Origin of the sequence: Burkholderia sp. BCC0419, from assembly GCF_902830285.1 — a bacterium.
In the GTDB taxonomy this organism is placed as follows: domain Bacteria; phylum Pseudomonadota; class Gammaproteobacteria; order Burkholderiales; family Burkholderiaceae; genus Burkholderia.
In genome coordinates, this window is the sequence record NZ_CADESR010000003.1 from 513137 (window position 1) to 569905 (window position 56769).

Annotated in this window: 52 protein-coding genes and 3 pseudogenes (2 of these 55 only partly in view); 24 read left to right on the forward strand and 31 right to left on the reverse strand. The window is 68.7% G+C overall.

The genetic code is table 11. From position 1 onward, the window contains the following. A protein-coding gene (locus HWW87_RS20590) for an FAD-binding oxidoreductase (RefSeq protein WP_175821890.1) crosses the window boundary here: on the reverse strand, positions 1-522 show its 5' portion. It extends 768 nt beyond the left edge of the window; only the first 522 of its 1290 coding nucleotides appear in the window; the start codon lies at positions 520-522; its stop codon lies beyond the left edge, outside the window. Between the two features lie 76 nt (positions 523-598). On the opposite strand from HWW87_RS20590, the gene HWW87_RS20595 reads away from it, so the two are divergent. The 10 genes from HWW87_RS20595 to HWW87_RS20640 all read left to right on the forward strand — a co-directional run bounded on the left by HWW87_RS20595 (position 599) and on the right by HWW87_RS20640 (position 10440). Beyond that, positions 599-925 (forward strand): hypothetical protein, encoded by a 327-nt coding sequence (locus HWW87_RS20595; RefSeq protein WP_175821891.1) that lies wholly within the window; start codon positions 599-601, stop codon positions 923-925. A gap of 225 nt (positions 926-1150) precedes the next feature. After that, complete coding sequence (locus tag HWW87_RS20600; RefSeq protein WP_175821892.1) at positions 1151-2299, forward strand: acyl-CoA dehydrogenase family protein; 1149 nt, start codon at positions 1151-1153, stop codon at positions 2297-2299. A gap of 35 nt (positions 2300-2334) precedes the next feature. Further along, positions 2335-2739, forward strand: a complete 405-nt coding sequence (locus HWW87_RS20605; protein ID WP_174432333.1) for a hotdog domain-containing protein — start codon at positions 2335-2337, stop codon at positions 2737-2739. A 17-nt stretch (positions 2740-2756) separates the two neighbouring features. Further along, positions 2757-3776: a nitronate monooxygenase family protein gene (locus tag HWW87_RS20610; protein ID WP_175821893.1), complete on the forward strand. Its 1020-nt coding sequence runs from the start codon at positions 2757-2759 to the stop codon at positions 3774-3776. Further along, positions 3773-4915 carry a prephenate dehydratase gene (gene pheA, locus HWW87_RS20615; protein WP_175821894.1) on the forward strand — a complete coding sequence of 381 codons (1143 nt, stop codon included), beginning with the start codon at positions 3773-3775 and terminating at the stop codon, positions 4913-4915. The genes HWW87_RS20610 and pheA overlap by 4 nt, the downstream gene beginning before the upstream one ends. Before the next feature lie 74 nt (positions 4916-4989). Next, a complete protein-coding gene (locus HWW87_RS20620; protein ID WP_175821895.1) occupies positions 4990-5583 on the forward strand; it encodes a hypothetical protein in 594 nt (197 codons plus the stop codon). Next, the gene (locus HWW87_RS20625) at positions 5580-6104 is read left to right on the forward strand and encodes a shikimate kinase (RefSeq protein WP_244107313.1); all 525 of its coding nucleotides are present in this window, start codon (positions 5580-5582) and stop codon (positions 6102-6104) included. The genes HWW87_RS20620 and HWW87_RS20625 overlap by 4 nt, the downstream gene beginning before the upstream one ends. 153 nt (positions 6105-6257) lie before the next feature. Then, positions 6258-7703 carry an efflux transporter outer membrane subunit gene (locus HWW87_RS20630; protein WP_175821896.1) on the forward strand — a complete coding sequence of 482 codons (1446 nt, stop codon included), beginning with the start codon at positions 6258-6260 and terminating at the stop codon, positions 7701-7703. After that, entirely contained in the window at positions 7700-8899 is a 1200-nt protein-coding gene (locus tag HWW87_RS20635; protein ID WP_175821897.1) for an efflux RND transporter periplasmic adaptor subunit, read from the forward strand. The genes HWW87_RS20630 and HWW87_RS20635 overlap by 4 nt, the downstream gene beginning before the upstream one ends. A 2-nt stretch (positions 8900-8901) precedes the next feature. Then, positions 8902-10440 (forward strand): DHA2 family efflux MFS transporter permease subunit, encoded by a 1539-nt coding sequence (locus HWW87_RS20640; protein ID WP_175821898.1) that lies wholly within the window; start codon positions 8902-8904, stop codon positions 10438-10440. A 203-nt stretch (positions 10441-10643) separates the two neighbouring features. On the opposite strand, the gene HWW87_RS20645 is transcribed toward HWW87_RS20640, so the two are convergent. From HWW87_RS20645 to HWW87_RS20665, 5 genes are read right to left on the reverse strand one after another with little or no spacing between them, the layout of a single operon-like run. Next, the gene (locus HWW87_RS20645) at positions 10644-10955 is read right to left on the reverse strand and encodes a DUF1330 domain-containing protein (RefSeq protein ID WP_047902672.1); all 312 of its coding nucleotides are present in this window, start codon (positions 10953-10955) and stop codon (positions 10644-10646) included. Beyond that, complete coding sequence (locus HWW87_RS20650) at positions 10952-11302, reverse strand: non-heme iron oxygenase ferredoxin subunit (RefSeq protein ID WP_089492607.1); 351 nt, start codon at positions 11300-11302, stop codon at positions 10952-10954. The genes HWW87_RS20645 and HWW87_RS20650 overlap by 4 nt, the downstream gene beginning before the upstream one ends. 14 nt (positions 11303-11316) lie before the next feature. After that, positions 11317-11844 carry an aromatic-ring-hydroxylating dioxygenase subunit beta gene (locus HWW87_RS20655; RefSeq protein ID WP_175821899.1) on the reverse strand — a complete coding sequence of 176 codons (528 nt, stop codon included), beginning with the start codon at positions 11842-11844 and terminating at the stop codon, positions 11317-11319. Continuing rightward, positions 11845-13104 carry a Rieske 2Fe-2S domain-containing protein gene (locus HWW87_RS20660; RefSeq protein WP_174434038.1) on the reverse strand — a complete coding sequence of 420 codons (1260 nt, stop codon included), beginning with the start codon at positions 13102-13104 and terminating at the stop codon, positions 11845-11847. Between the two features lie 15 nt (positions 13105-13119). Beyond that, positions 13120-14226 carry a 3-deoxy-7-phosphoheptulonate synthase gene (locus HWW87_RS20665; RefSeq protein ID WP_175821900.1) on the reverse strand — a complete coding sequence of 369 codons (1107 nt, stop codon included), beginning with the start codon at positions 14224-14226 and terminating at the stop codon, positions 13120-13122. Between the two features lie 207 nt (positions 14227-14433). Between HWW87_RS20665 and HWW87_RS20670 the strand changes: the two genes are divergently transcribed. Next, positions 14434-14874 (forward strand): thioesterase family protein, encoded by a 441-nt coding sequence (locus HWW87_RS20670; protein ID WP_175821901.1) that lies wholly within the window; start codon positions 14434-14436, stop codon positions 14872-14874. Between the two features lie 41 nt (positions 14875-14915). Here the strand turns inward: HWW87_RS20670 and HWW87_RS20675 are convergent. Both HWW87_RS20675 and HWW87_RS20680 read right to left on the reverse strand, forming a co-directional pair. Further along, a pseudogene (locus tag HWW87_RS20675) lies at positions 14916-15113 on the reverse strand (LuxR C-terminal-related transcriptional regulator); the annotation flags it as partial. 309 nt (positions 15114-15422) lie between these two features. Beyond that, entirely contained in the window at positions 15423-16361 is a 939-nt protein-coding gene (locus tag HWW87_RS20680; protein WP_175821902.1) for a LysR family transcriptional regulator, read from the reverse strand. Positions 16362-16933: 572 nt separating this feature from the next. Between HWW87_RS20680 and HWW87_RS37215 the strand changes: the two are divergent. Beyond that, positions 16934-17260, forward strand: a pseudogene (locus tag HWW87_RS37215) (amidohydrolase family protein); the annotation flags it as partial. A gap of 219 nt (positions 17261-17479) precedes the next feature. Here the strand turns inward: HWW87_RS37215 and HWW87_RS20690 are convergent. Further along, a complete protein-coding gene (locus HWW87_RS20690; protein ID WP_175821904.1) occupies positions 17480-17917 on the reverse strand; it encodes a hypothetical protein in 438 nt (145 codons plus the stop codon). A 295-nt stretch (positions 17918-18212) separates the two neighbouring features. Between HWW87_RS20690 and HWW87_RS20695 the strand changes: the two genes are divergently transcribed. Beyond that, positions 18213-18950: a sulfite exporter TauE/SafE family protein gene (locus tag HWW87_RS20695; protein WP_175821905.1), complete on the forward strand. Its 738-nt coding sequence runs from the start codon at positions 18213-18215 to the stop codon at positions 18948-18950. 112 nt (positions 18951-19062) lie between these two features. On the opposite strand, the gene HWW87_RS20700 is transcribed toward HWW87_RS20695, so the two are convergent. The 7 genes and pseudogenes from HWW87_RS20700 to ftrA all read right to left on the reverse strand — a co-directional run bounded on the left by HWW87_RS20700 (position 19063) and on the right by ftrA (position 25418). Further along, a complete protein-coding gene (locus tag HWW87_RS20700) occupies positions 19063-19641 on the reverse strand; it encodes an NnrU family protein (RefSeq protein WP_175821906.1) in 579 nt (192 codons plus the stop codon). Between the two features lie 121 nt (positions 19642-19762). Further along, complete coding sequence (locus HWW87_RS37220; RefSeq protein ID WP_244107319.1) at positions 19763-20299, reverse strand: MSCRAMM family adhesin SdrC; 537 nt, start codon at positions 20297-20299, stop codon at positions 19763-19765. 35 nt (positions 20300-20334) lie between these two features. After that, positions 20335-20598 (reverse strand): annotated as a pseudogene (locus tag HWW87_RS37225) (TfoX/Sxy family protein); the annotation flags it as partial. Further along, the gene (locus HWW87_RS20710; RefSeq protein WP_175821908.1) at positions 20595-21704 is read right to left on the reverse strand and encodes a malate/lactate/ureidoglycolate dehydrogenase; all 1110 of its coding nucleotides are present in this window, start codon (positions 21702-21704) and stop codon (positions 20595-20597) included. The gene HWW87_RS20710 and the pseudogene HWW87_RS37225, both read right to left, overlap by 4 nt. Before the next feature lie 60 nt (positions 21705-21764). Beyond that, a complete protein-coding gene (locus HWW87_RS20715; protein ID WP_175821909.1) occupies positions 21765-23219 on the reverse strand; it encodes a M20 family metallopeptidase in 1455 nt (484 codons plus the stop codon). Between the two features lie 80 nt (positions 23220-23299). Continuing rightward, entirely contained in the window at positions 23300-24370 is a 1071-nt protein-coding gene (locus HWW87_RS20720; RefSeq protein WP_175821910.1) for a nitronate monooxygenase, read from the reverse strand. An 85-nt stretch (positions 24371-24455) separates the two neighbouring features. Beyond that, positions 24456-25418 (reverse strand): transcriptional regulator FtrA, encoded by a 963-nt coding sequence (gene ftrA / locus HWW87_RS20725; RefSeq protein ID WP_006480801.1) that lies wholly within the window; start codon positions 25416-25418, stop codon positions 24456-24458. Between the two features lie 113 nt (positions 25419-25531). Here ftrA and HWW87_RS20730 point away from each other — a divergent pair, with 113 nt between their 5' ends. After that, a complete protein-coding gene (locus tag HWW87_RS20730; RefSeq protein WP_175821911.1) occupies positions 25532-25951 on the forward strand; it encodes a rhodanese-like domain-containing protein in 420 nt (139 codons plus the stop codon). A gap of 90 nt (positions 25952-26041) precedes the next feature. Next, the gene (locus HWW87_RS20735) at positions 26042-26368 is read left to right on the forward strand and encodes a superinfection immunity protein (protein ID WP_175821912.1); all 327 of its coding nucleotides are present in this window, start codon (positions 26042-26044) and stop codon (positions 26366-26368) included. A 15-nt stretch (positions 26369-26383) separates the two neighbouring features. Here the strand turns inward: HWW87_RS20735 and HWW87_RS20740 are convergent, their stop codons facing one another. The 7 genes from HWW87_RS20740 to HWW87_RS20770 form a co-directional block, all read right to left on the reverse strand. After that, the gene (locus tag HWW87_RS20740; RefSeq protein ID WP_175821913.1) at positions 26384-27544 is read right to left on the reverse strand and encodes a cytochrome P450; all 1161 of its coding nucleotides are present in this window, start codon (positions 27542-27544) and stop codon (positions 26384-26386) included. A 131-nt stretch (positions 27545-27675) separates the two neighbouring features. Then, positions 27676-27942: a YodC family protein gene (locus HWW87_RS20745; protein ID WP_126368973.1), complete on the reverse strand. Its 267-nt coding sequence runs from the start codon at positions 27940-27942 to the stop codon at positions 27676-27678. 344 nt (positions 27943-28286) lie between these two features. Then, entirely contained in the window at positions 28287-29147 is an 861-nt protein-coding gene (locus tag HWW87_RS20750) for an isocitrate lyase/phosphoenolpyruvate mutase family protein (RefSeq protein WP_175821914.1), read from the reverse strand. Between the two features lie 143 nt (positions 29148-29290). Then, on the reverse strand, positions 29291-30958 hold the full coding sequence (locus HWW87_RS20755; protein ID WP_175821915.1) for an ankyrin repeat domain-containing protein: 1668 nt from the start codon (positions 30956-30958) through the stop codon (positions 29291-29293). 183 nt (positions 30959-31141) lie between these two features. Further along, entirely contained in the window at positions 31142-31567 is a 426-nt protein-coding gene (locus tag HWW87_RS20760) for a GNAT family N-acetyltransferase (protein WP_175821916.1), read from the reverse strand. A gap of 54 nt (positions 31568-31621) precedes the next feature. Further along, entirely contained in the window at positions 31622-32482 is an 861-nt protein-coding gene (locus HWW87_RS20765) for a MurR/RpiR family transcriptional regulator (RefSeq protein WP_174388330.1), read from the reverse strand. A 55-nt stretch (positions 32483-32537) separates the two neighbouring features. Then, on the reverse strand, positions 32538-32891 hold the full coding sequence (locus tag HWW87_RS20770) for a NirD/YgiW/YdeI family stress tolerance protein (protein WP_174434018.1): 354 nt from the start codon (positions 32889-32891) through the stop codon (positions 32538-32540). A gap of 233 nt (positions 32892-33124) precedes the next feature. On the opposite strand from HWW87_RS20770, the gene HWW87_RS20775 reads away from it, so the two are divergent. The 6 genes from HWW87_RS20775 to HWW87_RS20800 all read left to right on the forward strand — a co-directional run bounded on the left by HWW87_RS20775 (position 33125) and on the right by HWW87_RS20800 (position 37101). Continuing rightward, positions 33125-33787 (forward strand): response regulator, encoded by a 663-nt coding sequence (locus HWW87_RS20775; RefSeq protein WP_175821917.1) that lies wholly within the window; start codon positions 33125-33127, stop codon positions 33785-33787. Beyond that, positions 33784-35160, forward strand: coding sequence for an ATP-binding protein (locus HWW87_RS20780; protein ID WP_175821918.1), 1377 nt, complete (start codon positions 33784-33786; stop codon positions 35158-35160). The genes HWW87_RS20775 and HWW87_RS20780 overlap by 4 nt, the downstream gene beginning before the upstream one ends. A 320-nt stretch (positions 35161-35480) precedes the next feature. After that, positions 35481-35927 (forward strand): MarR family winged helix-turn-helix transcriptional regulator, encoded by a 447-nt coding sequence (locus tag HWW87_RS20785; RefSeq protein WP_175821919.1) that lies wholly within the window; start codon positions 35481-35483, stop codon positions 35925-35927. A 35-nt stretch (positions 35928-35962) separates the two neighbouring features. Continuing rightward, a complete protein-coding gene (locus HWW87_RS20790; RefSeq protein WP_175821920.1) occupies positions 35963-36331 on the forward strand; it encodes an antibiotic biosynthesis monooxygenase family protein in 369 nt (122 codons plus the stop codon). A gap of 160 nt (positions 36332-36491) precedes the next feature. Continuing rightward, positions 36492-36659, forward strand: a complete 168-nt coding sequence (locus tag HWW87_RS20795) for a hypothetical protein (RefSeq protein ID WP_175821921.1) — start codon at positions 36492-36494, stop codon at positions 36657-36659. 241 nt (positions 36660-36900) lie between these two features. Next, positions 36901-37101: a hypothetical protein gene (locus tag HWW87_RS20800; RefSeq protein ID WP_174388325.1), complete on the forward strand. Its 201-nt coding sequence runs from the start codon at positions 36901-36903 to the stop codon at positions 37099-37101. A gap of 482 nt (positions 37102-37583) precedes the next feature. On the opposite strand, the gene blaPEN-B is transcribed toward HWW87_RS20800, so the two are convergent. Next, positions 37584-38522, reverse strand: coding sequence for a PEN-B family class A beta-lactamase (blaPEN-B, locus tag HWW87_RS20805; protein WP_175821922.1), 939 nt, complete (start codon positions 38520-38522; stop codon positions 37584-37586). Between the two features lie 136 nt (positions 38523-38658). Between blaPEN-B and penR the strand changes: the two genes are divergently transcribed. Then, entirely contained in the window at positions 38659-39549 is an 891-nt protein-coding gene (gene penR / locus HWW87_RS20810; RefSeq protein ID WP_175821923.1) for a beta-lactamase transcriptional regulator PenR, read from the forward strand. Positions 39550-40031: 482 nt separating this feature from the next. Here penR and HWW87_RS20815 read toward each other — a convergent pair whose 3' ends face one another. The 3 genes from HWW87_RS20815 to HWW87_RS20825 form a co-directional block, all read right to left on the reverse strand. After that, positions 40032-40283 (reverse strand): hypothetical protein, encoded by a 252-nt coding sequence (locus HWW87_RS20815; RefSeq protein ID WP_174434011.1) that lies wholly within the window; start codon positions 40281-40283, stop codon positions 40032-40034. A gap of 96 nt (positions 40284-40379) precedes the next feature. Then, a complete protein-coding gene (locus HWW87_RS20820) occupies positions 40380-42602 on the reverse strand; it encodes an amylo-alpha-1,6-glucosidase (protein WP_175821924.1) in 2223 nt (740 codons plus the stop codon). A gap of 155 nt (positions 42603-42757) precedes the next feature. After that, the gene (locus tag HWW87_RS20825) at positions 42758-49858 is read right to left on the reverse strand and encodes an autotransporter-associated beta strand repeat-containing protein (RefSeq protein WP_175821925.1); all 7101 of its coding nucleotides are present in this window, start codon (positions 49856-49858) and stop codon (positions 42758-42760) included. On the opposite strand from HWW87_RS20825, the gene HWW87_RS20830 reads away from it, so the two are divergent. Next, positions 49857-49997 carry a hypothetical protein gene (locus HWW87_RS20830; protein ID WP_175821926.1) on the forward strand — a complete coding sequence of 47 codons (141 nt, stop codon included), beginning with the start codon at positions 49857-49859 and terminating at the stop codon, positions 49995-49997. The two genes, HWW87_RS20825 and HWW87_RS20830, sit on opposite strands and share 2 nt — an antisense overlap. Positions 49998-50570: 573 nt before the next feature. Here HWW87_RS20830 and HWW87_RS20835 read toward each other — a convergent pair. Both HWW87_RS20835 and HWW87_RS20840 read right to left on the reverse strand, forming a co-directional pair. Next, on the reverse strand, positions 50571-51263 hold the full coding sequence (locus HWW87_RS20835; protein ID WP_175821927.1) for a YdcF family protein: 693 nt from the start codon (positions 51261-51263) through the stop codon (positions 50571-50573). Positions 51264-51421: 158 nt separating this feature from the next. After that, positions 51422-52456 (reverse strand): rod shape-determining protein, encoded by a 1035-nt coding sequence (locus tag HWW87_RS20840; protein ID WP_174430342.1) that lies wholly within the window; start codon positions 52454-52456, stop codon positions 51422-51424. Between the two features lie 271 nt (positions 52457-52727). Between HWW87_RS20840 and HWW87_RS20845 the strand changes: the two genes are divergently transcribed. Next, entirely contained in the window at positions 52728-55145 is a 2418-nt protein-coding gene (locus HWW87_RS20845; protein ID WP_175821928.1) for a patatin-like phospholipase family protein, read from the forward strand. Positions 55146-55266: 121 nt separating this feature from the next. Here the strand turns inward: HWW87_RS20845 and HWW87_RS20850 are convergent, their stop codons facing one another. Beyond that, entirely contained in the window at positions 55267-56397 is a 1131-nt protein-coding gene (locus HWW87_RS20850; RefSeq protein ID WP_175821929.1) for an ATP-binding protein, read from the reverse strand. Positions 56398-56461: 64 nt separating this feature from the next. After that, a protein-coding gene (locus HWW87_RS20855) for a response regulator (RefSeq protein WP_006498855.1) crosses the window boundary here: on the reverse strand, positions 56462-56769 show its 3' end. It continues 403 nt past the right edge of the window; 308 of the gene's 711 nt are visible here — the last part of the coding sequence; its start codon lies off the right edge, out of view — the gene reads right to left on this strand; it ends in the stop codon at positions 56462-56464.

Sequence of the window (56769 nt, forward strand, 5' to 3'; positions counted from 1 at the left end):
GCGCGTGCCGCCGATCCATTCGGGCATCTCGTCGCGGCCGATCACGCGCAGCCGGTCGTAGCCCCACCGCTCGGCCGCCTCGTCGCGCGCCTGCGTCAGCATCGCGACGCGCCGCGGCCGCACCGCGGCCCACAGGCTGCCGGGCCGGTAGTCGATGTCGAAACCGTGCCGCGCCGGCAGTTCGCGCACCTCGGCCGCCGCCCAGCGCATGCTGTCCCACAGCAGGCGCGCGCCGTCGCGGCCGAGCGCATCCTCGAGCGGCTGCATGTCGCACGACCAGCCGAGCAGCGCCTGTCCGCCGTTGCGGCCCGACGCGGCCCACGCGACGCGGCTCGCTTCGAGCATGACGACGCGCTTGCCGGCGAGCGCCAGGCGCAACGCCGTATGCAGCCCGCTGAAGCCCGCGCCGACGACCAGCACGTCGGCGTCGACGCGTTCGTCCAGCGCCGGCCGATGCGGGATCGGCGCCGGGTAGGTGCCGGCGTAGTAGCTTGCGACGTGACGGTCGGACTGCACGAACATGCGGACTCCCGTGAAAATTTCCAAGAGAAATTTCATGAAAAACTAGCATGACAATTTCACGGGAGCAAGGCCGGGCATGATTTCGCCGATCCTCGGCGCGACGGGATCGGGCCTTCCGAATCGTCTGACGATTTATTTGTCGCACGCTCCACCGACGCGCGCCCCACGCCCGGCAGGTGTGACGGCAACGAAACGAGCATCGGGAATTCGACGCGAGCGCATCGCACGTCATCCGAATGATATGCACTACGAAATCAATCGAATCGACCTGAGCGACGAAGCGTCGGCAATCCGACATCGTGTCGCCCCCACGATCGGCGCGCGGCAGATCTTTCGCCGACCGGCGCGCAATCGTCTCCCGTCATCGAAGTGCCGCGACGCCGCCGACGACGGCGCGGCGTGACCGCCATCGTTCGGCTGTCGTCCGGCAGCAATCGCTCGCGCCGAGCTGCGCGACGGGCGTCACGATCACGTTCGGCAATCGCGCTCTGCCGCCCATCGTATCGCCGATTACGCTCGATTCATTCGCCGCTGCACGCCGCCTCGAAGTGCAATAACTGACAGTTTCTCGTCCGGGGGCTTTTCATTAGATTGGCGACACGATCCATGCAAAGCCCCGCGCCCCGACATGACTCTCACTGCCAGCGAAGCACAGCACACGACGACCGCCGCGTACCGGGACATCGCCGAACGCCATGCGCGGTCCGCCCCTTGCGGCGCCTTCCATCGCGATGCATGGGATGCATTATCCGACGCGGGACTGTGGCGCCTGCCGGTACCGCGTGAACTCGGCGGCGCGGGCGGCACGTGGCACGACTTCGTCGATGCCTTCGAAGCGGTCGCCGCGACGCTGCGCTCCGTCGGCTTCGCGATGGCGCTCGCCAATCAGGCGACGCTGATTCGCGCGGTCGTCGCATACGGTTCCGACGCGCAGCGCACACGGCATCTGCCATCGCTGCTGTCCGGCGCCATCGGCGCCACGGCGATCTCGGAGAAAGGTACCGGCACCGAAGTGCGTGCGCTCGAAACATGCCTCGTTCGCGACGGCGACCACTACCGGCTCGACGGCCACAAGTACAACATCAGCCACGCGCCCGAAGCGCGCCTGATGATGATCGTCGCGACCCTGACCGGCGACGGCAAGCCGGCCACCGCCCTGGTGCTGATCGATCCGGAACGCGCGGGCGTGCAGCGCAGCGCCCCGCAGGCGACGCTCGGCGTCGCGGATCTTCCGATCGGCGATCTCGCGCTGTCCGGCGTGCGCATCGACGCCGACGAATTGCTCGGCACGCCCGGCGACGGGCTGCGCCTGCTGATGGACATCGCGTCGATGAATCGCGCGCTGTTCGGCCTGCTGTGCGCGAACGTCACCCAGCCGTTTCTCGCCGACGCGCTCGCGCACGCCGGCGCCCGCAAGACGCTCGGCGTCGCGCTGGACGCCCATCAGCACGTGCAGCGCCGGCTGGTCGATGTTCAGGTCGGCATCGAGCGCACTCGCTCGACGGCGCGCGCTGCGCTCGACCTGCTCGTCGCGCAGCGTCCCGAGGCGCTCGCGAACTGCTCGATCGCGAAGCTCGGGGGCGCGCGCGATCTCGCGCAGGCCGCGCTGCACCTGCTCGCGATTCACGGCAGCGACGGCTACCGGCGCGGCCCGCTCGCCACCTTCGTCGCCGACGCGCTCGCGATGGGCTCGGCCGGCGGCACCGAGGAAATGCATTACCGGAACATCTTCAGCCAGATGCAACGACGCGCGGCCGCCGCGGCGCGCGCGGCGTGACCGCTCACCCTCAATCACCCCTTCAGGAGCTGCCCTTGACTATCCAGACTGGCCTGCGTGCCCGCGCCACCCACCGCGTCGACACGATTTCGCTCGCCGATCAATGGGGAGGCGAAGCGCACGCGCTCGCGAGCCCGATCATGATCATCTTCATCGAACAGACCTGCATGCAGGCGACCGACCATCTGCTGCCGGCCGGGCAGATGACGGTCGGCTACAACTTCGAGATCAAGCATCTCGCACCGACGCCGCCCGAATGGGAGGTGACGGTCGACGCCGAACTGATCGAGGTCGACGGCCGCATGATGACGTACCGGGTCGAGGTGCGCGACGCGGTGGGCGTCGTCGGCGAAGGCGTGCATACGCGCTGCGCCGTCAGCCGCGACGGCTTCCACCGCCGCCTGGACGAGCGGCGCGACAGCGCGGCACTCGCACGCTAACGAGCCGGAGCCCGACCATGATTCCGCTTCCGCTGCAGGGTCTCCGACTGCCGGTGATTGCGTCTCCGATGCTGATCGCGAGCTATCCCGAGATGGTGCTCGCCCAGTGCAGGAGCGGGATCGTCGGCGCATTTCCGGCGCTCAACGCGCGGCTCAGCGCGCAGCTCGGCGACTGGATCGACACGATCGACGACACGCTGCGCGCGTACCGGGATGCCCATCCCGATGCGCCGGTCGGCCCATACGCGGTCAACCATATCTGCCATCCGTCGAATCCGCGCGTCGAACAGGACCTGCGCATCTGCATCGACCGGCGCGTGCCGCTGATGATCACGAGCCTGCGCGCACCGTCGCGCGATGTCGTCGACGCGATCCACGCGTACGGCGGGATCGTGCTGCACGACGTCACGACGGTGCGACATGCGCAGAAGGCGCTGGAAGCCGGCGTCGACGGCCTCGTCCTCGTCGCGGCGGGTGCGGGCGGCCACGCCGGCACGCTGTCACCGTTTGCGCTGGTCACGGAAGTGCGACGCTTCTACGACGGCTTCATCGCGCTGTCCGGTGCGATCGCGACAGGCGACGCGATCGCCGCCGCGCGCGCGCTCGGCGCCGATTTCGCGTACATCGGGACGCGCTTCCTGGCGTCGCACGAAGCCAACGTGGTGCAGCGCTACAAGGACACGATCGTCGAAGCCAGCGCTGCCGACATCATCTACACCGACGCCTTCACCGGCGTCCACGGCAACTACCTGCGCCAGAGCATCGAGGCGGCCGGGCTCGACGCGCACCGGCTCGCACGGGTCGACGGCGCCCAGCTCGATTTCTCGCCGGACGGCGGCGCGAAGCAGTGGCGCGACATCTGGGGGGCCGGCCAGGGCGTCGGCGCGATGGACGCGGTACTCAGCGTCGCCGAAATCGTCGAACGGCTCGCGGTCGAATACGAGCGCGCCGTCGCACGCATGCAGCCGGGCGCGGCGACGCACCTCGCCACGCACCGGCCGGCCGTTTCCCCCACTTCACGGATCGACACGCCATGACGCCGACCGAACTTGCCGCCCCGTCGTCCGTCGACGATGCGATCGCGCGACGCCGCGCGCAGATCGACGTGATCGACGACCAGCTTCTCGATCTGATCGGCCAGCGCATCGTTCACGCAACCGAGATCGGTCATCTCAAGCGGCATGCGGGGCTCGCGGTGCGACAGCCTGCCCGCGAAGCGTCGATCGTGGCCGAGCTGTGCACGCGCGCGCCGTGGGGGCTGCGCGACCGTGACCTGCGCGCCATCTGGCGGACGCTGTTCAGCGCGAGCCGTGACGCGCAATCGCTGCCGTCCGTCGCGTTCCTCGGCCCGTCGGGCACCTACACCGAAACCGCGATGCTGCGTCACTTCGGCGAGTTCGCCCGCGGGCAGGCGCACGAGACGATCGACGCCGTATTCGAAGCGCTCGCGCGCGGCGACGCGGAATGCGCGGTCGTGCCGGTCGAGAATTCGTCCGAAGGCAGCGTGACCCGCACGCTCGACCTGCTGATCGCGCAAGCGGCGCCCGTCACGGGCGAGATCGAACTGCCGGTCGCGCACTGCCTGCTGAGCGCCAGCGGATCACTCGCCGGCGTCGACAGCGTGGTCGGCCATCCGCAGGCGCTCGCGCAATGCCGCGCGTGGCTCGACGCGCACGCGCCCGACCTGCGCCGCATCCCGGTATCCAGCAACGCGGTGGCCGCACGCGAGGCCGCGCACCTGTATGACTGCGCGGCGATCGCCGGTGAGCCCGCGGCTGCACTTTACGGACTGCGAATCGTTGCCAGCGCGATCCAGGATCATCCGGACAACCGCACGCGCTTCGTGATCGTCGGCGGCCAGGCGCCCGCCCCGACCGGCCATGACCGCACGAGCATCGTGCTGCGGCCGACCGATGCGCCCGACGCGCTCGCGCGCGTGTTCGACGCGCTCGCCCACCACCGCGCACCGCTGCTGTGGGTCGACGTGCGCCCGGCACGGGGCGCCGGCCATGCGTATCGGTACTGCATCGATTTCGGCGGGCACCCGCTCGATCCGAACGTGCACGCGGCACTCGACGAGATTGCGCTCGCCGCTTCCGAGCTGCGCGTCCTCGGCGCCTATCCGCGTGCCTCGGGCGGTACCGACCGGCATGCCGACGGCCCGGTCGCATCATGACGGCGGCGCCCGCTTCGTCCCGCGTCGCCTCCCGGCTGCTCGCGATTCGCGACGGTCGCGACGATCGCCTGCTCGTGCTGTGCGGCATCGCCGCGGCGGACGGCCTGCCGCTCGCCGCCGGGCGATGGCTGCGCGCGCTGCGCGCCGAATACGACGACGAACTGGAGCTGCTGCCGTTCGTGCGCAGCACGCCCGACGCCGCCGGCACCGCGTGCCTGCTGCGGCGCTGCGAGCGTCTCCGCCTTCCGGCGGTGGCGATCGGCGACACCTCGGCGACCGCCTATGGCCGCTGGCGCGCCTGCCTGCCCGCGGCGCCGCTGACCTGGCAGGTGCTCGAAACGTCCGCTGCACGGGCCGCGACGCCGCTGCCCGGCGGCCTGCTGGCGCGCTGGCCGGTACGCCCGGCCGAGCCGGTCGACTGGCCGCGCTCGCGCCGCGTCGTCGCAGATCTCGGCGTTGCGTCACCGGCACTTGGCGCGCGCATCGGCGCGCTCGCCGACGCACTGTGCGACGGCACGCTCGTGGTCGCCGGCATTGCGTTGGACACGGCCGCCGGCGCGCCGCACACCTTCATCACCGATGCGCTCGACCCGCTCGCCAACTACGTCCGGATGCAGCGCATCGCCGCCGTGACACGCCGCGCGCCGTCGCTGCGGAGCCGCCTGTGAGCCGGCGCCCGCATGCCGGCTCGACGCGCATCGCGCTCGTCGGCATGCCCGGCGCCGGCAAGACGACCGTCGGCAGCGCATTGGCCCGCGCGCTCGCGTTGCCGTTCGTCGACGCCGACCGCGAACTCGAACGCCGCTTCGGCGCGCCCGTCGCCGCGCAATTCCATGCGGGCGACTTCCGCGCACGCGAAGCCGGCGTCATCGACGCGCTGACGCGTGGGCCGGCGCTCGTGCTCGCGACCGGCGGCGGCGCCGTGCTGCGCGACGACACGCGCGCCCGGCTCGGCCAGCGCTGCTTCGTGATCCATCTCGCGAGCGATCTCGACACCCTGTGGCACCGCACGCGCGGCGACGCGTCCCGCCCGCTGCTGAACGTCGCCGACCCGCGCGCGGCGCTCGCCGCGCTGCACGACGCGCGCGAATCGCTGTACCGCGCCTGCGCGCACTGCCGCATCGATACCTCGGGCCAGTCCGTCGCACAAACGCTCGCGGCAGCGCTCGACGCACTTGCCATCGCGTAACCCGCGCACCTCTGTCTGCCCCCTTCCGCTGTTTCAACGATGCCGGCCCGGTGCGGCCGACTGCCATTTCTACCAGTTGCCGATCGCCAAATAATATCTAAAGATATATTTTTAGATACAGATCGTTCGCCTTTACGCGACAGGAAACCGACCATGCCTCTACTCATCGACCGAGCGTGCGGCGCCCGCCGCCTGGTTCCCGCGCTCGCCGCGCTCGCGATCGCCGGCTGCGCCCCGTTCGGCCCGCAACGCCCGGCGGCCCGGATCACGCCCGTCGAGCAGCTCGATGCGGGCACCGCGATCGGCGCGGCCGGCGCCGGCTCGCCGACGGTCGCCGAACGCTGGTGGACTGCGTTCGGCGATGCGCAGCTGGATCGCCTCGTCGACGATGCGCTGACCGGCGCACCGACGCTGCAGGCGCAGCGCGAACGTGTCGCGCAGGCGCTAGCCGACGCCGACGTCGAAAACGCCGCGCTGCTGCCGCAGCTCGGGGCGACGGCGAGCGCGGTGCCGACGCGCCTGCCGGGCAGCTACCGGACCCCGCCGCCCGCGGCCGGGCACTGGCAGGTCGACGCGCAGGCGCTGCTCGGTGCATCGTGGGATCTCGACATCGCCGGCCGGCAACGCGCGCTGGCGCGCGCCGCCGCGCTGCGTGCGGACCAGCAGCGCGCGCTCGAGCGCGCAGCTGCCGTGTCGCTGCAGGCGGCGATCGTCGAAACGTACCTGCAGCTTGCACTCGAACAGCGACTGCTCGCGATCGCGCGCGATACGCTGCAGCAACACAGCTATCTGCTCCGCCTCACGTCGCAACGCGCCGACGCCGGCCTCGACATGCAGGTTGCCGTGCTCAGGGCGAGCGAACCCATTCCGCACGCGCAGGCCGACATCGACACGCATGCCGCCGCATCGGCCCGGCTGCGCCACCGGCTCGCCGCGCTCGTCGGCCGGGGGCCCGGCTACGCCGATGCGCTGACGCCCGCCGCGCCGCCGGCAGCGGAGCTGCCGATGCCGGCCGTCCTGCCCGCGGCGCTGATCGGCCGCCGGCCGGACGTCCTGGCCGCGCGCTACCGGGTCGAAGCCGAAGCGGCGAACATCGACGCGGCGCGCGCCGCGTTCTATCCGGATGTCAACCTGCTGGCCTTCGCCGGCGTGCAGAGCTTCGGCTTCCGCGCGCTGTTCCACGGCAACAGCGGCACGTTCGGCGCGGGCCCCGCGATCACGCTGCCGATTTTCGAGGGCGGGCGCCTGCGTGCCGGCCTGCGTGCGCAAACCGCCGCCTACAACGCCGCCGTCGCGGTGTACGACGACACGGTCGTCAACGCGCTCGCGCAGGTCAGCGACACCCTCGTCCAGATCGACACGCTCGGCCGGCAGCGCGCGCTTCAGCGCGAGGCGCTGTCGCGCGCGCAACAGACCTACACCCTCGAAACGCAGCGCTACCGGAAAGGCATTTCCGGCTACCTCGACGTCCTGCTCGCCGAAGGCCGGCTGCTCGAGGATCGCGCATCGGTCGCCCGTGCGGACGCGTCGTTCGCGATCGAGCATGCCCGCCTGATCGCCGCGCTCGGCGGCGCCACTTCCACTGGAGTCACGCAATGAACCGTCCCGAATCCCCCGCCGCCGAGCCCTCGCTGCAACGCGCGCGTCGGCGCTACTTCCGCTGGTTCTTCATCGCGCTCGCCGGCGCGGCCGGCCTTGCCGCCGCCGCGTGGGCCACCACACGCGGCACCGAGACGACCGACGATGCGTACGTCTCCGGCGACGTCGTGCAGATCTCGCCGCAGATCGGCGGCACCGTCGACGCCGTGCGCGTGCAGAACGCCGACTGGGTCCGTCCCGGCGACCTGCTCTTCAGCGTCGACAAGACCGACGCCCGGCTCGCGCTGGACGAAGCGGTCGCGCAACTCGCGCACGCGGTACGCCAATACCGCACCGCGCATGCGGATGCGGTGCGCGATGAAGCGCAGATCCGGGTGCGGCGCACCGAATGGTCCAAGGCGAACGACGACCTGCAGCGCCGGCTGAGCCTCGCGCAAGACGGCGGCGTGTCGCGCGAGGATCTTCGCCATGCGCGGGATGCGATGGACGGCGCGGCAGCCGCGCTGAACGCGCAGCAGGCCGCCTACGACGCGACGCTCGCGCGCACCGACGGCACGTCGATCGACACCAATCCGCTCGTGCGCGCGGCGGCATCCCGGGTCCGCAGCGCGGCGCTCGCGCTGCGCCGCACCGAAATCCACGCGCCGCTCGGCGGGCTCGTCACGCGCCGGGTCGTGCAGGTCGGCCAGCACGTGTCGCCCGGCACGCCGTCGCTGGCGCTCGTGCCGCTCGATCACGTGTGGGTCGAGGCCAACTTCAAGGAATCGCAACTGCGCGGCATGCGCGCCGGGCAGCCGGTCGAGCTGTTCTCGGACCTGTACGGCAGCGACGTGGTGTTCCACGGGCGCGTCGTCGGGCTCGAGGCCGGCACCGGCGCCGCGTTCGCGGCCGTGCCCGCGCAGAACGCGACCGGCAACTGGATCAAGGTCGTCCAGCGCGTGCCGGTCCGGATCGCGCTCGATCCCGCCGAGCTGCGCGCGCACCCGCTGCGTATCGGCCTGTCGATGACGGCCTCGGTGCCGGTCGATCACGGCCCCGGCACCGCATCGGCGTCGCCGCCCGCCCGTCCGCCCGAAGCGCGCCGGTCGATCGACGCCACGTCGATCTATCGTGACGACGACGAAGCGGGCGACGCGCTCGTCATCGAGACGATTCGCGCGAACAGCGGCACACGCCCGCTCGCACCGGGAGCCTGACGATGCGCTTCTTCGCCCGGAACGCGGCGCCGAAACTGCCGCTGGAGCCGCTCGCCGGCATGCCGCTGGCGCTCGTCGCGATCGCGGTCAGCGTCGCGAATTTCATGCAGACGCTCGACCTGACGATCGCGAACGTCGCCGTCCCGACCATCGCAGGCGATCTCGGCGTCGCGCCGGACATGGGCACGTGGATGCTGACCTCGTTCGCGACGCCGCTCGCGATCACGCTGCCGCTCACCGGCTGGCTCACGCAGCGCTTCGGCCAGGTGCGGCTGTTCCGCGTGTCGGTGCTGCTGTTCGTGCTCACGTCGATCCTGTGCGGGATGGCGCCGAACTTCGAGTCGCTGCTGCTGTTTCGCGCGCTCCAGGGCGCCGCGTCGGGCCCGATCACCGCGCTGTCCCAGGCGCTGCTGCTCGCGGTATTCCCGTCGACGCGCCGCCACGTCGCGCTGGCCGTGTGGCAAACCACGACGTTCGTCGCGCCGGTGCTCGGGCCGATCGCCGGCGGCTGGATCACCGACAACCTGAGCTGGCCGTACATCTTCTACGTGAACGTGCCGCCGGGCGTGCTCGTGCTGGGCGTGCTCGCGCGGCTGCTGAAGGGACGCGACAACGCGACGCGGCGGCTGCCGGTCGACGTCGTCGGGCTGCTGCTGCTCACCGCCGCGTTCGGTTCGTTCCAGTTGCTGCTCGATCGTGGCCAGAACCTCGACTGGTTCGCCTCCGACGAAATTCGCCTGCTGGCGGTCGTGGGCATCGCGTCGTTCGTCGCGCTGATCCTCTGGGAGCTGACCGACAACCATCCGATCGTCGACCTGCGGCTGTTCGCGGACCGCAACTTCACGACGAGCACGCTCGCGATCACGGTCGGCTTCGGGCTCTACTTCGGCGCGCTGGTGCTCGTGCCGCTGTGGCTGCAGACCCAGCAGGGATACACGGCCACCTGGGCCGGCATCGCCACCGCGCCGCTCGGCGTCGCGGGGATCGTGATCGCACCGCTGCTCGGCCGCTTCCAGGGCCGCACCGACCCGCGCCTGCTCGCGACCGTCGCGCTCGTCGGCTGGGGCACGGCCTCGTTCTGGCGCATGCATTTCAACAGCGACGTGACCCTCGGCGACATCGCCGCCAATTCACTGCTGATGGGCGCCGCCACCGCATTCTTCATCACGCCGCTCGTGTCGCTTTCGCTCGCCGGGCTGCCCCGCGAGCGGCTGCCCGCGGCATCCGGACTGCAGAACGCGCTGCGCCGGATCGGCACCAGCGTCGCGACCTCGGTCGCGCCGACTTACTTCGAGCGTCGTTCCCGCGTGCACAACACCTATCTCGTCGACCACATCACGCCGTACGATTTCGCGTCCAGCGACTGGTTCGCGCGGCTCGGTCACGCGGGGCTGTCGCCATCCGCCGCGCTCGCGTCGGTCTCGCATGCGATCGACGTCGAAGCGCACATGCTCGCGCTGAACGATTTCTCGTTCGGCTGCCTGCTGCTGTTCGGCGCGACGCTGCTGACGGTCTGGTCGATCCGCTACCGCCATGCGTGACGCGCAAGGACGAACATCCGGAAGCCGTCTCGCCCGGCGGGAGCGACCGACCGGGTAACCGGGCGGCGGGCGGCAGAAGTCTCTGCCGGATCGCATCGCCGTCACCGATGAATCGACCGTGCGGGCCGCGCTCGACGGCACCCCGAACGAAAAAGGGGCTCCGCGCCGATCGACACGGCGCAGAGCCCCTTCACCTGCGCCGCTTAACGCGGATCGCCGGCCGCCGGCACGTAGCCGTCGGCAAGGATGCCGATCGTCCGCGCGGCCGGCTCGCGCAGCCGCTTCGCCGCCTGATAGCCCTCCGACCGATACCACTCGCGGGCGCGCTCCGCCGACTCGAATTCGAGCACGACGACGCGCTTCGGCGCCCAGTCTCCTTCCAGCGTCTCGACTTCGGCGCCGCGCACCAGGAAGCGCCCGCCGTACGCGGCCACCGTCGGCGCGCCGAGCCGGCGGTACGCCTGGTATGCGTCGACGTCGTGCACGTCGATATCGAACACCACGTACGCGCTCATGATCGCGCCTCTGCGGGCGCAGCCGCATCGGCCGGCGCGAGTTGCACGAACACGCGGCCGTTCTCGATCTTCACCGGATAGGTGTGCACGCACGTCGTCAGCGGCGCGCACAGCGCAATGCCGGTCCGCACGCTGAAGCGCCCCTGATGCAGCGGGCATTCGATCTCGTCGTCGAGCAGGAAGCCGTCGCTCAATCGCGCGTCGCCATGCGTGCACTGGTTCTCGGTCGCGAAGATCTCGTCGCCGACCGCATACAGCGCGATGTCGCGGCCGCCCACCCAGACGCCGAGTATTCCGTCGGCGCGCACCGCTTCCGGCGCGACTGCATCGATCCATTCCGTAGTCACTTTCGGCACCTCGTTCAGATCGGATAAATCAGCGAGTTCGGAATCATCTCGCTGTCGTAGACGCAGATGCGCGACTCGAAACGCAGCCCGTGCGGCGTGCGCACGATCCGGTCCAGGTAGCGCCCGGTGTTGTACACGTCGCTCATCTGCTCGGTCTTCGTGCGCAGCACCGCGTAGTTCGTCTCCGCCTCGATCACCGTGTCGTCGAGATACGTGACGAGCGGCAGCCCGATCACGTGGCGCTGGTAGTACGGATCGAAGAACAGCGTCTCCTTGATCCCGTAGACGCGATCCTTCAGCATGCCCTTGCTCTCGAAGTCCATCACGGCGAGCGGCAGGTTGCGCTCGTGGTTCTCGCGCGGCACCACCGTGTACCGGCATTGCTCGACGAAGAATTCCGGCCACGCGTCCCAGTCGCCGCCGTCGAGCACGGCCGCATACCTCGCATTGAGCTGGACGAGTGAATAGAAATCCTCGAAGTTCGCGCCGCTCGCGTGCGGCTCGGCGGATGGCCGGCCCGTTCGTGTCGTGATCGTGCTCATTCAGGCCTCCATCACTTGGCGCCAGTACTGGTACATGCCGCGCACCAGCGTTTCGCTGACCATATGGTCGGTCTGCTCGTCGATCTGCCGGCCGCCGAGCTCGTTGTAGACGTTGCCGTGCTGGATCTGCTCGAAGCTCTGCTGCACGCATTCGATGACCTCGCCGTCGTCCGCCGACACGAAGCCGGCCGGCCCGAACAGATTGGCCTGACGCAGACGGCGCCGCGTCATTTCCTCGGTGTCGGTCTCGAAACCGAAATGCGTCCACACGTAGTCGAATACGCCCGGGCCGATCGGCCGGATGCGGCGCGTCGACAGCGCATTGACCTGCTGCTGGATGATGACGCTCGGCATCAGCGTGAGCATCACGACGGTCGGATCGCCCCACCATGGTTCGTGCACGACATCGAGGAAGCGGTCGTCGTGCAGCGTCATGCGCTCCTTGAAGCTCGTCACGTTGTGGGTCACCTCGCCGCCACCGCCGCCGCTGCGGATCGACACCATCGCGCCATGCCGGTGATGCGCATCGGTCACGAGCCTCGCGGGATTGTCCGCCCGCCACAGGCCGAAGTTGACGAACCAGGTATGCAGCAGCCCCGCGTGATACGGATCCTTGATGTTCTCGACCATCAGCTTCCAGTTGCTCGGCACGCGCTGCCGCGTGTAGCCGAGCACGGTCAGCTTCGGGCCGTGGAACAGGCGATCGTAGTAAGGCAGGATGCGCGGGCCGAGGAAATCCTCGAACGATTCGACGTTCTCGTCGAACGACGCGAACACGGCACCGCCGCGCGTCGACACGCGCAGGCGCCGCAGCGCATGCTTGCCCGGCTCGAAATCCGCCGGCATGCCGCCGTTGATCGTGCCGCCCTGACGCACGCCGCGCCGGAACGGCACACCGATCAGGTTGCCCTTCAGGTCGTAGTTCCACTGGTGATACGGGCAGTGGAAATCCTTCGCCTTCCCCGAGCGCTCGCGGCAGAACTGCATGCCGCGGTGCGCGCACGCGTTTTCGAAGACGACGATCTCGCCATCCTCCGTGCGCGTCATCACGACGGATCGCTCGCCGACTTCCGTGCGCTGGAAATCGCCGGGAGACGGCACTTCGGCCTCGAGGCCGATGTAGCACCAGTGATTCGCGTAGAACAGGCGCTCGAGTTCCCGCTGGTACAGCGCTTCACTCGTATACGCCTCGTATGGTGTGCGGCTGGCGCCGTCGCCTTTCCAGTCGAGCGCGCGGGCGATGTCGATGGGTGAGTTCAAGAGAGCTCCTTTCATTCAGTAAGAAACGGCCTGCCTCGCGACGGCGGCGCCGTGCGCGATGAAGCCGGCTGGCGAACGCCGCCGCGCAACCGCCGCGGCAGCCAACTGCTCGACGAGTTCGGCCGTGTGATCCCAGCCGAGACATGCGTCGGTAATGCTTTGGCCGAACACCGGCGGCGTGCCCGGCACCAGGTCCTGTCGCCCCTCGACGAGAAACGACTCGATCATCACGCCCACGATCGCGCGCTCCCCGCGATGCAGTTGCGCGGCGAGGTTGCCGCAGACGTCGATCTGCGCGCGGGTCTGCTTGCCGCTGTTGCCATGGCTCGCGTCGATCACGACGTACGGGGGAAGATGTGCGTCGCGCAGCGCGGCGCAGGCGGCCGCGACGCTGGCGGCGTCGTAGTTCGGGGTCTTGCCGCCGCGCAGGACGATATGCGTGTCGGGATTGCCGGGCGTGGTCGCGATTTCCACGCTGCCGGACACGGACGACCTCAGGTAACTGTGCGACACACGCGACGCGCGGATCGCGTCGATCGCGACCTTCACGTTGCCGTCGGTGCCGTTCTTGAAGCCGATCGGCAGGTCGAGCCCCGATGCCGCCTGGCGATGGATCTGCGATTCGGTCGTCCGCGCGCCGATCGCCCCCCAGGACACGAGGTCGTCGAGATACGGCGCGGTCATCGGATCGAGAAATTCGGTCGCGGCCGGCAAGCCCAGCGCATTGATGCCGAGCAGGACCTTGCGCGCGACGCGCAGGCCGTCCTCGATCCGGAAACTGCCGTCGAGATACGGGTCGTTCACGAGCCCTTTCCAGCCGACCGTGGTGCGCGGCTTTTCGAAATAGACGCGCATCACGATCTCGAGCACATCGGCGTACTGCTCGCGCAGCGGCGCGAGCCGGTGCGCGAACGCCAGCGCGGCCTCCGCATCATGGATCGAACACGGGCCGACGATCAGCGCAAGCCGGTCGTCCTCGCCCGAGATGATGCGCGCCAATGCGCGCCGCGCATCGCCGATCGACCGTGACAGGCCGGGATCGCAGGGCAACTCGGTGCGCAACCGCTGCGCACTGATCACCGCCACGCCTTGCGTCAACGCTGCCTCAACGGGTTTTTCCATTTAACGCTCCACTCTCGCTGATCGGATGCCGATTTACGGAGGCAATTAGAGCGCGGTCAAATCCCCGGTGATACTGTCATTTATCTCAGAAGCATTTCACATAGTGGATATCTGTGATTTCCGACAGTATTCCGATATGCGGATCACGTCTAACTTAACTCCTGCAAAAACACGTTCTCACCAGCCGTTCTGCCAAGGAGCCTCGTAATGACAAGGAAATATTTTGAAACCCGAATCGACGTGAAGTATCGGGAAACGGACGCGATGGGCCATGTGAGCAGCCCCGTCTATTACGACTATCTGCAGCACGCGTACCTGACCTACATGCACGATCTGCTCGAGCTGCCCTATTCGGAAAAGCTGCCGCACATCATGGTCAAGACCTCGTGCGAATATCTGAAGCCCGCGCAGTACGGCGATACGATCACGGTCCGCAGCAGCGTCACGCGCTTCGGCTCGAAGAGCTTCGAACTGGAATACCTGATGGTGCGCGACGGGCAGGCGGACACCGACGATTCGGCCGACGATCAGGCGGTGGTTGCGCGGGCCGTGTCCACGCACGTGATGTTCGACTACGGGAGCAAGACCACGGTGCCCGTGCCGGAAGAGTTCAGGACGCGCGTGCTGTCGTTCCAGGGCGCGATCTGATGCCGCAACCGGGCGTCCACGGACGGACGCCCCGGTGCCGTTCATGCAAACACGATCAGGCCCATCAACACGGCTTTCACGACCGCATTGGTCTTGTTGGACGCGTTGAGCTTGACGATCGATCTCGAAATATGGAAATTGATCGTCCGCTCGGTCAGGCCGAGAATGATGCCGATCTCATACGCTGTCTTCCCCTCCGCCGCCCATCGCAATACCTCGCATTCGCGCATACTCAGCGCGACATCCACGGGAGCCTCTATATTCGCCGCACACTGAATCATTCGTTTCTCCATCCAGAATAAGACGCCAATGTTTCAGATTCATTATTTCCATCGTTCACCTCAATTCACATACCCCTCGGATTGGATGTTTATTATTTAAAGGCGTCACGAATATTCGGCGAATTCAAAAGCAACGATCGTCCTACCCATTATCTCCGGTGTTGTCACAATGGAATCGAGCATACCGAATCGATTTACGCTTCGGAAGATGCATGAGACGCAATGTATCAATGACGTTGACGCACGCCACCAGAGTTGCATGACGCGTCACATTGAAGCGACCGCCTGACTAACGGGCGCGATCGCATCAGCCACGCGCGGCGCGCAGATCCTGCGCACGCAATCGCGCAGCCAGCGATGCGCGGGGTCGCGATCGAAACGCGGGTGCCAGATCTGCGAGACGGTCAGGTCCGCGATCGGCAACGGCAGCGTAAAGCTGTACATGCCGACGCGGGACCGCTCGGTCTGCCGCTCCGGCACGCTGGCGACGAAGTCCGAGCCGCGCGCGAGCGACAGCGCGGTCGGGAAGCTCGATACGACGGTGGTCACCGTGCGGACGATGCCGAGGGAATCGAGCAGCGTATCGATCGGGCCGTTGAACTGCCCGCGGCGCGACACGCTCACTTGCGGAAACGACGCGAAGCGTTGCGGCGTGATTTCGCCGGTCGCCAGCGGATGATCCGCGCGGACCACGCCGATGAAGCGGTCGCGAAACAGCGCCTGCACGCGCAGTTCCGGGCCGGCCTGGCCGATCACGCCGACTTCGAGATCGATGTCGCCGTTGCGCAGCGCATCGACGTGCTTGTTGGGTTTCGGCGCGAAGCGCAGCCGCACGTCGGGCGCGGTGCGCGACGCGTGTTCGAGCAGCGCCGGCGCGAACGTCTCGACGAATGCCTCGTTCGCGCGAATCGAGAACGTGCGCTTGAGCGTACTCATGTCGACCCGCTCGCACGGGCACATGACCGAATGCGCCTCCACGACGAGCGCATGCACCCTGTCGCGCAACTCGAGCGCGCGCGGGGTCGGGACGAGATCGCGCCCTGCCCGCACCAGCAACGGGTCGCCCGTCATCACCCGCAACCGCGCGAGCGAGCGGCTGAGTGCGGACGGGCTGAGGCCGAGCGCGTTGGCCGCGCCCACGACGCTGTTCTCGGACAGCAACGCGTCCAGAACGACGAGAAGATTGAGGTCGATGGAAGTCGCCATGTTGCGCTCTGCTGTACTGTCGGGACCGGCCGGCCGATGGGCCAACGGCATCGTGCCTCGAGCGTATGTGCTCCGTGATTCGCGATAGACCGGACATCGGCAGTCGCGCCGCCGAGCCTGACGCACGATCATGCGTCCGCCGACATGGCGGGCAGTGAATGGCGGGGAGTATTCGTGCCGCTGAGAAAATCCGCTGCGGATTTATTGCACTTGTGAACGATTGTGCACCGCGTTGCAATAAATCGCAACCGGACACGACGCGTATCTGATTTAAATGAAACGATGCACGCGAATGAACAATAAAACAAAACCGATTCGATTGCGTCGATCCGCGCATCGCGCTCGCAAGCCGGCCGGTGAAGCAAAGCCTGCCGCAGCGGAGCCCGCGCGAGCCTCACCAGGCGCTGCATGGCCGACCGGCACGGCTTCCGCGCAAAAACACGGTACATTCAGTGCATTGCGATCGAATGACAGAAATTTTAGACGCTTCTATTGACTTTCACACCGATATTCCGCCTTGGGTCGCCTACGTTTCACGAAATAAATCCCGATCGAAATCCCGATCGACCGATTCGGGAATCCATTTTGTTTCGTGTCCGATGGAAAGCATTCACCTGCCGGGTCGTTTCGACACCTTCCCGAAACGATGCGGCATTACGCGTGTGGCGGAGCTCGATCGCGCCGGCATCAACGTGAGCTTCGGTCAGGTTTCGATCAAGGATCCGTGGTATCCCGTCGACAGCGGCAACATCCTGCGCATCCTCGACGTCGGCCTGCACGTATGCCACATGCTCGGTTATGACGACTTGCAGGGATGCGTCGACTTCGTCACCGAGCCCAACGCAGATGCGATGTCGCTGGGCGATCGCCATGGCACCGCCGTCGGGCGGCCGGCGAGCCGGCGCGACACGCTCGAGGCGGCCATTCTCTCCGCTGCCGAAGAATCGTTTTCCACGTACGGATTCGAGGGAGTTCCGTTGCGACCATTGCCGCCCCCGTCGCCATTCGTGCACCGCGATCACGGAGGCTTACCCGGCTACGTGCGGGACGACGTCGCGACGATATGCGCTTCGCCGCCGTGCGCTCGCCCCCACCGCGGCTCGCCGGGGAACCGCGGGTCAGTCGTCGTGCTTGTAGCGCTTTTTGTTCTTGTGCTTGTTGCCGTGGTAATGATCGTTGGAACGCGCGTTGTTGCGCGACACGTGGCCACCGAGCGCCGCACCCGCGCCGCCGCCGACGGCGGCCCCGACGAGGCTGCCGGCCGTGCCGCCCATCGCGTTGCCCGCAGCGGCGCCCGCGCCGCCGCCCAGTGCGCCGCCGACGACCGCGCCCGTGCGTTCCCGCTTGTTCGACGTCACCGCACCGCCTGCGCCACCGCCCACGGCTCCGCCGATGATCGCACCCGTGCTCCCGCCGATCGCGTTGCCGACCGCCGCGCCGCCGACGCCGCCCAGCGCGCCGCCCAGTGCGTTGTTCGTGTCGCCTGCCACGGCAGGCAGCGACGCCACCGCAGTCGCACCGACCACCACTGCCATCCCGGCCAATTTCTTCAGCATCTGTCTGCCCCTTTCCGCTTTATGAGATATCGGTGGCGAATCTAGCATCTTTCCGGTAAGCCCATCGTAATGAAGCGTTAAATCGGGCGGTTTTCCTGACCGGAATCGCCGCGGCGCCGGATCCGGCCGGCACGTTCGACCCCGCCACGATGCGACGGACGTTCCGTATCGGCGCGCCGGATTATCCCGCCGCGTTGTTCCTTCCCGCGCCCGCGATCCTGCATTACCATCGTGCGTCCGCCGCGCCTGCCCGCTTCCGGCAAGCAAGCCCCACCACCTCCTCGTTCCCGCACCGATGCTCGCCCTCATCATCCTCGCCGGCCTCTGGGCCGGCCTCCAGAACGCCCTCGCGGGCGGCGGTTCGTTCGTCACGCTGCCCGCGCTGATCGTGTCGGGGATGTCACCGCTCGCGGCCAACATCACGTCGACGGTCGCACTGTTCCCCGGCCAGGTCACGACGGGCTGGGCGAGCCGGAACATGGTGAGCGGCGTGGGCAGGCTGCCGTTTCGCGCACTGTTCGCGATCAGCGTGGCCGGCGGCGCGCTCGGCGGCCTGCTGCTGCTGAAAACGCCGTCGTCGATCTTCTCGCACCTGGTGCCGTGGCTCGTGCTGTTCGCGACGGTCGTGTTCGCGTGGGGCAGTTTCTTCCGCAAGCCGGGCGCCGGCGCGCAACATCTCGGCCCCTTCGCGGCCGGGGTCTCGCAGTTCCTGATCGCGGTCTACGGCGGCTACTTCGGCGGCGGCATCGGGTTCCTGATGATGGCCGCGCTGACGATGGCCGGCCTGCCGCCACGTCACGCGATGTCGACGAAGAATGCGCTCGCGGGCGTGATGAATGCATCGGCCGTCGTGCTGTTCCTGACGTCGCCGCACCTGCACTGGCGCGCGGCGATCGCGCTCGGCGCCGGCGCAATCGTCGGCGGCCTGCTCGGCGCGTGGGCGCTGCATCGCGTGAACGAACGCGTGCTGCGAATCGCGATCGTCTGCATCGGCGCGCTGCTGACCATCGGGTTGTTCGTCAAACCGATCTGAACCCACGCTCATCCCTGCCGCGACCGCGGCAATTGATGAGCAAACCGCAATGCAAGCAGCCGGCGCGAAGCGCCGCTGACGAGCGGGAGGCCGACCGGCGTGCGCGTTCCGTTCAGCCGAACGGCCGCACGCCGATCAGCGGGCCGTGCAGGAACAGCGCGAACACGGCCCAGGCGACGAGTCCGGCCACAATAGCCGAGACATCCCCGGCCAGGCCGCCAGCCGGATAGCGGACACCGTCGCGGCGATCCCGCGCACGCGACACGACGAAATCGACGATCGACCACACGAGGAACGCGCCGAACAGCACGACCGCGTGCACGGTGCCGTTCACGAGCAGGTGCGCAACCGCCCAGACCATCACGCCGGCCAGCATCGGATGCCCGACGAGCGTCTTGATCCGGTTGCGCGGCACATACGATGCGGCGATCAGCACGAACGCGACCGCGGTCAGCATGCCCGTCAGGTGGCGCACGCCGACCGGCGACACCCACAGCAACGTCCCGCCCGTACGGGCGATCCCGTACCCCCAGATGATCAGCACGAAGCCGACGATCGACGCGAGCGCGTAACCGCCCTTCCAGCCTTTCTCGCCGATCCGCGCGATCGTCGCGGACCGCCAGCCGTCGGCGACGATCCGGATCGAATGCACACCGAGGAAGATCGCTAAACCGAGAATCAGGATGAGCATCGGCTGTCTCCGTCTGGAATGATGAGTGGGAAGCGTTCCGCGCGGCGTCCGGTGCGCCGTTCGCGGGGCCGGCGGCGAGGCCGGCGCGGGTCGCGCGAGGCACGGGCGCAACCCGCGCCGATCATAAACGCCGGGACCGCCGTTGTGAAGCATGCACGATGTGCGGCGCGTCAAGCTCGATGCGTTCGTGCGCCGGATCGTGCGGGCAAATTGTTCGCGCAGCGTGCTGGTCGGCCGCGACGGGCGAGAAAGTAAGGAAAGCGAAAATCGCGAGGCTGTCGCTTCTCGTGATCGGCACTACGTCTGCTTGCGCTTCGTCGCTGGCTTCGGAGTCGGCGCGGGCGATGATTTCGATGCCGGTTTCGTTTTCTGCGCCGACGCCGGTTTCGCTGCGGATTTCGCCGCCGGCTTCGTTTTCTGTGCCGGCGCGGGTTTCGTTGCCGGTTTCGTTGCCGGTTTCGTTGCCGGTTTCGCTGTCGGTTTCGCTGTCGGTTTCGCTGTCGGTTTCGCTGTCGGTTTCGCCGCCGGTTTCGACGCAGCCTTCGCTACAGTTTTCGGCGCGGCTTTCGGCCCCGCCCCGGATACCGTCTTCGACGCCGCCCTCGCCTTGCGCTTCGGCGGCCCGGCCAGCAGCGCCGCGCGATACGCACTGCGGCACCAGTCGAACAGCGCGCCCGCATCCTCGAGCACGTCGGCCGGCGTTTCGTAATAGCCCTCGAGCGCGACGGTGCGCGTGGGCCGCGCATACGAGAACGGCCCCATCCCCGCCGCGACGAACGCCGGGCGGTTCACGTCGTCGACACGCAGGAACAGCGACCCGCGCGACATGAAGCCGAACATCACGCCGTCGAGCCGCAAGGCCGCACCGCTGAAGAACCGTGCGACGGCGACCGTACCGAGCGGCGCAAGCTGATACGCGATTTCCTCGCCGTGCGCCTTCTCCGCCTGCCAGCTCATGCGGATGCCTCGCAGCGCTGCGTCCACGCATCGAGCTCGGCCGCGTCGAAACCGACGGCCGCCGCGCTCTCGCGGATCTGCCGCCACGTCGCGCGATCGACCGGAATGCCGGCCGTGCCGCGTGCGGCGCGGCTCGCCGCTTCCGGCTCGCCGGGCACCAGCACCGGCGCCTCGCCGGCCTGCGGCGACGCCTTCGCCCACGCGACGAACGCATCGGCTTCGCGTTCGGCATCGGCCGCGTCGAACGCTTTCGGATCGATCAGCACCGACAGCATCCCGTTGACGATCGCGCTCGTCTTCTGCAGCGTATCGCCGTACGTCGTATGCCCGCCCACGAGCGCGCCGCCGAAGATCTCGCACATTGCCGCGAGCGCATACCCCTTGTGCAGCCCGAACGGCAGCAGCGCGCCGAACGGCTGCTCGTGCATCACGGCCGGATCGTCGGTCGGCTGGCCGCGATGGTCGATCAGCGACCCGGCCGGCACGCGCTTGCCCTGGTTGTACGCGACCCGCGTCTTGCCGTACGCGATCGCGCTCGTCGCGAAATCGAGCAGCAGCGGCGGCTTGCCCGCCCGCGGATACGCGGCGCAGAACGGGTTCGTGCCGAAACGCGGATCGGTGCCGTGCAGCGGCGCGACCAGCAGGTCGCCCGGCACGTTGACGAAATGGAACGACACGAGCCCCGAGCGCGCACACTGCTCGGCCCAGTGCCCGATGCGGCCGAGGTGATGAACGTCGCGCAGCCCGATCGCGCAGATCCCCATGCGCCGTGCGCGCTCGATCCCTTCGACCATCGCCTCGAACGCGATCACCTGGCCGAAGCCGCGCCCGCCGTCGATCGTCAGCACCGCGCCGCCGTCGCGGACGATCGACGCGTGCGCATTCAGCTGCAACTGCCCTTCCCGCCACGATGCGACGTAATTCGGGATCATCCCGATCCCGTGCGAATCGTGGCCCGCGAGATTCGCGCCGAGCAGGTGATCGGCGACGAGCGTCGCCTCGCGCGGGTTGCTGCCGGCCCGTTCCCAGAGCGCCGCGACGAATGCATGCAGCGGTTCGGCGCGCATGCGCAGCGGTTCGGTATCGGGCGTCGGCAGCGCGGTCATCGGCAACACTCCATCCAGTCGGTTCGGGTCGGGCAATCGGTACGTCGGACGTTGCGACGATCAGCGCGCGGTCGCAATCACGTCGGCCACCGCCGCCGTGAGCTTCTTCGCGTACGGCACGTGCAGGAACTCGTTCGGGCCGTGCGCGTTCGACTTCGGCCCGAGCACGCCGCACACCATGAACTGCGCGGACGGGAAGCCTTCCTGCAGCACGTTCATCAGCGGGATCGTGCCGCCGAGGCCCATGTACGCGCAATCCGCGCCGAAGTGGCGGCGCGATGCGGCGTCGAGCGACGATGCGAGCCACGGCGCGAGATCGGGCGCCGCCCAGCCCGTCGCGGCGCCCGCGTCCGGCTTGAACGTGACCTTCGCGTTGTACGGCGGATCGAGTTCGAGCAATGCCTTCAGTTGCTGCACGGCCTGCGCGGCGTCGACGAGCGGCGGCAGGCGCAGCGACAGCTTGAACGCGGTGCGCGGACGCAGCACGTTGCCCGCATCGGCGAGCGCCGGCAGGCCGGCCGCCCCCGTCACCGACAGCGACGGACGCCACGTCGAATTCAGCAGCGCCTCACGCGGATCGGTGGTGGTCGGCAGCACGGGCTTGCCGTCCTGGCCGCACGCCCAGGGCAGCCCCTTCCACACCGTGTCGCCGAGAATCGCGGCGGCCGCTTCGGCTTCGCGCACGCGGCTCGACGGAATCTCGCAATGGAACGCGCCCGGCAGCAGGTTGCCGTTCTTCGCATCTTCGAGGCGCTCGAACAGCTGGCGCATCACGCGGAAGCTCGACGGCGCGATGCCGCCGTAGACGCCCGAGTGGATGCCTTCTTCCAGCACCTCGACCTGCAGGTCGCCGGACACGAGCCCGCGCAGCGACGTGGTGAGCCACATCTGGTCGTAGTTGCCGGCGCCCGAATCGAGGCACACGACGAGCGATACCTGGCCGAGCCGGTCGCGCAATGCGTCGACGTACGGCAGCAGGTCGTAGCTGCCCGACTCCTCGCAGGTTTCGATCAGGCCGACGCAGCGCGGCCGCTCGATGCCCTGCTCGTCGAGCGCGCCGAGCGCCGCGAGGCTCGCGTAGATCGCATAGCCGTCGTCCGCGCCGCCACGGCCGTACAGCTTGCCGTTCTCGAACTTCGGCGTCCACGGGCCGAGGTCCGCGCGCCAGCCGTCGAATTCGGGCTGCTTGTCGAGGTGGCCGTACAGCAGGATCGTGTCGGTGCTGCCGGAGCGCGTGGCCGGCGACTCGAAGAAGATCACCGGCGTGCGGCCCGGCAGACGCACGATTTCCAGCTTCAGGCCCTTCACGGGCTGCCGTTCGGCCCACTGCGCGGCGTCGGTAACGACGCGCTCGAGATAACCGTGCTTCGCCCAGTCAGGATCGAATGCGGGGCTCTTCGCGGGAATCTCGATGTAGTCGGTCAGGGCATGGAGGATTTCATCGTTCCACTTGCGCTCGATGAAGGTCACGAGCTTGTCATGGTCGAGGACGGGGGTAGTGTCGACGGAAGTCATGGTGGGGGTGCCTGGATCGGGCTGACGAAAATCCAGATCATACGCCGATGCTCCCCCGCCGGCGCCCCCTTCCCAGCGGTTCAGACCGCCTCGGGAAACGCGTCGCGCAGCCCGGCCGCGCAGGCGAGCGCGTCGCGCCACAGGCGCCGCGTCAGCTCACCTGCATCCTCTTCGCGCGCAAGCGCCGCGGCCTCGCCCGACCACAGCAGCGAGAAATCGTCGCGGCCCTGCCGCTCGAACGCGCCGCGCAGCGGATCGACCGCGGCCGTCGCGAGCGGAAACGCGGGCGCGAGCGCACTCATCGGCCCCTGTTCGCGCATGAAGCGCGTCAGCAGCCCGCGTGCGGGGCGGCCCGTGTACAGGTTGGTGATGCGCGTGCCGTCGTCGCGGGCGGCGCGCACGGCCGCTCGATGCTGCGCCGAACGGCCGGCCTGCGGCGTCAGCAGGTAGCCGGTGCCGATCTGCACCGCGCTCGCGCCGAGCGCGAACGCGGCCGCGATGCCGCGCCCGTCGGCGATCGCACCGGCTGCGATCACCGGCGCGCGTACCGCATCGACGATCTGCGGCAGCAAAGCGAACAGGCCCGGTTGCGCGTGAATATCGTCGGTCAGGAACATCCCGCGATGGCCGCCGGCCTCCGCCCCCTGCGCGACGATCGCGTCGACGCCGCGCGCATCGAGCCAGCGCGCCTCCTCGACGGTCGTCGCGGACGACACCACCCGCGCCCCCGTGCGGCGCACGCGGTCGAGCAGCGCGTCGTCCGGCAGTCCGAAATGGAAGCTCACGACGGCCGGCCGCAATTCCTCGACGACCGCGCACATCGCATCGTCGAACGGCGCGCGGCCGGGGCCGCCTTTCACGTCGGCCGGGTCGAGCCCGGCTTCCGCGTAGTAGCCGGCGAGCGCCGCGCGCCAGCGCGCGTCGACCTCGGCATCGGGCGCAGGCGGCGCATGGCAGAAGAAATTCACGTTGAACGGCGCGGCGGTGCGCGCACGGATCGCCGCGATCTCGTCGCGCAACTGCTGCGGGCCGAGCGCCGCGCACGCGAGCGAACCGAGCCCGCCGGCTTCGCACACGGCAATCGCGAGCGGGCTCAGCGAGCCGACCATCGGGGCCTGGATCAACGGCAAACGGGAAGGCAGCATCGTCATCGGCATCCTTTTTCGGAATGAGTGGCCGTCGCCACATGGGTGGTTCTTTTCATCGTCGCGCACGAACGGCCGCGTTCGGCGCGTGCTACGTGCCGCCGCGATCCATCCCGCGCCGGTATGCGGCCGGGCTCGTCGCCGCGACGCGCCGGAAATGCCGGCGCAGCGATTCCTCGGAACCGAACCCGGCACGCGCCGCGACCTGCGCAAGCGGCAACGCGGGCTGCGCTTCGAGCATGTCCTTCGCGACGTTCACGCGTTCGCGGATCAGCCACGCGAGCGGCGACATCCCCGTCGCATCCGCGAACTGACGCTGCAGCGTGCGCGTGCTCATCGCGGCCTGCGCGGCGAGCGATGCGAGCGTGTGCGGCTCGGCCGCATGCGCGCGCATCCAATCGATCAGCTTCGCGAGCCGGTCGGTGCCGCCCGGCGCGACCGGACGCGGCACGAACTGCGCCTGCCCGCCGTCGCGATGCGGCGGCAGCACGAGGCGCTGCGCGACGCGGTTCGCGATCGCGCCGCCGTGATCGCGGCGCACGAGATGCAGCAGCATGTCGAGCCCCGCCGCCGAGCCGGCCGACGTGACGATCTGCCCTTCGTCGACGTACAGCGCATCGGGATTCACGCGCAGCGCCGGATAACGCGCCTGCAGGCGTTCCGCATACCGCCAGTGAGTCGTCACGGTGAGACCGTCGAGCACGCCGGCCGCCGCCAGCACGAACACGCCCGAACAGATCGAGCAGAGCCGCGCGCCGCGCCGGTGCGCGGCCCGCAGCTTCTTCAGCAACGGCTCGGGCGGCAGCTCGTCCGGATCGCGCCAGCCGGGAATCACGATGGTGTCCGCGCGATCGAGCGTCGCGAGCCGGTAGGGCGCGGCAACGGTAATGCCGCCCGCCGCGCGCACGGGCCCCGGCTCGCTCGCGCATACCGCGAAGCGATACCAGTCGACGCCAAGCTCCGGGCGCTCGAGCGCGAACAGTTCGACCACGCAACCGAATTCGAACGTGCAGAGGCGATCGTAGGCGAGCGCGACGACGAGATGATTGTGCATGGCGCGATGTTACCGGAACTTGTCGATCGCGCCACTGCCGCGAAACGCGCCGAACCGCGATACTGCCCTTCATTGCGGCGCGTTCCGTGCCGCTCAACCAGGAGAGCTCGACCATGTCCCACGTCACCGACATCCCCGCCGCCGACAGCCCCGCTGCCCTCGCGCATTTCGAGGCCTCGCTGCGCTTCGAGACCGATTGCTGGGACGTGCACGACGCATTCGCGTCCGGCACGCCCGATTTCGTGCTGCTCGACGTGCGCGGCCCCGACCAGTTCGCTGCCGGCCACGTGCCCGGCGCGCGCAACCTGCCGCACCGCAAGATCATCGAAAGCAAGCTCGCTGGCTATCCGGCCGATACGCTGTTCGTCGTCTACTGCGCGGGGCCGCACTGCAACGGCGCCGCGCGCGCGGCGATCCGGCTCGCGCGCCTCGGCCGCCCGGTCAAGCTGATGATCGGCGGCGTGACGGGCTGGCTCGACGAAGGTTTCTCGCTGAGCAACGAAGTGCAGCCGGCGGACGCCGAAGCCGCCTGATCGTCACTAAAAGCGCAACAATCAATTGCCTGCACACAAACGGAAAAAGCGCGACAATCAGCCTCATTGCAGTTCGGACGGAGCAGCACCATGCATGATGCAGTCCTGATTCAAGTGGCCGGTTCAGTCGCAGCGATCGCGCTCTATTTCCTGCCGGCCGTCATTGCCGACCGGCGCGGCCGGCACGACAAGCTGACGATCGCGATGTTCAACGCGCTGTTCGCATGGACGGGCATCGGCTGGCTGATGACGCTGTACTGGGCGTGCCAGCCGAATCCGAGCACCGACGTCGCGCAGACGATCCTCGCGAAACGCCGCGGCGTCAGCATGCGGACCTTCTCGACCGGCCTCGTCGAACGCGTGCAGCGCCGCGTCGCCGCCCAGGAGCAATGGGCGGAAAAGCAAGGCTGCCGTTAAGTCCCTCTTTCCGCTTCACCGCATCGCGTCGAATTTCGGCATCCTGACGTTGGTCGACGCGCGGTAATCCCACTTCAGTGCATCGCGCGGCGGCCAGCCGCCCGCGCGCAATCGCGCCGCGAACGCCCCCGCCGTCACCGCCCGTGCGATCCGTTCGCCCGGACATCCATGCGGCCCCGTGCCGAAGCCGAAATTCGGCCCTGCCGTGCGGCCCGGCATCAGCCGGTGCGGCTCGCGATGCACGGCCGGATCGCGGTTCGCCGCGGCGAGCACGACGAGGATCGCATCGCCGGCTTCGACGCTCACGCCTTCGATCGTCGTGCGTGCCGCGACGAAGCGGCGCGTATTCTGCACCGGTGAATCGAAACGCCCGACTTCGGCGACGAATGCGTCGAGCGCGGCGGCGTCCGGCATCACGCCTGCTTCGCCGTTCCATGTCACGAGTGCATTGCCGAGCCATGCGGCCGTCGCCTCGCACGTCTGCGACAGCAACCCAACGAGATTGGCGACTAGCGCGCCGCTCGCCTGCCAGCCCGACGCGCGGGCTGCCTGCTGCACCGCGGCGACCAGCGTGCCGTCGTGCGCCTGCGACTGCGCGACGCGTTCCGTCATACGGTCGAGCAGTTGCCGCGCAGCGTCGCTCGCTCGCGCCAACGCCGCGGCATCCGACAGCGGCGACAGCGCGGCGACGAAATCGACGACCCGCGCCGCGACGTCGTCGAGCTGCGTTTCGTCGAAGCCGAGCAGATCGGCAACCGCGCACACCGGCACCGTCATGCACCACGCGTTCAACGCGTCGGCATCGCCGGGCGCGGGCAGCCGCCGCGCGGCAAGCGCGTCGGCGCGATCGCGCAGCGCATCCGTGTCGATCGGCGCGAACGCCGCGCGCAACGCCTGCTTCGGCACGTCGTGTCGCGACGCGCCATCGTTCATGCGCACCAGCTCGCCGAACAGCGCGCCGGCCGTCGTGCCGCGCAACGCGGGCGGCACCGGCGCGTCCAGCGGGCGCACCCGGCAGGCCGGATGGCCGAGCACGGCCGTCACGGCTGCCGCGCGGCTCGCGACCCACAGGCCGAGCGTAGCGTCGAACGCCAGCGGCGGCCCGTCGACGAGCGCGGCGTAATAGGGATAGGGATCGCGGTGCGTGACCGCGGCAATCGGATCGGTCGGGTTCATGCGTTCAGTATCGGCGCAGCGCGCCGCCGCATGTTTCGGGATGGCGTGAAATGTCGTCGCACGGGCGCCACGCGCTGCCGGTCGCCCGTCGCCCGGCGGCATCGCGGCGGCATTGCAGCGGCCGGCCGGCGTCAGGCCGCCGACCGGTAGCGGTGCGACTGCATGCGCAGCCGGACCCGCCCGGCCGAAATCGCGCGCGGCTCGGGCACCACCGTGTCGTGAGGGAACATTTCCTGCCGGAACTCGCCGTTTTCGTCGAACCACTGGCAGATCAGCCAGTCGCCGTCGTCGAATACGACCGGCCCCGCATACGTGACGGTCATGCGCGGCCCGCCCGTTTTCAGCGTCACGACATCGCCCACGCGAAACCTGACTCGGTGATTTTCTCGGATCGTCATCGCTCTCTCAGCTTTTTATATATTGAATATATTGATATTCCCGGCGGCCCACTCACCGGTCACTGGAACGTGTCGCAGATTATCAATCAAAAAATAATCCGGCAACTCCCCCGCACTGAAACGTTCTGAACGGCAACCTGCAACAATGCGCGGCATCGTCACGTATGACGTCCCGCCGAGCCTCATACCCGGCGCGGTTTGCGCGCCGGCTGCAACCGATCGGGCGGAATGCGGAGAATAAACGACGATTTTCGCGTCGCCATCGACAATTAATGCGGACGCGAAACCGGTTGATTATTGTCAATCAATGCTTAAGTGGAAACGATTCCTGATTTTATTGGGGCTCATTCATCGAACAAAATCGGCGCATTATCCGGCGCGGCAAACCAGCGGTTAATATCGCGCCCCGGTACGGCCGCCCGGGTAAACGTGAACGTGCCGTCGCGCCTCATCTCCGTCGCCGCGCGCAGGAATGCGCCGAACGCGGCCCGCGCCAGCGCGCCGCCGACGCTGACGCGCTTCACGCCGAGCGCCGCCAGCTCGTCGAGACTCAGCAACCCGCCCTGCAGGCCCATGACGACATTGACGGGCGCGCCGACCGCCCGGGTCACCGCCGCGATCTCGTCGGCGTCGGTGATGCCCGGCGCATACAGCACGTCGGCGCCGGCGTCGCGATAGGCGACGAGCCGCGCGATCGTGTCGTCGAGGTCGCGGCGGCCGTGCAGGTAGTTTTCGCAGCGCGCGGTCAGCGTGAACGGAAACGGCAGCGCGCGCGCCGCGTCGACGGCCGCCGCGATGCGCTCGACCGACGCGTCGCGCGCATAGATCGGCGTATCGGCGCGGCCGGTCGCATCCTCGATCGAGCCGCCGACCGCGCCCGCCTCGGCCGCCAGCCGGATCGTTTCGGCTACCGTGTCGGGCGCGTCGCCGAAGCCGTTCTCGAGATCGGCGCTGACGGGCAGGCCGCCCGCGGCGACGAGATCGGCAATGTGATCGAGCATCGCGTCGCGGTCGATCGCGTTGTCGGGCTGCCCTTTCGAAAACGCGTAGCCGGCGCTGGTCGTGGCGAGCGCCTCGAAGCCGGCCATCGCGAGCAGGCGCGCGGTGCCGGCGTCCCACGGGTTCGGGATGATGAACGCGCCGGGGCGCGTATGCAGCGCACGGAAGGCTTCGGCGTGGCGGGCTTGCAGGTCGGAACGGGTCATCGCGAACTCCGGGAAGGTGTGGACGGGTGAGCTTACGCCGGTCGTGCACGCGACGTTTCAGCGTTCGCCGAAATGTCGTCGCGCAACAGGAAAAACTCGCCAGTGCCGACTGCAGGCCGCCACGCACGGCCGCCCGCGTCGGTTCACGTCGATGCGGGCAGCCCCGCGTCGACGCCGAGCAACACGTCGGTGACGGCCTCGGAGAAGCGCATCGCGCGACCGTCGATCAGCACGCCATCCGGATTCGACGGATCGCGCACCGCTGGCGGCACGCCATGCGCGAGCAGCACGCGCGCGCACGCATCCCAGTCGGCGTCGCCGACGCCCTCCGGTTCGTTGATGGACGCCCACGACAACGTACCGAGCGCGTCGCTGCCGAACCCGTGCAGGTCGCGCCAGCTTGCGCCGTGCGCGAGCAGGAACGCCAGCAGTTCGGCGTCGCCGCGGAACACCGCGTGATTCAGCGCGCTCGCGTCCCAGTCGCCGCCGCGCGCGGCGATCGGCCAGCCCAGCTCGACCATCACCTTCACCGCATCGCACGAACCCCACGCGGCGGCGTCGGGCAGCAGCCGCAGCCGGTCATCGGACAGCGCACCGGGCAGTTCGCGATGGCGTGCCTGGATGCGCCGCGCGTCGTCGGCATCGGCGCGCGCGCAGGCCGCCACGAACGCGTCTTGCGCATCGAGCGCCTCCTCCGCGCCGGCCGCGCGCAACAACGCCGCGACGTCGGACAACCCGGTCCGCATCGCGAGCCGGTACGCGCTGACGCCCGCGGCGGTCCGCGCGCGGGGATCGGCGCCGGCCGCCAGCAGCGCGGCAACATGGCGCGCCGGGCAACGCACCGCGATCGCGCGCAGCAACGGCGCGCCCCACATCTTCGTCGGCCCTTCGCCGGCCGGTTCGTTCGGATCGCCGCCATGCGCGAGCAGCCATTCGAGCGCGGCCGCGTCCGGCACGTCGAGGGCGCGCCGCAACGCATTCGTCCCGCTCACGCGTGCGCCGTGCTCGAGCAGCAGGCGCGTGCACGCCGGGTTCTCCACCGAGTGATACAGCGATTCGCCGTCGTTCGGATCGGCGCCGGCGTCCAGCAGCATCGCGGTGAGCACCGGATCGCGATTGACGCCGGCGGCGCCATACAGCGCCGACAGCGGTGCCGACTCGTCGGGCTCGGCGAGCGAGGCCGGCGGATACCGGTTACCGATCCGCTGGTTCGGATCGGCGCCCGCATCGAGCAGATGACGGGCGCACGCACGCAGCCTGGCCGCGAATTCGGGAAGCTGCCCGAGCCGCGAATGCGTGACGGCGACGAGCGGCGGCAACTTCAACGCCCCGCCGGCGCGCGCGATCCAGCTGGGATCAGCGGCCAGCGCCGCCTTCACCGCGTCGAGATCGCCCGCCGCGCACGCGATGGCCGGGTCCGCCGACACGAGATCGGGATGGTCGAGCAGCAATTGCGCGGCGACGCGCGGCCGGGCCGCGTCGAAGCCGCCGGTCACGTCGGCGCCGTAGGCGAGATCGAGCCAGCGGCGAATCAGCAGCGACCGTGGCTGCCGCGCGAGCGCATGCGTTTCGACGAACACGCCGAGATCGGCCCATGAAGCAAAACCGTACTCGCGTGCGATGCAGGACTGCGCGTCGTGCAGGCGGAGCCCGAGCGCGAGCGTTTCGTCATGCGTGCGATTCGCGGCGGCGGGCAGAAATTCGACGAAGCGCGCGACGGCATCGGCGTCGCCCTGCCGGTACAGGCGCAACAACGCCTTGGCCTGCTTTTTCAGATGATCGGGATGGGCGTGGGGAGGCAGCTTTTTCATGCGGATCCTCGTGCATGGATGGCCGAAGGTCCGCAATACCGCCAGCACAAAGGATGGGGGAAGACTGGATTTGCCGCGACAGGTGGGTTGAACCCTTTCCGCGGACCCGGAAGCGACCTGCATCGCTGCCCGGTATCGTAGGCGACGGCCGTCGGCATCGTCAACCGTGCGGCGCGGCGCCGCTCAGCCCGCGAGTGTCTTCGTCAGGAAGATGCGGGTGTGCCCGACCGGATAATCGGGCAGCTCGCCGAAGCGGACATAGCCGCGCTTCTCGTAGAACGGTCGCGCCTGGAAGTCGAACGTATCGAGCCACGCGCTGTGGCAGCCGCGTGCGACGGCCTCGTGTTCGGCCAGATCCATGATGCGCGTGCCGGCGCCCTGGCCGCGCGCGGCCTCGGGCACCACGAGCAGGTCGACATGCAGCCAGCCGAACGCCGTGCCGCCCCACAGCCCGCCGACCACCGCGCCGGCCGCGTCGGTCACGATCACGGCCAGCGGCCGGAAGTCGACCGGGCCGGCCTGGCTTTCGTTGAAGCGGATGAGCGGCGCGACGATCTGCTTGCGCACCTCCGCGTCGCCCGCATCGGTCACTGCATAGGTCAACGTCATCGGTTGCGTCGGGTCGTCAATGAAGGTTGGCTGAAACCGCACATCCCGCGCGCGTCAAACGACGTACGCGCCCTTCGCGTGCAGTTCCGCTTCGGTCCGCTCGAGCGCCGCGATCGCATCGCTGCCTTCGAGCGCCAGCAACTGCGCGACCAGCGCCTCGGCCATCGCATGCGCGGCCACCAGCGACGGGAAGAACGACGGGCTGTCGTGCGTGAAGATCAGTTGCGCGTCCGCGTGCAGCGCGATCGGCGACACCGCGCTGTCGGTGATCGCGACGATCCGGCTGCCCTGCGCCTTCGCGGCCTGCGCGACGCGCGTCGCTTCGGCCGAATACGGCGCGAAGCTGATGATCACGGTCACGCTCTGCTTCGCGATCGTTCGCAGCTCCATTTCGAGCGAACCGGCGACGCCGTTGAGCAGCGACACGGTCGGACGGAACAGCCGGTAGCCGTAGACGAAACCGAACGCGACCGGATAGCACGAGCGAAAGCCCGCCACGTGCACGTGCGATGCCTTGCGGATCAGCCTCGCCGCATCCGCGAGCGCGTGCTCGTTCTGCGCGGCGGTCGCCGACAGGTTGTGCTGCTGCGCGGCGAGCAGATCGTGCGCGAGCGACGCCTTCGCGTCGGGCCGCACCAGCGAGCGCGCACGCTGCGTGAGCGGCTCGGGACGCGTGCGCACGCGCGCGACGCACAGGTCGCGCAGCTCGTTCCAGCCGGGAAAGCCGAATTGCTGCGCGAGCCGCACGAGCGACGCAGGCTGCACCTGCGCGCGCTGCGCGACCTTGCGCATCGACGACGTGGCGACTTCGTCGGGATGATCGAGCAGGAAGGCGGCGCCCGCCTGGAATTGCGGGCTCAGCTCGGAAAATTGCGCCCGGATCCGGGACGCGAGTTCGTCGAAATTGGCGGCCATCTTGGTGGGAACGGGAACCGGTCGTCCATGGTATCACCGGCCCCGCGCCCACCGGTCAGCGCAGTACTTCGACGTGGTCGGCGTCGACCTTCACGCGGCCCGACCATTTGCGCTCGAATTCGCCGGTCAGCTTCACTTCGTTCTGGTCGCTGACGGGCTGGCCCGCCGCCCACAGCTTGTGGTCGATCTCGACGCGGATCGAGCCGGTGGCGTCGGCGAACTCGTAATCCTCGCCGCCGACGTGCTTGACGATGCGCCCCTGCAACTGCACGTGCTGGTCGTCCCGGCCGTTGGCGAGCAGCTCCTTCACGGTCGTCGTGGTCAGCGCGGACGGCCCCGTGTATTGCGCGTAGACGGCGGCAGGGAGCGCGACGAGCGCCACCGCCAGGATTCTGGCCAGGTGTTTCATGATCTTGGTCCTCTTCTTCGATGTGGCGCCGCGCTCCGTTGAACGCGACGGCGCCAGATTACGGACCGTAAGATTAAGCAAACCTGAAGGGTATACCGAAGCGACACGGTGCCGCATTGGACGAGTACGAAAGCGGGCCGCGCACCGCGCGCATTTAAGCTCGGCCTAAGACGCGTGCGCTTATCATGAGAACCCCGGGCGCCGCGGCGCCCCCGTTGGAGAGACACGAATCCATGCGCGTACTGCTCGTCGAGGACGATCCGCTGATCGGCAGCGGGCTCGAACAGGGCCTCAAACAGGAAGGCTTCGCGGTCGACTGGGTGAAGGACGGCGACGCCGCGTCGCTCGCGCTGCGTGCGACCGGCTACGGGCTGCTGCTGCTCGATCTCGGGCTGCCGAACCGCGACGGCCTGTCGGTGCTCGCCGCGCTGCGCCGCCGCGACGAAAACCTCCCCGCGATCATCATCACCGCGCGCGACGGCGTACCCGACCGCATCGCGGGCCTCGACAGCGGCGCGGACGACTATCTCGTCAAGCCGTTCGAGCTCGACGAGCTGCTCGCCCGCATCCGCGCGGTCAGCCGCCGCCATGCAGGCCGCGCGCAGACGACGCTCACGATCGGCCCGCTGCGGCTCGATCCCGTCAAGCATCTCGTCTGGCTCGACGACGACGAAGTGCCGCTGTCGCCGAAGGAATTCGTGCTGCTGCACGAGCTGATGCGCGAACCGGGCGCGGTGATTTCGCGCGAACAGTTCGAGGAACGGCTGTACAGCTGGGGCGAGGAAATCGAGAGCAACGCGGTGCAGGTGCATATCCACAACCTGCGCAAGAAACTCGGCCACGACATGATCCGCACGGTGCGCGGCGTCGGCTACCGGATCGGTGACGGCACGTGACGCGCATGCAACGCGCGGTCGCGCGCTGGCGCAACGCATCGCTGCGGCGGCGCCTGCTGACGTGGCTGCTGCCGGCCGCGTGCGTGATCGGCCTGGTCGCGAGCGCCGGCACTTACTGGGGGGCGCTGCGCGAACTCGACGACCTGCTCGACGACCAGATGCGCAGCATGTCGAAACAGATCGTCGTCGGCCCGAACGGCGAGCTGTCGTTCAGCAACCACGCCAAAGGCAAGCACGGCTTCGAAGCGAGCGACCCCGATGCGGTGCTGCTGCAGGTGTGGCGCAACGGCACGCTCGTGTATTCGACCGACCGCGATTCGAAGCTGCCGCCGCCCGCGCAGCAGGGCATCGCGAGCGTCGACGTCGGCGGCCAGCCGTGGCGCACCTACGTGACCGAACGCGGCGGCACGACGATCCGGCTCGCGCAGGCGCGGCATGCGCGCTGGGAAGCGATCGCGGGCATCGCCGTCCACCTGCTGTGGCCCGTGTTCTCGATGCTGCCGCTGCTCGCGCTCGGCCTGTGGTTCGGCATCGGCGCCGGGCTGCAGCCGTTGCGGGCGATCGCGTCCGGCCTGAAACGTAGGAATGCGAACAACCTCGAGCCGGTCGACGTCGCGTCGATGCCGAACGAGGTTCGCCCACTCGCCGAGGCCATCAACGACCTGCTCGCGCGCCTCGACCGCTCGTTCACGTTGCAGCGGCACTTCATCGCCGATGCCGCGCACGAGCTGCGCACGCCGATCATGGGGCTGTCGATCCAGTCGGAATTGCTGCGGCGCGCGGCGAGCGCCGACGAACGCGAGCACATCCTCGCGCAAATCCATGCGGGCACGACGCGCCTCGGCCACCTCGCCGAACAGTTGCTGACGCTCGCGCGCCTCGAACCCGATGCGCAGGCGGCCGCCGCCGCGTCGGCGCCGGTCGATCTCGCCGCGCTGTGCCGCTCGGTGGTGTCGGACCGCGCGCGCGTCGCCGACGCGCACCGGATCGATCTCGGTGCGATCGTCGGCGCGCCCGTGATGGCCGCGGGCAATGCCGACACGTTGCGCGTGCTGCTGAACAACCTCGTCGACAACGCGATCCGCTATGCGGGCGAAGGCGCGCGCGTCGACGTGTCGGCGCGCATCGACGGCACGACGCCCGTGCTCGAAGTCGCCGACGACGGCCCCGGCATCCCGGAGGCCGAACGCACGGACGTGTGGGAACGCTTCTATCGCGGCGAAGGCGCGCAAGCCGCCACGTCGTCGGGCAGCGGGCTCGGGTTGTCGATCGTCAAGCGGATCGCCGAACAGCATCGCGCGACCGTCGCGCTCGGGACCACGCGCGGCGGGCGCGGGCTGACCGTCACGGTGCGCTTCCCGCGGCCGGCCTGATGCGCGGGCGGCGGGCGGCTTGTCCACAGATAATGTTGGCAAGCTTGTGGACAACCCTCCATTAACGGCACCAAGCCCTTGATCGGAAAGGGTTTGTCGTGCGTGCGCGGCAAATGCGCCGGACCGGGGCAAGCACGCGCTCGCGTCAGTTGTCCTAGACGATCCGCTCGATCCGAAGGCCGGTCGAGGTTTCGACGATGTTCGCGTGCTTCTCCACGCTGCAATACAACAACCCCTTCGGCTGGTGACGCTCATCCGTCAATTTGACAACCAGTTGTCCATTACGTAAAGTAGTTGTCAATTTACGATCCGAGCTGGATATGACGAAATCCGACAAGTTGACCGCCGTCGCGCTGTCCGTATTCCGGTTGAACGGCCTGCTGATCGAATGGGGCAACACCTTCGCCGGGCCGCACGGCTTGACCAGTGCGCGCTGGCAGGTGCTGGGCGCGATCTCGATGGCGTCGGACGCGCCGAACATTCCGCAGATCGCCGATGCGATGGGCATCACGCGGCAGGCCGTCCTGAAACAGATCAACGTGCTGACCGACGAAGGGCTGGTGCTGTCGTTGCCCAATCCGGCGCACAAGCGCTCGCCGTTGTATGCGCTGACGCCGCGCGGCGAAGCGGCCTATCAGGCCGTGGTCGAGCAGTGGCAGCGGCATGTCCGCGACATCGCCGGCGACTTCAGCTCGGCCGACCTCGACGCGGCGCTGCGCGTGCTGTCGGCGATGTCCGGCGCGCACGGCCAGGACGGCCACGCATAGCCGCCCGTTTGCCCTCTACCCCACCAGGAGTGCCCATGCCTCAGTTCAAGCCGATGGATCCGGCCTTTCCGATCCAGCAACAGATCGCGATCGACGCGGCGCCGGTCGTGCTCGTCAACGTGTTCACGCTGGCGCCCGCCGACGAAGCCGACTTTCTCGCCGTCTGGAAGGACGATGCGGCGTTCATGAAGCGGCAGCCGGGATTCATTTCGACGCAGCTTCATCGCGCGCTCGGCGACAGCCCGACCTACCTGAACTACGCGATCTGGGAATCGACGGACGCGTTTCGCGCGGCCTTCATGCATCCGGAATTCGTCGCGAAGCTGTCGGCCTATCCGTCGTCCGCCGTCGCCAGCCCGCACCTGTTCCAGAAGATCGGCGTGGCCGGTATCTGCACCGCGTAAGCCCGCGTGCGAAGCGTGGCAGCGCGTGGCATCGGCCGCATCGCGAACGCGGACTTCTCCACAGAAAATGTTGGCAAGCTTGTGGATATCCTGCGCACCACGACGCTAAACCCTTGATCCGATGGACTTTGGCACGCGTGATGCAGACGAGGCGCGAGTCATGGCCATCGCGCACACCGCTTCGCCGCACTTCGCATCACGACGCCACGACGAGGTACGTCGTCCGATGCTCGTCGTCACCACCGCAGGCCTGCCGGGCCGGCGCCGCGCCACTTACCCACAGATTTTGTTGGCAAGCGTGTGGATATCCTGCGCAAGCCTGCGCTAACCCGTTGATCGGCCTACGATTCGTGCCGCGCGTCACCGTTTCGGCAACGTGCGGCATCGGCATGCGCGAACACGGACGATCCGGCGCGGCCGCAGCGTCCTGCCGATGCCTTGACGCCCGCGCCCGTCACGCCTCAAGATCACGCAAGCCGCACACGGTCGCGCATCGCCGGCCATGCGCGTCGGCCCCGGGCCGGCCGTTCCGCCGGCACCGCACTACGATACTCACTCCGAGGAAGACCATGGAACACTTCACCGCGTGGCAATTGCTCGTCTCGCTCGTGCTCGTCGCCATCGTCGTCTATCCGTACGTCCGCATCGTGCGGCGCACCGGGCATTCGGGCTGGTGGATCCTGACGATGTTCGTCCCGGTGCTGAACTTCATTATGTTATGGGTGTTCGCGTTCGCGCGCTGGCCCGCCGTCGGCGATCGGCAGCCCTGAGCGTTGCCGCCGCGGCCGCGCGCGAGCTTGTCCACAGATTGTGTTGGCAAGCATGTGGATAGCCTGCGCATACCGCGATCAAGCACTTGATCCGAAAGACTTTGTCGGCGCCGCTTCAAAAACGGCACACGGCCACCCGATCGCCGGTTGCGTGCCGCCTCGGCGCGTGACGCGCCGTCTGCCACGCCGGCTGCCATGCTTGTCCACAGATTGTGTTGGCAAGCGTGTGGATAGCCTGCGCATACCGCGGCCAAGCGCTTGATCCGAAAGACTTTGTCCGCGCTGCTTCAAACGCGGCACGACGGCGCGCGTCGCACCAGGCGCCGCTGCTGGCGTGCTTATCCACAATTTTTGTTGGCAAGCATGTGGATATCCTGAGCATGCGCGACCTAAGTCGTTGATCGCACAACGTTTGATCGCGCGGGTCACGACTGCGGCACGGCGCGCCCGCGGCGCTCGCCACGCACGCCGTGCCGCACGGCTCAACCGAACGTCTGCGCGACGATGCGCGCGACCGCCGCGATCACGTCGTCCTTCGCCCGCGCATCGGCGCGCGTCTGCGTGTAGTACACGGCCAGCACGATCGGCGCGCGCGACGTCGGCCAGATGACGCCCGCGTCGTTCGTCGTCCCGTAGTCGCCGGTGCCGGTCTTGTCGCCGACCGTCCACCCGGCCGGCACGCCCGCACGAATCCGCTTGTCGCCGACCTTGTTGCCGCGCAGCCACGCGACGAGCTGCGCACGCTGCGCGGCCGGCAATGCGTCGCCGAGCGTCAGCACGCGCAGGCTGGCGGCCATCGCAGCGGGTGTCGTCGTGTCGCGCGGGTCGCCCGGCAGCGCGGTATTCAGTTCGGTCTCCCATCGATCGAGCCGGAACCTGTCGTCGCCGATCGAACGCGCATAGGCCGTTACCGCCGACGGGCCGCCGATCAGCTGCATCAGCAGGTTCGCGGCCGAGTTGTCGCTGTACTGGATCGCGGCCTCGCACAGCGCGGCGACCGTCATGCCCGCGCCGACATGCTTCTCCGACACCGGCGAATAGTTGACGAGGTCGGCCTTGGTGTACGTCACGCGCTGTTGCAGCAAGCCCGGCCGCTCGACGCTCTGCGCGAGCACCGCCGCACTCAGCATCGCCTTGAACGTACTGCAGAACGGGAAGCGCTCGCCTGCGCGATGCTCGATGACCCGGCCGCTCGCCGTGTCGATCGCGCACACGCCGAGACGGCCGCCCGCGTCGCGTTCGAGATCGGCGAGCGTCGTCGCCGCCGCGGCGGGCGCAATGGCGTCCGCGGCAGCCGCCGCTGCTACCGTGGCTTCGTCCGGCGCAGCGGCCTGCCGCGACGCGCACGCGCTGACGGTGAGAACGAGCGGCGCCGTCGCGGCGGCCAGCAACAGGGTGCGACGTTTCGATGAGTAGGTCATGTCGGTTGTCTCGTGGTGGAATGGCGGCGAAACGTTGTTGACGCGTTGAAAGCGGCCGGCCGCCGAGACAGCACTATCGAGACTTTACGGTTGCCTGACAAGCAACGATAATTGAGCGCTGGCAAAAGAAATTCTTATGACGAAGCTCCGCCCTCATCTTCCGCTCAATGCGTTGCGCGCGTTCGAATCGTCGGCGCGCCACCTGAACTTCACGCGCGCCGGCCTCGAGCTGAGCGTGACCCAGGCCGCGGTCAGCCAGCAGGTGCGCTCGCTAGAAGAGCGGCTCGGCTGCACGTTGTTTACGCGGTTGCCGCGCGGCCTCGGGCTGACCGACGAGGGGCGCGCGCTGCTGCCGGTGCTGAGCGATGCGTTCAGCCGCATCGAGACGGTGCTCAAGCAGTTCGACGGCGGGCGCTTCCACGAAGTGCTGACGCTCGGCGTCGTCGGCACCTTTGCCCTAGGCTGGCTAATGCCGCGACTGAAGCAGTTCGGCGACACGCACCCGTTCGTCGAGTTGCGGCTGCGGACCAACAACAACGTCGTCGACCTCGCCGCCGAGGGCCTCGATTTCGCGATCCGCTTCGGTGAAGGCAACTGGCCGGCGACGCGCAACGAGCGGCTGCTCGATGCGCCGCTCACCGCGCTGTGCGCGCCGGACATTGCGCGACGCCTCGCGCAGCCGGCCGATCTCGCGAACGAAACGCTGCTGCGCTCGTACCGCACCGACGAATGGCTCGGCTGGTTCGACGCCGCGCAGCTCGAACCATGGGCCGTCAACGGGCCCGTGTTCGATTCGTCCCGGCTGATGGTCGAGGCCGCGATGCAGGGCGCGGGCGTCGCGCTCGCGCCCGCCTGCATGTTCGCGCGCGAACTGCAGCTCGGCCAGCTCGCGCGACCGCTCGACATCGACGTGCGCGCGGGCGGCTACTGGCTCACGTCGCCGAAGTCGAAACCGCTGACGCCCGCGATGACGCTGTTTCGCGACTGGATCGTGGCGGAAGCGGCCGGCGCGGCGCTCACCGAGTAACGCGGCCGCGCTTGTCCACAGAAAATGTTGGCAAGGATGTGGATATCCTGGGTACCCAGGGCCTAAGCCCTTGATCGGGCACGCATTCGTGCGCCGATGCACGGCGCAGGCAGCCTTTGCGCACGGGCTTCGCGTACCGTCGCATTCCGGCCGGATCCTCAACCCACGCGACGCAATCGATTGCGAGTTGTCCACAGATTTTGTTGGCAAGCCTGTGGATATCCGCCAGATCGGACGCGTAACATCTTGATACACAAGGGGATTCGATCCACGGACCTTGACCGGTCAATGGTGCGGCACCGGAGCGGTTGTCGAACCGCTCCCCGCGCAGGTGTGGCGCACCCGGCCGACGGCCGGGCGGTTCTCCACAGATTGTGTTGGCAAGCTTGTGGATATCCTGCGTATCGGGCACCTAACTGGTTGAGCGCACGGGGTTTTGTGCTGCGTCTGCCGAATCGGGCAGCGCGTGCGCCGCCCGTGCGTCAATGGTGGTCGAGGCCGCCGCGCAATTCGCTCGCCTTGTCGCGCAGCGCTTCGTAGCCCGAACGCGCATGCTCCGGCAGGTCGGGATCGCCGATCAGTGCGCCGAGCGTTTCGATCAGGCTGAACAGGATGCCCTTCGCCGCGCCGACCGCAATGCTCTGCGATTCGATCGACTTGTGCAGGTGGTCGACCGCCGCTTCGAGATTCTCGAGCTTGTGCTCGCCGTCGTCGGGCCGGTTGTCGGTCGTCATCGTCTACCTCCGCCATCGTTCAAGGGTCATGTCACGATTCTATGCCGCTGCGCGCGAACGTGGCGCGACATCGCGCAACGTTCGCGCAGCCCCCCGCTACAGCACCGCGACCACCTTCACGCGGCCCGGCTGCTCCGCCGACGCGACGACCTGCCCATCGACGCGGCGGAACGTCAGCGACACGGTTTCGTCGCCGACGCGCAGCGCGTCGATCCGCAGCCAGTCGACGCCTTCCGGCAACGCCGGGCGCTCGACGCGCACCTCGTGGCGCGACGCGTCGATGCTCACGCCGAGGCACGCCTGCAGCATCATGAACGGCGCGCCGGCCGCCCACGCCTGCGGCAGGCAGGCCACCGGGTACGCGGTCGGCGGTTCGCCGCGCCGGCGCGGGAACCCGCAGAACAGCTCCGGCAAGCGCATCTCGAAGCTCACCGCCGCCTCGAACAACGCGCGCAGCAGATTCACCGCGGCCGTCTTGTCGCCGTAGCGCGCCAGGCCGCGCGCGATCAGCGCATTGTCGTGCGGCCACACCGAGCCGTTGTGATAGGCCATCGGGTTGAAACGCGGCTGGCCGGCCGCGAGCGTGCGGATGCCCCAGCCCGTCTGGAACAGCGCCGAGCCGAGCACGCCGGCGACCGCCGTGCCGCGCGCCGCGTCGGGCAGCCCGAACGCAAGCAGGTGGCCCGCATTCGACGCGAACACGCGGCACAGCTCGCCATGACCGTCGAGCGCAATCCCGTAGAAATCGCCTTCCGGCATCCAGAACAGCGCATCGACCTGGTCGCGCAGCGTCTTCGCGCGCAACGCGTAGCGCGCCGCGTCAACCTCTTGGCCGCGCCGGTGCGAGCATGCCGACATCGCATCGAGCGCCGCGCATGCATAGGCCTGCACTTCGACGAGCGCGATCGGCCCGTCCGGGAAACGGCCGTCCGCGTGGAACACCGAATCGTGGCTGTCCTTCCAGCCCTGGTTCGCGAGGCCGCGCTCCGACGTGCGTTGGTAATCGAGCAGTCCGTACGGATTGCGGTCGCACTTGTCGATCACCCATTGCGCGGCGCGCTCGAGCGCGGGCCACAGCTCGTCGATCAGCGCCTCGTCGCCGGTACGTTCGACATACGCGCCCGCGAGCACGATGAACAGCGGAGTCGTATCGACGCCGCCGTAATACAGCGCGAACGGCACCTCGCCCGTCGCGGCCATCTCGCTGCGGCGGAACTCGTGCATGATCTTGCCGGGCTCCGCGTCGCGGAACGCGGAGGTCTCGCGCGCCTGATGCTCGGCGAGAAAACGCAGCACGCCGTGCGCGAGCGACGGCTGCAGCCACAGCATCTGCAGCGACGTGATGATCGCGTCGCGGCCGAACGGCGTGGAGAACCACGGAATGCCCGCATACGGGTACGGCCCCGTGTCGAGCTGCGTCGTGAGCAGCCCGAGATCCGCGAGCGAACGATCGAGCCAGGCATCGAACAGCGGATTGCCGGTGTTCACGCGCGCCATCGACTCGCGCCGTGCGCGCATCTCGCGATGCACGCCGACGAGCGCGGTGCGCAGCGCGACGCGGCCGCATCCGGGCCCTTCGCCATGCGCGGGGCCGAGCGTCGCATCGACGGTCAGGTAGATCGACACGCACGCCTGCGCGGCGATCGTCAGCGTGTAGTCGGCACGATCGACCGACAGCGCGTCGGGCGCCGGCGAGAAATGCACGGTCACGTTGCGCTCGACGCTGTCGAGACCGTCGTAGCGCAGCCGCACCGCGCCCGCGTCGACGCGCGGCGCGCCCACCGTGCCGCGCTTCGGCCGCTGCGTGCCGCGCACCTCGAACATGTCCTTGAAATCGGCCGCGAACGACAGCGACAGCGGCACCTCGGCTTCGCTCGCGCCGTAGTTCGTCAGCGTCAGCGCTTCGTACAGCACGTCGCCCGCGAGCACGCGCATCCGTTCGATATGGATCACGCCCTCGGGCGTCTCGTGGCCGCCGAGCGGCGGCAGCGGGCGGTTCGTCAGGTGCGCGGTGAACGACGCGTTGTCGGCGCTCGTCGCGCCCGACAGCAGCGACGGCGCGCGGCCGCCGAACGTCAGGCGCCATGTCGACAGCACGCGCATGTCGTCGACGAACAGGCCGTCGTCACGCCCGCCGATGTCGCCGAGCGCGTCGCTGACCACGAACGCGTCGCCGGATTTCAGCACGTACTGGTTGTTGCGCGCGATGGCCTGCGGATCGGCTTCGGGCGCGATGAAAGCGGGACCCGACGCGGGGGTCGGGGCAATGGGCGCGACTTGCGGCGCCTGCGTCGTCGTGGCTTCGGCGTGATTCGGCATCGATGCTCCTGTGTCGAGGCGCAACGCGCGGCGCGCGTCGCGTGTTTCGCACAGGATAGGCCAGAACCGGGGACGTGCGCAGCGCCGAAACGGCCGCGGCGCCAGGCGGCGTTGCTTCGTCGCCGGGCGCCGCGTACGGGCTCGTCAGTTGCCGGTCAGAATTTCCACAGGATGTTGCCGAGGATCGCGTTGTCGCGCACGCCGCTGCCGTATTGGCCGCTGTACGTGAGGCCGAGCGTCAGGCGTTTCGTGATGTTCGCGTCGATGCCGGCTTCGAGGACCGCGCTGTCGCGAGCAATCGGCACGCCCGACACCTGGAACGACGTGCCGCCGTTCGCGAACGTGAACGCCGACGACGGCCGCACGTTGCCGAACGCATGCCGCCAGCCGACCGTCCCGCGCGCGGTGAACGTGCCGCTCGCGATCGAGCCGAGCTGCGACGCCGCACGCAGGCCGAGCGTCGAGAAGCCGACGTGGGTCGTCTCGCCGCCGGCGCGCAGCGCGGCCGCGCCGCCGGTTTCCGTATAGCCGTCGGTATGCAGGTTCACATACGCGAGGCCCGCGAACGGCTCGATCGCGACCGGCCCGACCGGCAGCGCGTAGCCGACTTCGCCGAACACCTGCGCCGAATGCGCGTTGTAGCCGGCCGAGTCGTGATCGGAGAAGCCCGCGAAGCCCGGATAGCGGTCGCTGTTGATGCGATACCACGTATACGACGCACCGCCGCGCACGCCGAGCGCGCCGTACTGCGCGCCGCCGTACAGCGACACGTAGTAGCTGTTCACCGCTGCCGACGAGCTCTGGTCGTTGTCGAGCGAGCTGTGCGTGACGCCCGCGGCCAGACCCGCGCGCCACTTGTCGTTGAGCGCCATGTCGGCGCCGGCGATGAAGCCCGTCATGCTGCGGTTGATCGTCGACGCGTTGCCGTCGCCGGTGAGCCGGCTGCGGCCGCCGAACGCCTGCCCCCAGACGACCGGCTGATAAGGCGTCCCGCCGTAGCACCCGTCGCGCGAACCGATCCGGCGTTCCGGCGGCAGCGTCGCGTCGGCCACGCCGGCCGTGTTGTCGCCGCACAGCGCGGCGCCGCCCGACGACAATGCCGCGAGCGGGCCCGATCCGGGCGCGAGCCCCTGACGGACGCGATCGGTCACCGCGTCGCGCACATAGCGGCTGTCGAGCAGCAGCATGCTCTTCAGGCTCGCCTGCAGTTCGCCGTCGAGCAGCCCGTACGCGCGGCGCGCGGTGGGCGCGTCGGTCGTCAGCACCGCGTCGTACAGCGGATTGCCGGTGCCGAGCCCGCCCAGCGCGGTCGCGACCGAGCGCTGGTTCGGCGTCGTCGCGACATCCGGCAGCGACGTGCCGTTCTGAACCAGTCGCAGGTACACGTGACCCGGATCGTAACTGAGGGTCGGCGTCAGGAACGCGTAGTTCGCGCTCACCTGGGTGAACGCGCCCTGCACGCCCGACGACGCGCTGAGGATCGTGTACGTCGTGCTCGGCTGGTAGCCGCTCTGGTTCGCGAGCACCTGCACGGTGCCGCCGTTCAGCGTCGCCGCGCCGCTCGCCGCGAGGCTGCCGCTTTGCTGCGGCGTGGCGGCGACCTGGAACGTCGAACCCGGCTGGAACGTGACGTTGCCGCCCACGTTCAGCGCCGCGCCCGGCTGCGTGGCGGCCGCCGTCGCGCCGCCCTGCACCACGAGGCCGCCGATCGTGCCGGTGCCCGTCAGCGTCGCGCCGTTCTGCACGGTGACGGTCGACTGGCCGAGCGAACCGTTGACGGCGAGGGTACCCGCGCCGACCGTGGTCGGGCCGCTCAGCGTGCTCGTGCCGGTCAGCGTGAGTTGTCCGCTGCCAGCCTGGGTGAGCGAGCCGGTGCCGGACAGCACGCTCGCGATCGTCACGTTGCCCGATTGATTGACGATCAGCGCACCGTTGTCGACGACGTTGCCGGCCACGCTGCCCGACGTGCCACCGTTGCCGAGTTGCAGCGTGCCGCCGGCTGCGATCGTGGTGCCGCCCGTGTACGTGTTGCCGCCGGTCAGCACCTGCGTGCCGCTCGCCACCGTCACACCGCCCGAGCCACCGATCGTGCCGCCGAACGTACTGCTGCCGCTGCCGTTCAGCGCCAGCGCATTCGCACCGAGATTCACGTTCGTGCCGGCCGCCCCCGACAGCGCACCGATCGTTTGCGTGCCGGTCGCACCGCTCACGTCGAACGTCGCCCCCGTGCCCGCGAGATTCACAGCGCCCGTCGACGCGAGGCTGCCGCCCGCGCCGAGTGCGAGCGTGCTGCCGCCGTTGATCGTCGTGCCGCCCGTGTACGTGTTCGCGCCCGTCAGCGTCTGCGTGCCGGTGCCGGCCAGCGTCACGCCGCCCGTCCCGCCGATCGTGCCGCCGAACGTGTTGTTGCCGCTGCCGTTCAGCGTCAGCGCATTCGCGCCGAGGTTCACGTTCGTGCCGGCCGCGCCGGTCAGCGAGCCGATGGTCTGCGCGCCCGATGCGCCGCTCAGGTTGAACGTCGCGCCCGTCCCCGCGAGATTCACGGCGCTACCGGACGCGAGACTGCCACCTGCGCCGAGTGCAAGCGTGCTGCCGCCGTTGATCGTCGTGCCGCCCGTGTACGTGTTCGCGCCCGTCAGCGTTTGCGTGCCCGTGCCGGCGAACGTCACGCCGCCCGTCCCGCCGATCGCGCCGCCGAACGTACCGTTGCCGCTGCCGTTCAACGTCAGCGCATTCGCGCCGAGATTCACGCTCGTGCCGGCCGCGCCGGTCAGCGTGCCGAGCGTCTGCGCGGCCGTCGCGCCGCTCACGTCGAACGTCGCCCCCGTGCCCGCGAGATTCACGGCGCTCCCCGACGCGAGGCTGCCGCCTGCGCCGAGTGCGAGTGTGCTGCCGCCGTTGATCGTCGTGCCGCCCGAATACGTGTTCGCACCCGTCAGCGTTTGCGTGCCGGTGCCGGCGACCGTCACACCACCCGTCCCGCCGATCGTGCCGCCAAACGTACCGTTGGTGGCGCCATTCAGCGTCAGCGCATTCGTGCCGAGATTCACGTTCGTGCTGGCTGCGCCAGTCAGCGTGCCGATCGTCTGCGCGCCCGTCGCGCCGCTCAGATTGAACGTCGCACCGGTGCCGGTGAGGTTCACCGCGCCGGTCGATGCGAGGCTGCCGCCCGCACCCAGCGCCAGCGTGCCGGCGCCGCTGATCGTCGTGCCGCCCGTATACGTGTTCGCGCCCGTCAGCGTCTGTGTGCCCGTACCGGCCAGGGTCACGCCGCCGGTGCCGCCGATCACGCCACCGAACGTGTTGCTGCCGCCACCGCTCAACGTCAGCCCGTTGCCACCCAGGCTCACATTCGTGTCGGCGGCGCCGGTCAGCGCACCGATCGTCTGCGCGCCCGATGCGCCGCTCAGGTTGAACGTCGCACCCGCCCCGGCCAGATTCACCGTGCCGGTCGATGCAAGGCTGCCGCCCGCGCCGAGCGCCAGCGTGCTGCCGCCGCCGATCGTCGTACCGCCCGTATAGGTGTTCGCGCCCGACAGCGTCTGCGTGCCGGTGCCCGACAACGTGAGACTGCCGGTGCCGCCGATCACCCCGCCGAACGTGCCGCTTGCCGTGCCGCCGAGCGTCAGCGCATTACCGCCCAGGTTGACGTTGGATCCCGCGACGCCCGACAGCGCGCCGAGCGTTTGGCCGCCCGCCGCGCCGCTCAGATCCAGCGTCGCGCCGGCGCCCGCGAGGTTCATCGCGCCGGTCGATGCAAGGCTGCCGCCCGCACCGAGCGCGAGCGTGCCCGCGTTGATCGTCGTGCCGCCGGTGTACGTGTTCGCGCCGGTCAGCGTCGTAGTCGCCGCACCGTCCTTCACGAGCGCGCCCGCACCGGTGATCGCGCCGGTCAGCCCGAGGGCATTGCTGCCGCCCAGCGTCAGCGTCGCGCCCGTGCCGACATCGATCGCATTCCCGACCGACAGGCTCGCGTTCGTATCGAGCGTCGCCGTGCCGCCGACAGTCAGCGCGCCGGTGCCGAGCGCCGTGTTGTTGCCGAGCACGAGGCCACCGCTGTTCAGCGTCGTGCCGCCCGAATATGTGCTCGCGCCGTTCAGCGTTTGCGTGCCAGTGCCCGACAGCGTCAGGCTGCCGGTGCCGTTGATCGCACCGCTGAACGTGCCGCTGGCCGTCCCGCCCAGCGTCAGCGCGTTGCCGCCGAGATTCACGCTCGTGCCGGCCACGCCCCCCAGCGCCCCGATCGATTGCGCGCCGGTCGCGCCGTTCAGGTCGAGCGTTGCGCCGGCGCCCGCGAGATTCATCGTGCCGGCCGATGCAAGGCTGCCGCCCGCGCCGACTGCCAGCGTCCCCGCATTGATCGTCGTGCCGCCGGTGTAGGTGCTTGCGCCCGTCAGCGTCGTGGTCGCGGCGCCGTCCTTCACGAGCGCGCCCGCGCCGGTGATCGCGCCGCCGAGCCCGAGCGCGTTGGTGCCGCCGAGTGTCAGCGTCGCGCCCGCGCCGAGGTCGATCGCATTGCCGACCGACAGGCTCGCGTTCGTATCGAGCGTGGCCGCCCCACCGACGTTCAGCGCGCCGGTGCCGAGCGCGCCATTGTTGCCGAGCACCAGGCTGCCGCTGTTCAGCGTCGTGCCGCCCGAATAGGTGTTCGCGCCGTTCAGCGTCTGCGTGCCGGTGCCCGACAGCGTCAGGCTGCCGGGCCCGCCGATCGTGCCGCTGAACGTACCGCTGGCCGTCCCGCCCAGCGTCAGCGCGTTGCCGCCGAGGCTTACGGTCGTGCCGACCCCGCCGGATAGTGCGCCGATCGCCTGCGGGCCGCCCGCGCTGATGTCGAAGGCGGCGCCCGGATTGACGAGATTCACCGTACCCGTGGACGACAGGCTGCCGCCGGCGCCGATCGCCAACGTGCCCGCGTTGACCGTCGTGCCACCGGTATAGGTGTTCGCGCCGGTCAGCGTGGTGGTCGCCGCGCCGTTCTTCACAAGGCTGCCCGCGCCGGAAATCGCGCCGCTCAACCCGAGGTTGTTGCTGCCGCCGAGCGTCAGCGCGGCGCCCGTACCGAGATCGATCGCGTTGCCGACCGATAGGTTCGTGGTCGTATCGAGCGTCGCCGCACCGCCGACGCTCAGCGCGCCGGTGCCCAGCGCCGCGTTGTTGCCGAGCACGAGGCCGCCGCTGTTCAGCAGCGTGCCCCCGGCATAACTGTTCGCACCGCTCAGCGTCAGCGACGCCGCGCCGTTCTTCACGAGACCGCCGCCGCCGGAAATCGCGCCGCCGAGCCCGAGATCGGTGCTGCCGACCAGCGTGAGCGTGGTGCCGGTGGCGAGATTGACGTCGTTCGCAAGCGACACGTTGGTGGTCGTATCCAGCGTCGACGAGCCGTTGACGTTCACGGCGCCCAGGCCAAGCGCCGCGTTGCTGCCGACGGCGAGGTTGCCGCCGTTCAGGTTGGTGCCGCCCGTATAGATGTTCGTGCCGGTCAGCGTTTGCGTGCCGGTACCGGACAGCGTCACGCTGCCCGCGCCGCCGATCGTGCCCGCATAGGTCGCATTGCCGCTGCCGTCGAGCGTCAGGGAATTGCCGCCGAGGTTGACGTTCGTGCCCGCCGCGCCTGCCAGCGAGCCGATCGTCTGCGCGCTGGATGCACCGGCCACGTCGAACGTCGCGCCCGCGCCGGCGAGGTTCACCGTGCCGGTCGCGGCCAGGCTCCCGCCCGCGCCCAGCGCGAGCGTGCCGGAATTGATCGTCGTATCGCCCGTATACGTGTTGGCGCCGGTCAGCGTCGTGGTGGCCGCGCCGTTCTTCACGAGGCCGCCGGCACCGGCGATCGTGCCGGCAAGCCCGAGATTGTTGCTGCCACCGAGCGTCAACGTCGTGCCGGTCGCAAGATTGACCGCATTGCCGAGCGTCACGTTCGTGCTCGTGTCGAGCGACGCCGTCGCATTGACGTTCAGCGCGCCCGTGCCGAGCGCCGAATTGTTGCCGACCACCAGGCCGCCGGCGTTCAGGTTCGTGCCGCCCGTGTAGCTGTTCGCGCCGGACAGCGTCAGCGTGCCGCCATCGTTCTTCGTCAGCGCACCGCCACCCGACACCGCGCCGGACAGCGTCAGTCCGGTCGCGCCCTGCACCGTCAGGCCGCCGGCGTTGAGCGTCACGTTGTTGGAGACGTTGAGCCCCGCCGTGCCCGCCTGCAACGCACCGCCGTTGCTCGTGACGGCGCCGGTGCCGAGTGACGCATTGTTGTTGATGATCGCCACGCTGCCGCTGCTCAGCGTCGCGTCCTGCGCGGTGGACGCACCGTTGATCGTCCAGTTGCCGCTCGTGACGTCGAGGTGATTGAAGTTGATGTAGTTGTTGACCGCGATCGTGCCGTTCGCCGTAGCCCCTTGCTGCAGGTTGAGCGTATTGTTGCCGCCCGCGCCGCCGTCGACGACGCCGGTTGCCGCCACGCCGAGCGTGACCGGGCCGACCGTGATGTTGAATGCGCCGCCGGTGCCGCCGGCCGTGTTGACCGCCGAGCCCGTCACGGCATTGAACGTATTCGTGCTGTTCGCCCCCATCGACACGCCGCCGTTGATCGTGCCCGAGTTGGTGAACGTATTGCCCTGTCCGGGCGTGCCGTTCGAGCCGAGCGACACGCGACCGGTGATCGTTCCGCTGTTCGACATGTTGACCGTGCCGCCGCCGTATGCGGCGACCACCGGCGCATCGGCGCCGACGAGGGTCGCACCGACCAGTGGGGTGGAGCCGATCGAACCGGTGTTCGTGATGTTCGATGTGCCGCCGGTGCCGTTCTGCACCGACAGCGCCATGCCCGTCACGCCGCTGATCGCCACGCCGGTCGAGCCCTTCATCGTGCCGTTGTTGGTCACGGTCGTGGTGCTCGCCGCCGCGTTGCCGACCACCGTACCGCTCGACAGCACCCCGAGCCCGGAGCCGAGCGCGGACGGATCGATCGTGCCGTTGTTGGTCAGCGTGACGCCGTTGCCGGTCAGCGACATCGCCGTGCCGCCGACGCCGAGCAGCACGCCGACGCTTGCACCGGGGTTGACCGTCGCGTTCAGGTTGTTGGCGCTGTTCGAATAACTGGGCGCCAGCGGGTTCGCGACGCCGGAACAGGTCACCGTGGTGCCCGCCGTGCTGCAGGTCGCATAGGCGGGGACGATGCCCGCGCCCGACAGCGCCAGAAACACGCCCGTGGGCAACAGCAGTCGCGGAAACGGCTCACTCGCTTTTTTCGAACGGACAGGGTTCATGCTTTCCCTCTTTATTGATTTCGGCTTTGGTATTGGTATGGCGGCCGCAGCGGACGGCACGCAGCAGAAAATCGCGGATAAAAGCGTCCGCTCCGGCAATCGCGACGCGCTGTCGGTTTATTCGTGGATGAATTCTTGATCGACCCGGGAATGCAGATCGAAACTAGTCGAATGACATGATGGCGGCCCCTGTTTTTTTGCAGCGACTTTCTGGTTGATTTGATTACTGCCCTGCTTTTATCAGACAAGGCTATATCAAACTCAAACCGTTTTCCAGTCGATGTTTCCCCACCGGATCAGGAGTCGACGAACATGTACTTTTTACTCAGCGGGAGGAGCGCTCGATCACGGTAGCCAGCACGTTTTTCGCCGGCTTATTTTGTTTTTTCGCAAAGATATCGGATGTGCCGCATCCGTGAAAACGCTGATATATGGCTTTGATCCAATACGCACGGATCTTGCAACGCAATATTTTTACCGTGATGAATCGTCAATGCGGATAATCAGCACCCGCTTAACAAGCGGACGAATCCGAATTTTTGAGCGTCCAGCGAAATCGCTTAGATTTGTCGCCTTGCAAGGATTTACAACGCGAATCGTTATCGTTTGTCCGGTGCCAATGATGTTCGCGCAGCCGGCATGAGGCGACCGGAACCCGGAGAAAACAACGAAACCACCCACACCGGAAGCGTGCGCTCCCGGGGCCGCCACGTCACGAAAACAGGCTCATCAGATAAAGCATCGGCCGAAACGAAACCGGCCGCGCATCGGGATTCACCCACAACCGCACCGCATACACCGCGTAGGCCGGCACCTCGCGCCAGCTCGAATAGACATCGCGCCACTGAAAGCGGCGCGGATACGCGGCGGAGATGTTCGACCGCGCAATGCCGACGCGCTCGAACGCGAGGCGCGCCCGCGCAAGGTGGTAATACTGGCTGACGATCAGCACGCGCGACACGCGATGCGCGTGCAGGTAGGCAAGCGTGTGCTGCGCGGTCGCGAGCGTGTTGTCGCCCTGGTCGTCGACGGCAATCCGGTCCGCCGGCACGCCGCACTCCACGAGGTAGTCGCGCATGGCCGTCGCCTCGTTCAGCCCGGGGCCGTCGATCGCGCCGCTGACCAGAAACGCCGGGCACTGCCCTGCACGGTAACAACGCACGCCGACATCGAGCCGCGCCGCGAGCACGGGCTTCGGCGCGCCGGTTTCGTCGAGCGCGTTGCCGAAGATCACGGCGACGTCCGCCGGGTCGCTCGGCATCCGCATGCCATGGACGACGATCGCGGCCGCCGCCGCGACCCAGACGCACGCGACGACGGCCAGCACGCGGCCTGCCCGGGCCGCGAAGCCCCGTTTGGTTCGATATTTCAAGGTAGGTGGTCTCTCAGGTGTCGTCGGGCGCATCGGCCGACCCGGCCCCGAACGGGCGCGTCACGCTAGCACGGCGCGCCCGCGCCTGTCCATGCGATGGATCGATGCCGGCCGAGCGGCCCGGCAACACGGAGATAGAAAGAATGTGAAGCCTGCGCCGCACAGCGGCGCCCGGCCGGCACCACCCTGGCTCAATCGGCCGGGCACATCGCGAGCCGCCCCATCGCCTCGCCGGCGCCGCGCACCGCGCAGGTGGCCGGCTCGTCGGCGATCCGCGCGACCAGCCCGGTCTCGTCGTACAGCAGGCGTTCGAGATCGGCGAGCAGCGCGCCGCCGCCGGTGAGCACCACGCCGCGATTCGCGATATCGGTCACGAGTTCGGCCGGCGCGTTTTCCAGCACCGACTTGACCGCGCCGATCACCTGCTTGAGCGGCGCGGCCAGCGCGTCGGCGACGTCGTGATTGGACAGTTCGACCGAACGCGGCAGGCCGTCGCCGATGCTGCGGCCGACGGCGCGGGTCGACGTGCGCGGCACCGCGCTGGTGGCCGAGCCGATCGTCTTCTTCACGTGCTCGGCCGTCTGCTCGCCGAGCAGCACGCCGTACAGGTTGCGGACGTGGTTGACGATCGCCGCGTCGAACTGGCTGCCGCCGACGCGGATCGCCTCACGGTACACGATGCCGCCGAGCGCGATGACCGCGACTTCGGTCGTCCCGCCGCCGATGTCGATGACCATCGAGCCGACCGGCTCGGTCACCGGCAAACCCGCGCCGAGCCCGGCCGCCAGCGATTCCTCGATCAGTTCGACCTCCGATACGCCGGCCGCGAACGCGGCCTCGCGGATCGCGCGGCGCTCGACGGCCGTCGCGTCGGACGGCACGCACAACGTGACCTCGACGCGGCGGCCGAAGCGCGAGCGGGTGCGCGACATGTCGATGAAGCTGCGGATCATCTGTTCGGCCGCGTGCGCGTCCGCGATCACGCCGTGGCGCATGGGCCGCACGGATTCGAGATGCCCCGGTTCGCGGCCGAGCAGCGCCTTCGCGAGCTCGCCGACGGCCTCGAGCGTCGGCCGCGCGTCGCTCGCGCCGCCCTTGCGGAAGCAGACGACCGACGGTTGGTTCAGCACCACACCGCGTTCGTGCGTATAGATCTGCGTACTTGCCGTTCCCGGGTCGATCGCAACGGGTTGCGCAAACAACTTTCCGAACAACGGTGTCGACATATCAAACCTTGGTGAGGGAACGGGCCGGGACAGCCGCGCCGCACTTTTTGCCGCGCGTCCGTGCCGCCCCATCACGAGCTTAGCGGCAAATCGTTCCGATACTTTAGGCAATTCCCATGATTTTTTCGCGACGAAATTGCCGAATGTGGCGTTTCGGGCACGTCCGGCTACGCAACGGCCTCTCGCGTCGGGCCTGTAAAACACGGTAATCTCTCGGTCTTGCCTGCTTCCGGCAGGCCTCAGACGCACGATCACGCCAGGTATGTTCACCATGACAGCGACCGTTTTCTTCCGCTGGGCGCCGGTGCGCCCGCTCTGCACGACGCTCGTTGCCTTCTGGTGCTGCACGGTCGCCGCGCAACCGCTGCCTGCCACCGAATCCGCCGCCGCCCGGACCGCTGCCCCTGCCGCCGACGCGCCGGCTGCCGCCGCGCCCACCGCACCCGCTGCGTCGGCGCACACCTGCGCGGCCGACGGCGGCCCGGCCGGCCGGCCGTCGATCGGCCTCGTGCTGTCCGGCGGCGGCGCGCGCGGCTACGCACACCTCGGTGTCCTGAAAGTGCTGGAGGACAACCGGATCCCGATCGACTGCATCGCAGGCACCAGCATGGGCGCCGTGGTCGGCGGCCTGTACGCGAGCGGGATGGCGGCCGACGAGATGCAAAAGCGGCTGTCGGAGGTCAACCTGGCGGATATCGCGTTCGACGTGACGGACCGCGCGGACCTGCCGCAAACCAGCCGGGAAGACGAACGCCTGTATATCAACGGGCTGACGCTCGGCTTCGGCAAGAAAGGCGTCAAGGCGCCGGTCGGCCTCGTACAGGGCAACCGGCTGCAGGCGCTGCTCGCGAACTGGACGGCCGCCGTGCCGACCAACCAGCCGTTCGACCACCTGCCGATCCCGTATCGCGCGGTCGCGACCGACCTGCAGACCGGCCAGATGGTCGTGCTCGACCACGGCTCGCTGCCGCTCGCGATTCGCGCGAGCATGGCGATGCCGGGCCTGTTCGCGCCGGCCGAGATCAACGGGCGCGCGCTCGTGGACGGCGGCCTCGTCAGCAACCTGCCCGTCGACACCGCGCGGCAGATGGGTGCGAACATCGTGATCGCCGTCGACATCGGCTCACAACTGCGCCCGCTCGACGCGCTCGCGTCGCCTGCCGACGTGATGCAGCAGATGGTCGGCATCCTGATCCGCCAGAACGTGACCGCGCAGCGCAAGCAGCTCGACGCGCAGGACGTGCTGCTCACACCGGACCTCGGCGCGCTCGCGTTCACCGATTTCCAGAACGCGAAGCAGGCGATCGCCGCCGGCGCGGCCGCCGCGACCGCGGCGCTGCCGAAGCTGCGGCGTTTCGCGCTCACGCCGGAACAGTACGCGGCCTACCAGTCCGCGCACGCGCAGCCGCTGCCGCCGCCGATCCGGATCACGCGCATCGACATCAAGACCAGCGGCGGCGTGCCGAAGCGCGTCGTCAGCAACGCGCTGCACGTGAAACCCGGCGACATCTACGATCCGAAGACCGTCAGCCAGGATCTGCTCGGGCTCACGACGGGCGGCAACTTCGAGAGCGTCACGCAGCAGATCGTGAGCCGCGGCGACGACAACGTGCTCGAGATCGACGCGCGCGAGAAGTACTGGGGGCCCAACTTCCTGCTGTTCGGGCTCGGCATGTCGAGCAGTTCGACCGACGAGGGCGGCTTCCGCCTGCACGTCGGCTACCGGCGGCCGTGGCTCACCGAATCGGGGCTCGAATTCCGCGCGGACACGACGATCGGCAGCGACCTGCAATCGGCACGCGTCGAATTGCGCCAGCCGCTGTCGACCGCGTATGGCGTGTACCTGTCGCCATACGCGGAATACCAGCGTCGCTATGCGAACCTGTACGACAACAGCAATGACGTGAAGCTGAACCAGTACCTGATGCAGACGGCGCGCGCCGGGCTCGACTTCGGCTTGCCGATCGGGCGTCTCGGTGACTTCCGGATCGGCCTCGGCTACGCAACCGGGCATGGCTCACCGAACTACAACCTGCCGTTCCAGGCCGACGACGGCAGCAGCTCGACGCTCCTGTGGCCGAGCTTCACGTCGCAGGCGCTCATCGCCCGTGCACGGCTCGTCATCGATCAGCTCGACGATCCGACGTTCCCGCGTCACGGCTACTACACCGAATTCCGCGTCGAACGCTCGCTGCTGTCGCACAACAGCCAGTCGGCGCAGGAATTCGACGATGCGATCTCCAACACGCCGTACACGGAGATCTACGGCAAGGCGATGATCGCGCAACAGTTCGGCCGGCACAGCGTCAGCGCGACGATCGAAGGCGGCAAGAGCATCGGCGGCACCAACCTGATCAACGCATTCAACTTCACGCTCGGCGGCTTCCAGCATCTGGCCGCCTATGCGGCCGACCAGTTGAACGGCAACGAGCTCGCATACGGCAACGTGACTTACATGAACCAGTTGATGACGTTCAACGCGTCGCCGATCAAGGCACTGTCGATCGGCGCCAGCGCGGAACTCGGCAACGTGTGGGCGGCCGGCGAGAAGATCGGCGGCGGCACGCTCAAGCAGAGCTATACGTTCTTCACGAGCCTGTCGACCGCGTTCGGGCCCGTCTACATCGGCGTGGCGCTCGCGCCCGGCGGCCGACGCAACTTCTACCTGCAGCTCGGCCGCACCTACTGAGCATGCGCGGATGCCGCTTCGGCGGCATCCGTGTTGCGGTCGCGCCTGCGTGTTCTCCTGGCAGAAATCGGCAGCCATCGCGACCGCGGCTGTCGCGGGTCGCGCCCCGCTCGGCCTGTCGCTAGACCGGCCAGCTGATCTCGAACCGCGCGCCGCCGAGCTCGACCGGATCGACGACCGCGATCCGGCCGTTGTGCGCGTGGAGCACCTGCCGCGTGATCGACAGGCCGAGCCCGTAGCCGCCGGTGCGGCGGTCGAGGCGCACGAACGCGTCGAAGATCCGTTCGCGCTCGCTCTCGGGCACGCCGGGGCCGTCGTCCTCGACGAAGATCCCGATGTTGCCGTGCACGAGCGAGATCCCGACGACGATCCGCGATTTCGCGTACTTGCTCGCGTTGCGCAACAGGTTGCGCATCGCATACGACATCAGCCGCCGGTCCATCTTCACGCGCAAATCCGGCCCGATCGCGATGCGCGACTCGATCGCACGGTCCGGATACAGCAGTTGCGCGTCGTTCACCTGGTGCTCGAACCACGCGACGGGCGCGGTCATCTCGAGGTTCGACTGCAGCGAGCTGTATTCGAGCCGGGCATACGTGAGGCTCATGTCGATCAGCTCCTCGAGCTCGGTCACGTCCTGCGCGATGCTCTCGAGCGCGCCCTGGTATTCGGCGGCCGAACCCGGTTCGCGCAGCATTTCGAGCGCGAAACGCACGCGCGCGAGCGGCGTGCGCAGTTCGTGCGAGATCCCGTTCGTCAGATCGCGCTGCGCGGCGATCAGCCGCTCCATGCGCATCGCGAGCGCATTCAGCGTGCGCGCGAGCGGGCCGATGATCACGCTGTGCGATTCGCGCGCGCGCGTGTTGAAGCGCCCGCCGGTGAAATCGATCGCACGCTCGCGCACCATCACCAGATCCGACCAGACCGGCCGCATCCACCGGTACGCGGCGAGCGCGGGCGCGGCGAACACGAACGCGAGCACGATCCAGATGTCGCCCGGCAGCGAGTCGAACGCATGCCACACGACCTGCGGCGACAATTCGACGCACAGCGCGAGCGCGGGCACCAGCGCGGTCAGCAAGACGAGGCCGAGCAGATGCAGGTAGGTGCGCACGTACAGGCGCGACCAGCTCGGAATGCGGTCGGCGCGCGTATCGGTCCACGCGCGGCGGAAATGCAGCCAGCGCCATTTGACGTAGCGCAGCGTCGGCAGCGGCGGTGCATCGGGGTGCGAACGGGTGCGTCGGATCATCGCGGCTCCCGGCCGGCGAACGGAATGCCCGCGCGGAACGTGACGGCGTCGCGCGACGGCGGCGTCATTCCCACGCGTGCTTGCTGAATTGATAACCCTTGCTGCGGATCGTCTTGATCCGCTGCGGGTTGCTCGCGTCGTCGCGCAGCTTGCGGCGCAGCTTCGAGATGCGCCCGTCGATCGTGCGGTCGAGACCGTCGAATTCGACGCCGCGCAGCTGCAGCATCAGATCGTCGCGGCTGACGACTTCGCCCGCATGACATACGAGCGCCCACAGCAGGTCGAATTCGGCCGACGTCAGGTCGGGCGTGCTGCCGTCGGGCAGCACGACGGTGCGGTCGGTGCGGTCGATCGAGAACTTGCCGAATGCGT

Excerpts from the sequence above, each read along its gene's own strand:
- HWW87_RS20595 (WP_175821891.1), top strand. The coding sequence starts at position 599 with ATGATTTCGCCGATCCTCGGCGCGACGGGATCGGGCCTTCCGAATCGT.
- HWW87_RS20600 (WP_175821892.1), top strand. The coding sequence starts at position 1,151 with ATGACTCTCACTGCCAGCGAAGCACAGCACACGACGACCGCCGCGTAC.
- HWW87_RS20610 (WP_175821893.1), top strand. The coding sequence starts at position 2,757 with ATGATTCCGCTTCCGCTGCAGGGTCTCCGACTGCCGGTGATTGCGTCT.
- pheA (WP_175821894.1), top strand. The coding sequence starts at position 3,773 with ATGACGCCGACCGAACTTGCCGCCCCGTCGTCCGTCGACGATGCGATC.
- HWW87_RS20630 (WP_175821896.1), top strand. The coding sequence starts at position 6,258 with ATGCCTCTACTCATCGACCGAGCGTGCGGCGCCCGCCGCCTGGTTCCC.
- HWW87_RS20635 (WP_175821897.1), top strand. The coding sequence starts at position 7,700 with ATGAACCGTCCCGAATCCCCCGCCGCCGAGCCCTCGCTGCAACGCGCG.
- HWW87_RS20640 (WP_175821898.1), top strand. The coding sequence starts at position 8,902 with ATGCGCTTCTTCGCCCGGAACGCGGCGCCGAAACTGCCGCTGGAGCCG.
- HWW87_RS20645 (WP_047902672.1), bottom strand. The coding sequence starts at position 10,955 with ATGAGCGCGTACGTGGTGTTCGATATCGACGTGCACGACGTCGACGCA.
- HWW87_RS20655 (WP_175821899.1), bottom strand. The coding sequence starts at position 11,844 with ATGAGCACGATCACGACACGAACGGGCCGGCCATCCGCCGAGCCGCAC.
- HWW87_RS20665 (WP_175821900.1), bottom strand. The coding sequence starts at position 14,226 with ATGGAAAAACCCGTTGAGGCAGCGTTGACGCAAGGCGTGGCGGTGATC.
- HWW87_RS20670 (WP_175821901.1), top strand. The coding sequence starts at position 14,434 with ATGACAAGGAAATATTTTGAAACCCGAATCGACGTGAAGTATCGGGAA.
- HWW87_RS20680 (WP_175821902.1), bottom strand. The coding sequence starts at position 16,361 with ATGGCGACTTCCATCGACCTCAATCTTCTCGTCGTTCTGGACGCGTTG.
- HWW87_RS20690 (WP_175821904.1), bottom strand. The coding sequence starts at position 17,917 with ATGCTGAAGAAATTGGCCGGGATGGCAGTGGTGGTCGGTGCGACTGCG.
- HWW87_RS20695 (WP_175821905.1), top strand. The coding sequence starts at position 18,213 with ATGCTCGCCCTCATCATCCTCGCCGGCCTCTGGGCCGGCCTCCAGAAC.
- HWW87_RS20700 (WP_175821906.1), bottom strand. The coding sequence starts at position 19,641 with ATGCTCATCCTGATTCTCGGTTTAGCGATCTTCCTCGGTGTGCATTCG.
- HWW87_RS20710 (WP_175821908.1), bottom strand. The coding sequence starts at position 21,704 with ATGACCGCGCTGCCGACGCCCGATACCGAACCGCTGCGCATGCGCGCC.
- HWW87_RS20715 (WP_175821909.1), bottom strand. The coding sequence starts at position 23,219 with ATGACTTCCGTCGACACTACCCCCGTCCTCGACCATGACAAGCTCGTG.
- HWW87_RS20720 (WP_175821910.1), bottom strand. The coding sequence starts at position 24,370 with ATGACGATGCTGCCTTCCCGTTTGCCGTTGATCCAGGCCCCGATGGTC.
- ftrA (WP_006480801.1), bottom strand. The coding sequence starts at position 25,418 with ATGCACAATCATCTCGTCGTCGCGCTCGCCTACGATCGCCTCTGCACG.
- HWW87_RS20730 (WP_175821911.1), top strand. The coding sequence starts at position 25,532 with ATGTCCCACGTCACCGACATCCCCGCCGCCGACAGCCCCGCTGCCCTC.
- HWW87_RS20735 (WP_175821912.1), top strand. The coding sequence starts at position 26,042 with ATGCATGATGCAGTCCTGATTCAAGTGGCCGGTTCAGTCGCAGCGATC.
- HWW87_RS20740 (WP_175821913.1), bottom strand. The coding sequence starts at position 27,544 with ATGAACCCGACCGATCCGATTGCCGCGGTCACGCACCGCGATCCCTAT.
- HWW87_RS20745 (WP_126368973.1), bottom strand. The coding sequence starts at position 27,942 with ATGACGATCCGAGAAAATCACCGAGTCAGGTTTCGCGTGGGCGATGTC.
- HWW87_RS20750 (WP_175821914.1), bottom strand. The coding sequence starts at position 29,147 with ATGACCCGTTCCGACCTGCAAGCCCGCCACGCCGAAGCCTTCCGTGCG.
- HWW87_RS20755 (WP_175821915.1), bottom strand. The coding sequence starts at position 30,958 with ATGAAAAAGCTGCCTCCCCACGCCCATCCCGATCATCTGAAAAAGCAG.
- HWW87_RS20760 (WP_175821916.1), bottom strand. The coding sequence starts at position 31,567 with ATGACGTTGACCTATGCAGTGACCGATGCGGGCGACGCGGAGGTGCGC.
- HWW87_RS20765 (WP_174388330.1), bottom strand. The coding sequence starts at position 32,482 with ATGGCCGCCAATTTCGACGAACTCGCGTCCCGGATCCGGGCGCAATTT.
- HWW87_RS20770 (WP_174434018.1), bottom strand. The coding sequence starts at position 32,891 with ATGAAACACCTGGCCAGAATCCTGGCGGTGGCGCTCGTCGCGCTCCCT.
- HWW87_RS20775 (WP_175821917.1), top strand. The coding sequence starts at position 33,125 with ATGCGCGTACTGCTCGTCGAGGACGATCCGCTGATCGGCAGCGGGCTC.
- HWW87_RS20785 (WP_175821919.1), top strand. The coding sequence starts at position 35,481 with ATGACGAAATCCGACAAGTTGACCGCCGTCGCGCTGTCCGTATTCCGG.
- HWW87_RS20790 (WP_175821920.1), top strand. The coding sequence starts at position 35,963 with ATGCCTCAGTTCAAGCCGATGGATCCGGCCTTTCCGATCCAGCAACAG.
- HWW87_RS20795 (WP_175821921.1), top strand. The coding sequence starts at position 36,492 with ATGGCCATCGCGCACACCGCTTCGCCGCACTTCGCATCACGACGCCAC.
- HWW87_RS20800 (WP_174388325.1), top strand. The coding sequence starts at position 36,901 with ATGGAACACTTCACCGCGTGGCAATTGCTCGTCTCGCTCGTGCTCGTC.
- blaPEN-B (WP_175821922.1), bottom strand. The coding sequence starts at position 38,522 with ATGACCTACTCATCGAAACGTCGCACCCTGTTGCTGGCCGCCGCGACG.
- penR (WP_175821923.1), top strand. The coding sequence starts at position 38,659 with ATGACGAAGCTCCGCCCTCATCTTCCGCTCAATGCGTTGCGCGCGTTC.
- HWW87_RS20815 (WP_174434011.1), bottom strand. The coding sequence starts at position 40,283 with ATGACGACCGACAACCGGCCCGACGACGGCGAGCACAAGCTCGAGAAT.
- HWW87_RS20820 (WP_175821924.1), bottom strand. The coding sequence starts at position 42,602 with ATGCCGAATCACGCCGAAGCCACGACGACGCAGGCGCCGCAAGTCGCG.
- HWW87_RS20830 (WP_175821926.1), top strand. The coding sequence starts at position 49,857 with ATGCTTTCCCTCTTTATTGATTTCGGCTTTGGTATTGGTATGGCGGCC.
- HWW87_RS20825 (WP_175821925.1), bottom strand. The coding sequence starts at position 49,858 with ATGAACCCTGTCCGTTCGAAAAAAGCGAGTGAGCCGTTTCCGCGACTG.
- HWW87_RS20835 (WP_175821927.1), bottom strand. The coding sequence starts at position 51,263 with ATGCGCCCGACGACACCTGAGAGACCACCTACCTTGAAATATCGAACC.
- HWW87_RS20840 (WP_174430342.1), bottom strand. The coding sequence starts at position 52,456 with ATGTCGACACCGTTGTTCGGAAAGTTGTTTGCGCAACCCGTTGCGATC.
- HWW87_RS20845 (WP_175821928.1), top strand. The coding sequence starts at position 52,728 with ATGACAGCGACCGTTTTCTTCCGCTGGGCGCCGGTGCGCCCGCTCTGC.
- HWW87_RS20850 (WP_175821929.1), bottom strand. The coding sequence starts at position 56,397 with ATGATCCGACGCACCCGTTCGCACCCCGATGCACCGCCGCTGCCGACG.